At 42.1% G+C, this 57,671-nt stretch carries 30 protein-coding genes (1 of these 30 running past the window's edge); 4 read left to right on the forward strand and 26 right to left on the reverse strand.

The genetic code is table 11. The features are described from left to right. Window positions 1-205 precede the first annotated feature (205 nt). Both J3P43_RS00005 and J3P43_RS00010 read right to left on the reverse strand, forming a co-directional pair. Window positions 206-397: a hypothetical protein gene (locus J3P43_RS00005; protein WP_255897702.1), complete on the reverse strand. Its 192-nt coding sequence runs from the start codon at window positions 395-397 to the stop codon at window positions 206-208. A gap of 18 nt (window positions 398-415) precedes the next feature. After that, window positions 416-583, reverse strand: coding sequence for a hypothetical protein (locus tag J3P43_RS00010; RefSeq protein WP_255897703.1), 168 nt, complete (start codon window positions 581-583; stop codon window positions 416-418). 43 nt (window positions 584-626) lie between these two features. Here J3P43_RS00010 and J3P43_RS00015 point away from each other — a divergent pair, with 43 nt between their 5' ends. The 4 genes from J3P43_RS00015 to J3P43_RS00030 all read left to right on the forward strand — a co-directional run bounded on the left by J3P43_RS00015 (window position 627) and on the right by J3P43_RS00030 (window position 2,234). Beyond that, entirely contained in the window at window positions 627-1,385 is a 759-nt protein-coding gene (locus tag J3P43_RS00015) for a hypothetical protein (RefSeq protein WP_255897704.1), read from the forward strand. Between the two features lie 79 nt (window positions 1,386-1,464). After that, complete coding sequence (locus tag J3P43_RS00020; RefSeq protein WP_255897705.1) at window positions 1,465-1,860, forward strand: DUF5675 family protein; 396 nt, start codon at window positions 1,465-1,467, stop codon at window positions 1,858-1,860. Continuing rightward, window positions 1,857-2,063 (forward strand): hypothetical protein, encoded by a 207-nt coding sequence (locus J3P43_RS00025; RefSeq protein WP_255897706.1) that lies wholly within the window; start codon window positions 1,857-1,859, stop codon window positions 2,061-2,063. The genes J3P43_RS00020 and J3P43_RS00025 overlap by 4 nt, the downstream gene beginning before the upstream one ends. Continuing rightward, window positions 2,064-2,234: a hypothetical protein gene (locus J3P43_RS00030; protein ID WP_255897707.1), complete on the forward strand. Its 171-nt coding sequence runs from the start codon at window positions 2,064-2,066 to the stop codon at window positions 2,232-2,234. 842 nt (window positions 2,235-3,076) lie between these two features. Here J3P43_RS00030 and J3P43_RS00035 read toward each other — a convergent pair. The 24 genes from J3P43_RS00035 to J3P43_RS00150 form a co-directional block, all read right to left on the reverse strand. Further along, window positions 3,077-4,552 (reverse strand): PKD domain-containing protein, encoded by a 1,476-nt coding sequence (locus J3P43_RS00035; protein WP_255897708.1) that lies wholly within the window; start codon window positions 4,550-4,552, stop codon window positions 3,077-3,079. Between the two features lie 366 nt (window positions 4,553-4,918). After that, on the reverse strand, window positions 4,919-6,502 hold the full coding sequence (locus J3P43_RS00040) for a RagB/SusD family nutrient uptake outer membrane protein (protein WP_255897709.1): 1,584 nt from the start codon (window positions 6,500-6,502) through the stop codon (window positions 4,919-4,921). Window positions 6,503-6,527: 25 nt separating this feature from the next. Next, the gene (locus J3P43_RS00045) at window positions 6,528-9,641 is read right to left on the reverse strand and encodes a SusC/RagA family TonB-linked outer membrane protein (protein WP_255897710.1); all 3,114 of its coding nucleotides are present in this window, start codon (window positions 9,639-9,641) and stop codon (window positions 6,528-6,530) included. Window positions 9,642-10,335: 694 nt separating this feature from the next. Then, window positions 10,336-14,574: a two-component regulator propeller domain-containing protein gene (locus tag J3P43_RS00050; RefSeq protein ID WP_369414762.1), complete on the reverse strand. Its 4,239-nt coding sequence runs from the start codon at window positions 14,572-14,574 to the stop codon at window positions 10,336-10,338. Window positions 14,575-14,940: 366 nt separating this feature from the next. Then, window positions 14,941-16,932, reverse strand: a complete 1,992-nt coding sequence (locus tag J3P43_RS00055; RefSeq protein ID WP_255897712.1) for a glycoside hydrolase family 97 protein — start codon at window positions 16,930-16,932, stop codon at window positions 14,941-14,943. A 158-nt stretch (window positions 16,933-17,090) separates the two neighbouring features. Further along, the gene (locus tag J3P43_RS00060) at window positions 17,091-18,539 is read right to left on the reverse strand and encodes a glycoside hydrolase family 30 beta sandwich domain-containing protein (RefSeq protein ID WP_255897713.1); all 1,449 of its coding nucleotides are present in this window, start codon (window positions 18,537-18,539) and stop codon (window positions 17,091-17,093) included. 4 nt (window positions 18,540-18,543) lie between these two features. Continuing rightward, on the reverse strand, window positions 18,544-20,487 hold the full coding sequence (locus J3P43_RS00065; protein ID WP_255897714.1) for a sialate O-acetylesterase: 1,944 nt from the start codon (window positions 20,485-20,487) through the stop codon (window positions 18,544-18,546). 62 nt (window positions 20,488-20,549) lie between these two features. Next, entirely contained in the window at window positions 20,550-22,841 is a 2,292-nt protein-coding gene (locus J3P43_RS00070; protein ID WP_255897715.1) for an FAD-dependent oxidoreductase, read from the reverse strand. 13 nt (window positions 22,842-22,854) lie between these two features. Next, on the reverse strand, window positions 22,855-24,597 hold the full coding sequence (locus J3P43_RS00075) for a sodium:solute symporter family transporter (protein WP_255897716.1): 1,743 nt from the start codon (window positions 24,595-24,597) through the stop codon (window positions 22,855-22,857). 851 nt (window positions 24,598-25,448) lie between these two features. Then, the gene (locus J3P43_RS00080) at window positions 25,449-28,568 is read right to left on the reverse strand and encodes a galactose-binding domain-containing protein (RefSeq protein WP_255897717.1); all 3,120 of its coding nucleotides are present in this window, start codon (window positions 28,566-28,568) and stop codon (window positions 25,449-25,451) included. 426 nt (window positions 28,569-28,994) lie between these two features. Further along, on the reverse strand, window positions 28,995-33,047 hold the full coding sequence (locus J3P43_RS00085) for a T9SS type A sorting domain-containing protein (RefSeq protein ID WP_255897718.1): 4,053 nt from the start codon (window positions 33,045-33,047) through the stop codon (window positions 28,995-28,997). A gap of 698 nt (window positions 33,048-33,745) precedes the next feature. Further along, a complete protein-coding gene (locus tag J3P43_RS00090) occupies window positions 33,746-39,640 on the reverse strand; it encodes a galactose-binding domain-containing protein (protein ID WP_255897719.1) in 5,895 nt (1,964 codons plus the stop codon). 838 nt (window positions 39,641-40,478) lie between these two features. After that, the gene (locus J3P43_RS00095; protein ID WP_255897720.1) at window positions 40,479-40,757 is read right to left on the reverse strand and encodes a hypothetical protein; all 279 of its coding nucleotides are present in this window, start codon (window positions 40,755-40,757) and stop codon (window positions 40,479-40,481) included. A gap of 436 nt (window positions 40,758-41,193) precedes the next feature. Further along, window positions 41,194-42,069 carry an N-acetylglucosamine kinase gene (locus tag J3P43_RS00100; RefSeq protein ID WP_255897721.1) on the reverse strand — a complete coding sequence of 292 codons (876 nt, stop codon included), beginning with the start codon at window positions 42,067-42,069 and terminating at the stop codon, window positions 41,194-41,196. Between the two features lie 342 nt (window positions 42,070-42,411). Further along, a complete protein-coding gene (locus tag J3P43_RS00105; protein ID WP_255897722.1) occupies window positions 42,412-43,293 on the reverse strand; it encodes a sugar phosphate isomerase/epimerase family protein in 882 nt (293 codons plus the stop codon). 90 nt (window positions 43,294-43,383) lie between these two features. Further along, complete coding sequence (locus J3P43_RS00110) at window positions 43,384-44,268, reverse strand: hydroxypyruvate isomerase family protein (protein ID WP_255897723.1); 885 nt, start codon at window positions 44,266-44,268, stop codon at window positions 43,384-43,386. After that, window positions 44,265-45,521, reverse strand: coding sequence for a nucleoside permease (locus J3P43_RS00115; RefSeq protein ID WP_255897724.1), 1,257 nt, complete (start codon window positions 45,519-45,521; stop codon window positions 44,265-44,267). The genes J3P43_RS00110 and J3P43_RS00115 overlap by 4 nt, the downstream gene beginning before the upstream one ends. A gap of 64 nt (window positions 45,522-45,585) precedes the next feature. Then, window positions 45,586-46,032 carry a c-type cytochrome gene (locus J3P43_RS00120; protein ID WP_255897725.1) on the reverse strand — a complete coding sequence of 149 codons (447 nt, stop codon included), beginning with the start codon at window positions 46,030-46,032 and terminating at the stop codon, window positions 45,586-45,588. A gap of 380 nt (window positions 46,033-46,412) precedes the next feature. Next, window positions 46,413-46,982, reverse strand: a complete 570-nt coding sequence (locus tag J3P43_RS00125; protein ID WP_255897726.1) for a gluconate 2-dehydrogenase subunit 3 family protein — start codon at window positions 46,980-46,982, stop codon at window positions 46,413-46,415. A gap of 18 nt (window positions 46,983-47,000) precedes the next feature. Further along, window positions 47,001-48,680 (reverse strand): GMC oxidoreductase, encoded by a 1,680-nt coding sequence (locus tag J3P43_RS00130; protein ID WP_255897727.1) that lies wholly within the window; start codon window positions 48,678-48,680, stop codon window positions 47,001-47,003. 247 nt (window positions 48,681-48,927) lie between these two features. Further along, window positions 48,928-52,788: a galactose-binding domain-containing protein gene (locus J3P43_RS00135; protein ID WP_255897728.1), complete on the reverse strand. Its 3,861-nt coding sequence runs from the start codon at window positions 52,786-52,788 to the stop codon at window positions 48,928-48,930. Between the two features lie 529 nt (window positions 52,789-53,317). Then, the gene (locus tag J3P43_RS00140; RefSeq protein WP_255897729.1) at window positions 53,318-53,443 is read right to left on the reverse strand and encodes a hypothetical protein; all 126 of its coding nucleotides are present in this window, start codon (window positions 53,441-53,443) and stop codon (window positions 53,318-53,320) included. Window positions 53,444-53,912: 469 nt separating this feature from the next. After that, entirely contained in the window at window positions 53,913-56,159 is a 2,247-nt protein-coding gene (locus J3P43_RS00145; protein WP_255897730.1) for a glycoside hydrolase family 3 N-terminal domain-containing protein, read from the reverse strand. A 388-nt stretch (window positions 56,160-56,547) separates the two neighbouring features. Further along, window positions 56,548-57,671 carry the 3' portion of an acetylxylan esterase gene (locus tag J3P43_RS00150; protein WP_255897731.1) on the reverse strand. Its footprint extends 181 nt past the window's final position, so the window shows 1,124 of its 1,305 coding nt (coding positions 182-1,305); its start codon lies off the right edge, out of view; the stop codon is at window positions 56,548-56,550.

The raw sequence follows: 57,671 nt of genomic DNA on the forward strand, positions 1-57,671 counted from the left end.
TTAAAAAGGTTGAAAGAAAGTTTTTAGAAAAAGAACATAATTAGCTGCAAGAAAGCAATCCGGAGAAGTGTTTTAGCTCAAAACATTAGAGCACTGCCTTGACCCACGACTCGGATTGCAGATGACTTTCTTTTAAGCTTTTAGCTCAAGACTCGACAGCCTTGACTTTTTGTTTCTTTTGTGTCAAGACAAAAGAAAGAGAATATCACCTGATTATCCTTCCCAATTCTTCCACCCCCAACCCATAATACCTCGCCAGCTCCTGCACCGTCACATAATGATGCTCCTCCTTCTGGTAATGCTCCTTTATCTTTTTATAGCAAGTACGCGAATAACGTTCACTCTTTCCGGTGATCAGTTGGATATCTTTTGGGTAGACAAATAAACGGGGGTTCATGTAATGTTCAAGTATAGTTCAAGTATGGTTTAAGTATGACGAGAGTATCATTTGCCCTACGGGACTCATATCCCTTCCTTCTCCCACTCCGGCCGTCCATCTAAAATACAAATTTAACACATACAATCCTTGCTTAAAAGGGTTAAATATGGCCTTTCCGGCAAATCCGGTACTACTATTTTTCATCCCTGCCAGCTTAATATTTCCTTTGGTCAAAACATAAATAATTATGGCAAAACAAGATTCAATTTGGAAGTTAAAAGGTACCATCGGAGGTGTTACCTTTTACAAAACGAAAGACGGAAGCCTCGCAAGAGAGAAGACTTCCGTAGATGGTAACCGTATCGCAACCGACCCGGCATTTGCCCGGACCCGCGAGAATGGTGCAGAATTCGGCAGGGCCGGAAAAGCAGGTAAGCTGTTGCGTCGCTCCATGCGCCTGTTGATGCAAAACGCATCCGACAAACGCGTTACCGCCCGCATGACCCAGGAGATGATGCGCGTGCTTAAGGCAGACTCCACCAGCATCAGAGGAATGCGCAACGTCCTGGATGGCGAGCTCGAGTTGCTTACCGGTTTCGAGTTTAACATCAACTCGGTACTAGGCACTACTTTGTTCGCAGAGTATTCCTCAGCAATCGACCGCATTACCGGCGAATTAAAGGTCGACATCCCTCCTTTTGTACCCGCCAGCGCTCTTGCGGCTCCGGCCGGTTCCACCCATTTCAAATTGGGTATCTGCGGGGCCGCAGTTAACTTCGAAACCGAAGAGATTGAGAGTATCCTCGATAGCACCGGCTTCCAGCCGATTAGTACGGATATCCTTCCTGCGCCTCTCGAACTGTCGGTCAACCTCACAGCAAACAGCACCAACCCGCTGTTCCTGGCGCTCTCCATCGAGTTCTACCAGGAAGTGAATGGCCAGTTCTACACCCTGCAAAACGGTGCGTTTAACGGGATGGCCCTGGTAAAAGTGTTGGGTTTGTAAGTTAAATCAAAGGCTGCGGGAGAAATGACCTGGTATCAGGGGGAGCTTCAACTCCCCTCCTGCAGCCTTCATTCAAATCATGGAACTCACATTAACGCGGGTATACCATCCGCAGGGCACTAACGGAATCATTACACTATCGGGCGTTAAAATTTGCGAATCAATAGAGCTCCCCTGGCGGAAAAATGCAACCAGCATTAGCTGCATTCCCGAAGGAAGGTATCCGCTCAAGGCAAGAACTTCACAGAAATACAGCCAGCATATTGAAATAATAGCTGTCCCCGGCCGGAGCTATATCCTGATACATCCGGCAAACTATGCTTTAACAGAGTTGCGTGGCTGCATCGCGCCTGTACTCAAGGCGACTACCCCCGGTAAAGGAGTATTCAGCAGAAAAGCGCTCGACAAACTGATGAATTTGTGCACACCGGTATGGAACGAAAACAAACATGTTCACCTAATAATCAAATCATGAACTTAAAACAAAGAGCAGGAAAAAGAAGTCCTCAGTTTTTCAGAAAGCTGCAACGGATCGCCATTGCATGTACAGCCATTTCGGCAGCCATACTTACGGCACCGGTTTCGCTGCCCGCCGCCCTCGTCACCGCTTCCGGCTATCTGGCAACAGCTGGCGCCGTAGCAGTAGCCCTGAGCAAACTAACCGTGGAGGGCGAATAAATGAAGGGCAGGGAAGATTATCTGTTCGGTATGCTTGGCGGCTCCGTGCTTGGAATAGTACCCAGTATCAATGCCGCACGTATCTTTGAAACTATTGTCCTAGCAACTATCGGAGCAGTGATAAGTTTTTTCGTAACGCGACTGCTCAGATGGTGCTGGAAGAAACGGTGATGCAGCACAAGAACGCAGCCCTTTTCAGGGCTGCGTTCTTGTTTCGTCTAATCACTTTAGCTTGTTGTTATGGATATCCCGTCTGTGCAAACAACTGTAAATTATTTGTAAATAAAGTAACATCCTTGCGGTCAGAAAACGCTGTATAACACAAAAGCCTCTCAGTTCAAACTGAAAGGCTTTATCAAGCTCCCGAAGCTGGGCGCTTCTCGAACCATTTTCTAGAAGATTTGACTAAATTAGCTTGTTTAAATACATCTACATAATGGAATAACCAAAGTGTAAAAGCAAACATTTGTAATACTACACCTTATTCTATTTAATAAGAGTTTAGTTCGTGTATCAATCCCAGCAAATCAGCACTACATAAATCACAATCTTTTCAACTCAAAGACAAAATGACCATACAAAAATAAGAATTTCGAAAAATAAACTTTGGAAAAACCTACTCTCGTCACTGTTGGTTTCTCCATGTGTTTCCCATGTCCAACGGTCCTTTATAATCAGCTACGCCATTAAGCACTTCGTCAGCATTCCAGGCATGGTGCAATGTAATCATTTGTCTTTCAGCATTTTGCGTATAGCTAGAGGTAGTTTGCCTGCTAGTTGACACTAAAGTGCACCTGCAGTATATGTTGCTATAGTTCAACGTGGCAAGGAGAATTAGTAAAGTATAAATGGTAGTTTTTATCCAAAAGTATTCTAGTTGATTTAAATAAGGCTTTTAAGGAGGGACTAACTATATTATAGTTCTTAAAAAGAGTGTCGCCTTTCCTTTATTCCGCCTTGGTCGGGATTTTTTTGTTTTTAAGGTACAGATATCCTACCTTTTTCTAGAGTTGTTATGCACCCTCAACTACAACTTTCATTTTAATTGTTACTTGGTCATTTTGTAATCCCAGAGTCGTCAACGTAACGGTATATATTCCAGGGTACTTATAAATATGGTCGATTTGCTCTTCTATTTTTTCAACACCTGAACGGTCACCAAAATCAATGGTGACAGGTCCTTTGGTATTATATAATTTATTAAATATTAACACTTTTGTTCCTGCTTTTATATCTCTGACAGGAAAATGATACGCCCAGCCGTAGGTGATTTTCATAGGATTTTTCTTATCATATACACGTACCTGCACATAATCCCGATCTTCAGCTCCGTCTTTTGTTTTTACGATAAGTTCTTCTGTATAAAGACCTGGCTTAGTATACTGAGTTCTTATTTTTGGTTTATTAATTATCCTTCCATCATGCAATATCCATGTAAAACTAGAAATAGTGTACCCTTTTCTGACGATACTTCTTGTTGCGTCAAGGGTTACTTCTTGTTTCGGCAATGTATTGGCATATCCACCGGCTATAGCCAAAACGGTATCAGGATAATCACGTAAATAGGCTTCTATCATATATGGAAAAGGACTAACCGCCTGCCCTTTATACATAAAATTAATATGCATATGCGGATCATAGATCTGGTTGCGCGCTCCGTTATAAGTACTCCCTGTTTTCCCCAATATTTGTGCTCTATTTATCCCCGCACCTAAAACAACTTCAGGCTTAACAAATTCTATATTCAGGTGAGAGATGCGATAGGAAAAATCTTCACTTGATTTTACAATTACAGCGTTACTTTGACGATCTCCATTAGGTAAGGGAGTGGCTATTACCTTACCTTTTAGAGGAGCCCTGATATCAAGCTTATCAGGAATCACCCCATAGTCTTCCCCCCTATGATAGTAGAGTTTGTTGTAAGGAACTAAAGAGCTCCAGGAATTATTATATGGAGATGATCTCCAGCGATATTCCGCAATGGGGAAGCGCATATCCTTCGACCCCCAAGATTCATCTTGGTTACAAACCGCAATTCTTACATCTTTTGTAAAATTTTCGATAGCAGCAAAGTCTGCTTTCTTAGCCCATACTCGAGTGTTTTCTATATATATTCTTAGGCCGTTAAAGCCTATAGGCATTTGATAGGCTCTTTGTGGTATAACTACTCTTTTACCATTTACTTTTAATGTAACTTTAGCTTCTTTCAAGCTTTTATTTGCAAATCTTTCCGGCACCCACAAATTTGTCTCCCATATATATTCGATATTTATTAAAGTTATCTTGTAACTTCTTTCACTATTATTAATTTTCCAAGAAAATGATTCGGTCTCGCCAATATTTAAATCTATATACTGCGGCCAACCACTATCGCTATAATTTTGAGTGTGTGTTACATTTCTGCGCGGAATAGTTTTCGAACTGCATTGAACAAATACTAGTGATATTAAAGAAATAAAAAATGGAAAATAAAAAACTGGTTTGCTCATATATAATCAGAAATATATCATGACTGGAACTCGAAATGATTTACGTCTACAGCAAAGCATGAATACTTGCTACCGAAGAAACCGTTGACCTGGAATTTCCATTCCCATCTAGAAATTCGCGTGGTGCTGGTTATATACATAGTTCCATTAGCATGAAGGCGGCTCTCCTCACGATGGAAGGGGCCGCCTGTCACAAATGTCACTCCTCCGTCTGTACGGTATAAGTGTAATCAGCATATTTGCTAACCGTGGCATTCAGGATATTTCCCGTAGGGTCCTGGGGATCAATCGATAGAGTTCCACATGCACTGTTACACTTCCTATTTTTATTGCCCTTGGATCTACGCATTGAATATATGTCTTCTATTAATTCCAATCATTTTGTATATCCTTAGCTACATTTGGGTTAGTTTCCTTCTCTCCCAGCGGAATTGGCAATAAGACATTCTTATCCTGGAATGGCTGGGCCCCTTCTTCAATTTGCCTTTCTGCATTAATGGTTTGCTTCGCAATTCCCCAACGTATTAAGTCAAAATATCGGCTTTGTTCACCACAAAACTCTAATCGGCGTTCGCGCATAAGAATATTTAGAGCCTCAGCTTGTGAGCCCAAAGAGGTGTAGGGAACAGCACCAACCCTGTTTCTTACGTCATTTATCAAACCAAGCGGTATTGAGCTTGTAACACCCTGCTGAATATAAGTTTCAGCAAGCATCAATTTTACATCCGCAAATCTTATAACCTGCGCATTAATACCACTTGTCGGTCCTCCATACACGGCTAGTTTATTATAATACTGGTACTTTAACCAACGATAACCACCAGTAGAAGGATCATTAAAGTTAAATGGCTTAGTACCACCTGCGCATTCCTGACAATACTCGGTTTGTCCGCCGCTAGCAGCGTCTCCATAAAAAGTAAATTTTGCCCGTGGATCTTTATATACAGTGCCATCCATCGGATTAGGATAGGTAAAAGCCTTAACGGCACTGGTTGTAACCAATACATTTTTCCAATCATTAAAGCCATATTCTTGAGCTCTTCCCGAATGGGTAGCTTTAGCGCCCCATGTTTCTTGACCGCCAAACATATAGTACTGATTACCCACACCCCAATCTTTCCATTCCTGGTTCATAATCTGAAAAATTGTTTCAGGATTGTTTTGATTTTGGGTACTGAATAAGTCCATGTAATTAGAAGCCAATGTGTAGGTATAAGGGGCTTTTGTAAGTAAATTAAGCTGGGTCTGCGCTTCACTCCACCTTTTTTGGTACAGATAAGATTTGCCCAACAGGGCTATTGCCGCCCCTTTGGTAACCCTTCCCAGCTCAGTAGCTGGATAATTTAACGGAAGATCTGCAATTGCCTCTTGCAAGTCTTTCTCAATAGCCTCCCAAATCTCTTTTGTAGATGCCCTTGATGGATACGTATTTGCAACGGTGCCTTGATAACTTGTTCGCAAGGGCACCCTGCCATAAGTATTAACGAGATTAAAATTGGCATAAGATTTTAAAAACTTGGCTTCTGCTATGTATTGTTTCTTATGGGCCTCTTCTGCGCTATTTGCAGGTTTCCATTCAGTTGTCCTGTCTATCACAGCATTTGCCCTCAAAATCATCCTATATAAAGAGGCCCAGTATTGTTGTAATTCATTTTGATCAGGACCAAATTTATATTGCGCCAAGGTCAACAACCCGCCCTGTAGGGGTGCATCTGCCTTTGCTTCATAACCTAATAGGTCGAAAATATAATAGTACTCCCTTGTCCATAAACCTGGGTGCAACAAAGTAGCGTAGGTAGCTACTGCCGCCTGGTTTAAAACTACGTCACTTGCAAAGTATGTATCGTAAGTGTATCCACTTTTATTTTCGAGATCGAGAAGGGATTTTTTACAACTCCCCGTTGTAAAAACAAAGCTTATAGCGCACACATAAAAAAATATCTTTCTCATTTGTTGTATTTTAAATAGTTTAAGATTATAACCCAATAGATAAACCTGCCATAAAAATTCTTGGCTGTGGTAACTGAAAATTATCCATGCCCCGGCGGAAGATAAATGCTTCTCCGCCAGCATCAAGCGTGCTTATTTCGGGGTCGTAGCCTTCGTATTTAGTAAAGGTGAGCAGGTTTTCTGCAGAAAAATATATTCTTGCACTACTCAATACATTTCCTGCCAAACGGCTTAAATTTTTGGTTGGGATCGTGTATCCAATCGTTAAATTTCGAACACGCATAAATGAACCATCTTCAATAAAAAAGTCTGATGGACGTAGGTTGCCAGCTGCAGTCGCATTTTGACCAGCTCTCGGCAAAGCTGCCTCATCCCCCGGCTTTTTCCAGCGGTCTAAAATAGCTGTTGTGGCATTATGGCCTGTGGCAGCATTATGTGTAAAGAACCGGGTTGTGTTCGCTAATTTTAAGCCGGAAACACCACTTATTACAAGGTTAAGATCGAAATTCTTGTAACCAACTGTGCCATTAATCCCATAAATAAATTTTGGCATTGGATTGCCGAGTACTTCCTGATCGGCTTCAGTTAAACGGTTATCGCCGGTTAAGTCTTTAAAGATAAAATCACCTGGTTTTAAACCAGTCTGATAAACACCACCCTGCGCTTTTGCATTTAATGCATCGATCTCTCCCTGGTCCTTCGCTACATGGTCTACTCTGTAACCATAAAATGAACCGATGGGAAAACCCTTGGCAGTGTAGGTCATTGCACTTAGGTTGTTTATTCTGCCATCTCTGATGGGTGCCTGAAACTGACTTCCAAGTGAAATGACATTATTTTTATTCCGTGCCCCATTTACGTTTATAGAATAATGGAAATCTTTTTTAGGAATGCTGCGATATCCTACAGAAACTTCTATTCCTTCATTTTCTGCATCGGCGGCATTGGTTACAATGCTGCCGCCACCGCCTAATACATTACCAATGCCATTACTGGTAGGCAATGGAACATTCACCAGTAAACCAGTACTTTCCCTTTTATACAAATCAACGCCTATGTTTAACCTGTCGTTTAAGAAAGCGAGGTCCAGACCTAAATCTGTCTGGTCTGTTTGTTCCCACTGTAAATTGGGATTGGATAACATATTGATCGTTGAACCGGAGTAAAAAGCTTCATTTGAGCCAAATGAATATACAAGATTGCCGGTCGGGGTACCGCTGTAGGTACTTACATCTGTGAGAAAAAGATTGATTTTATTATTACCGGTGCGGCCCCAACCTGCACGCAATTTACCGGAACTGATAAAAGGCAGATTGTCTTTAATAAAACTTTCTTCAGAAAACTTCCATGCTACACCTCCACCAGGAAAATTACCGAATCGGTTGTTCACACCAAAGTTGCTGGATCCATCTCTTCGCATACTGGCATTAATAATATATTTACCATCATACGTATAAGACAGCCTTCCAAAATATGAGATGAGCGTGCCGAATTGGGTACCGTAACCAACGCCAGCATTGCTTACCGTTTGTGTAAGCGCAACAGATATATTCGGTATATTATCATTAGCTATATTGGTACCCAATACGCCTATGCTTGATGAACTGCCTGCATCAATATAGCTGTTCCCCAATGTGGCAGAAATGTCATGTTTGCCGAATGCCTTGTCATAAGAGAAAAAGTTTTCAAATGTATAGGTGCTGGATTTACTGGCGGTAGATGTCGCTTGTCTGCCAAACGTAAGAAAGTTAGATGCAATATAAGGGGTCTGGAAACTTTCGCTGGATCCGCCACCGATGGTGAATGCAATCTGAGACCTGAATTTCAGCCCTTTGATTATATTTACTTCTCCAAAAAGCTGGGGAAATAAAAGATATCCATCGTTTTTCTGGGATCTTACACCTAAGGCCTGAAGCGGATTGTTTACATTGCTGTTATCATCAACATTGGAGACGATTGAATAACCGCCCAAAACACTTGCATCATGTATTGGCTTGTAAGGAGCGTATCGTACGGCATCCTGTAAACTAGCTAATTGGCCTTTATTTGCAGTATATCTAATATTTATGTTCTGCCCAAACCGAAAGCGACCAAGTGTCTCTTCCAAACCAAGACGAGTATTCAAGCGGCTGGTTCGATAATCCTTTACGATAGCCTGTTGGTTGATGTGTCCGATAGATAAATTATATAAAACCTTATCGCTCCCGCCGCTTACATTTAAATAATTTTCAGACACCATTCCGGTTTTAAGAATTTCCTTTTGCCAGTCTGTCACATCACTCAATGACCCGGAAGTAAATTTAGCAGGTACCGGTCGGGCATTTGAAGCTGCTATATCTTTTATCAGGTCTACATAGTCACTCGTATTTAGTGGGTCGAGTTGCCTCCATGCCCTTGCTGTACCCATCTTGGTATTGAAAGTGATTTTTGGCGCACCGGTCTTTGCCCTTTTGGTGGTCACAATCACCACGCCGTTTGCTGCAGCAGAACCATAGATTGCAGTAGAAGATGCATCTTTCAGGATAGTAATGTTCTCGATATCCTGAGGGCTTACACTATTAAAATCTCCCTGTATCCCATCAATAACGTATAAAGGGCTAGCATCTTTAAAAGAACCTGTCCCACGTATAATAATCTGGGCGGATGATCCGGGTACGCCGCTTGAATTAATTACCTGCACACCGGCAGATTTACCAATTAATAATTGTGCGGCATTGGTAGCCGCATTTTGACCTGCACTTTTAGAAGAGATTACATCCAGTGCGCCCACTACATTTGTCTTTTTGGCCGTGCCATATCCTACCACTACTACTTGATCTAATAACTTAACATCCGATTCCAGACTCACGTTAATGATAGACCTGCCGTTTACGGGCACCTCCTTGGTAACGTATCCCATAAAAGAAAAAACCAGGACTCCCTGTGTTCCTGATATATTAATGGAGTATTTCCCATCAACATCAGCGACAACTCCATTTGAAGTTCCTTTCTGAATAACATTCACGCCGGGAATGGCTAGGTTATCCTCGCCTGTTACAGTTCCCTGAATTTGAAAGTTAGTTTGCGCATATGCATTTATGTTAACCCATAAACATACAAGCAACGCCAAAAAAATTTTTTGTAAAAAGTTTAAATTCATACAGTCTAGGTTTTGTGGATTATAATTAATTAACAATAAAAGGTTGTGCCTCTAACATCAATCGCAAATACAATTATTTAACTTATAAGATAATAAGCAATAACAAACTCAGCTGAAATCGCTTCTGCGGATGATCTTCATTTTATTAAAAACCATCTAAACCTATAGCTTTAAGCATAAAAAATCAATGTTCGAAAGCCGGTTAAACCCATTTTTCATATCGCAATCGCTTGTGTTATCGCTTTCGATAGATAGAAAATTTTAAGCTTAAAGAGCAATTCATGGTAAACGGGCAGCTATACGCTGGGGTAGATGTTCAAAAAATAATAAGGTTGAACTATTTAAAGACCGGGATTGAGAAAATAAGGCTGTTTTTGGAGAAGATTGCAACTATGATTCACGCTCAAAACTCGAAAGTTTTTTCCGGAGATAGTAGTGGGAGCTCAAGAAGCTGCCACAAAGAAAGGAAATAATATTATCATAAGTCAGCCAATGAATCGTACGAAACAGAGGTTGCCAATACCCGGGTAATGATTGCTAACGAGGTAGTCGGGTTATGATATCTCTAACAAAACAACACGTAATTTCGAACATATTAAAACCTTTTAGCGTAAAGGTATTCCGATTGTGTTTTCAATCGCGTATGCGATGAATACAAGTACCCAAATTGTGGTTAATGAAGGCTACAATACTTCTATGAGATTTGCTGAGTTACTTCTTGTCCGATTTTTTGTAAGATGGACACAAGCGTACCTGCATTGAATGGTTTAGCGATGTAGTCATCCATTCCCGCTTCCAAACACCTTATTCTATCTTCGGGCATAGCATTGGCAGTCATTGCCACGATTTTTGGCTGTTTGATCAGACTGGCTCTAATAGTCTGAGTTGCTGTCAATCCATCCATCTCTGGCATCAACATATCCATAAGTATTACTTGATACGGCTTTGCATGATGCATATCAACGGCTTCTTTTCCGTTATTAGCAATTTCTGGCTTGTATCCCAATTTAGCAAGTACTATGGTTGCCAATTTCTGGCTAATTAGATTGTCTTCTGCTATAAGGATATTTAATGGATACTCTACCGCGAAAGCTTGATCTAAAAGAGCTGGCACTGCTTTTTCCTCTTGCTCTGCTTCTTCGATCGACATAAATTCCTTCTGTAGAAGACTCCAGAGCTGTTGTTGCTTGATCGGCTTAGTGAGAATGGAACTGAATAGATCAGAGCTTCTTAAAATACTCTCGCTCCCGATTGACGCGAGCAGCATTATAGGGGTTGCTGGTAACCTTTGTCTAATCGCCTCAGCCAATTGAACTCCGTCCATCTCAGGCATTTGCATGTCTGAAATAATCAGGTCGAAACTAGCATTTTTCTCGAGGATCGCAAGAGCTTCTCTTCCCGAACTGGCAACCTCCACCTCTAGTTTCCACACTTCCAGCTGTGACTTTAAAACAGAAGAAACGATTGGATTATCGTCAACTATAAGCACAAGTTTTTTCGTATTTTCTTTGCTAAGACTTTGATGCTGGTGTCGAGGAACACTAGAAGCTTTAACTGCAATATCGAAGAAGAACGTTGTGCCCTCACCTTCTTTGCTTCTCACTCCGATGTTACCATTCATCAATTGCACAAGACGCTCACTGATTGCAAGACCTAGGCCCGTACCTCCATATTTGCGGGTTGTAGATGAATCTACCTGGGAAAATGCTTTGAATAGTCTGGAAATTTTGTCTTCGGGAATTCCAATGCCGGTATCACTGACTTCAAATTTAATTTGCAAAGTGTCGTTATGGATTTTCTGCAAACTGCCTGTTAGTAATACTTGCCCCCGTTTGGTAAACTTCATTGCGTTGCTCACCAGATTGATAAGAATCTGTCGCAGACGCAAGCTGTCTCCAATAAGCACAGGTGGGATGTTGGAATCTAACTCATAAACGAGATCAATTCCGATCTGAGCGGCCTTGTTCGCGAAAACATCCATCACGTTCTCGATGCATTCGCGCAGTTCAAAATCTTCCTCCTCGAGTTCCATATTGCCGGATTCTATTTTCGAGAAGTCAAGGATGTCATTTATTACACCTACCAGAGCATCACCACTTGTGTTAATGATACTCACGTACTCAGATTGCTCAGCATCAAGCGGTGTTTTCTGGAGTAAAGATGCCATACCTATCACCCCATTCATTGGCGTGCGAATTTCATGACTCATTGTAGCCAAAAACAGGCTTTTAGCTTCATTTGCCTTGTCAGCTGCTACTTTTGCCTGTTCAGCCTCCATGGTGCGCAGCTCCAAATGCTCCGCTTGCGATTGTAACTCTTCAGATTGCGCAAAAAGTTCTTCCGTTTGAGCTTGAAGTTGTTCGTTAGCTTCTTGCAGGGATTCACTCTTCTGTTTTAGTTCCTCCGTCCGAACTTTAACTTGCTGTTCTAAAGCGTCTCTTTGTGCTTTAATAGCGTGCAAACGGATTCGATAAAAAGAATAAAAGGACGTAACCACAAGGGCTAATCCCAAAAGTTTAAACCACCAGGTTAGCCAAAAGGGTGGTTTTATGACAACTCTCACTTGCGCTCCGTCATCATTCCACACCCCGTCATTATTTGTAGCTTTTACCTTAAATACATATTCTCCAGGGGGCAGACTGGTATACGTCGCAGATCTCTTATTCCCAATATAAACCCAATCTTTATCAAAGCCCTCTAGCTTATATGCGTACTCATTATCCTCTGGCTTGGTATAATCTAAGGCGGTAAACTGAAAGCTAAAAAAGTTCTGGTCGTAATCTAAATAAATTTCTTTTACGTCAGCAAGGTCATTACTCAAGAGAGCATTCTTAGTGCCGACAATTACCGACTTGTTAAAAACCTCAAAGTTCGTTAGATAGACGGCTGGTTTCAAAGAGTTGATCTGCACATGATCGGGATGAAATGAGGTGATCCCGTTCGTCCCTCCGAAATAGAACTTGCCGTCAATACCCGCGTGGAATGATCCTTTATTGAAAAGATTTAGATCAGGCCCTGCACTGCTCTTAAAAACTTTAAAGCGGTTGGTCTCAGGATTGTACAATGTTAGCCCTTGATTTGTACTGATCCACAAATTACCTCTGTCATCTTCAAGAATTCCTTTCACCAAGTCATCCAAAAGGCCATCCTTAGTACTTATGGTAGTGAATGTTTGACTTATAGCATCAAAACGATTTATTCCAAGATTCGTTCCTATCCATAAGGTGCCTTTCTTATCTTCGTGAATGCAAGTGACATTGTCATTGCTTAAACTTCGAGCACTTGTCTTTTGATGTGTGTATCCGTAAAAGTTCTTTGACTTTTCATCGAACCTGTACAGTCCCAAGCCACTGATACCGACCCACATATTTCCTTTACTATCTTCAGCAATTGCTGATACTGCCCCTGCAGGAAAACCATGGGGATTTTTAGCGTCTGGAATAAAATGCTCGAATACTTTAGTTCTTTTGCTGAATCGGCTAATACCCGAACCTAAAGAGCCTACCCATATATACCCCTTGCTATCTTCGAATAGTCGGGCGATCGACCAGTCGATAGTGCCTTGAGAAGATCTGTCGGACTTAAAAGTCTTGAAAGCTCGGGTTCTTCTGTCAAATACACTTAGGCCACCTTTATATGTCCCTACCCATATATTATTGTCCTTGTCTTCAAGTACAGCCAGAACATGGTTGCTTGGGATACCATTTCTTTTCCTAGGAGAGTATTTGTACTGGTTGAAATCTCCCGGTTTATTTAACACATTCAATCCGCCGCCCTCTGTTCCTATTAACAAGCAACTGTCTCTTGTTTGCCAAATACAGGAAACATAATTATGGCTTAGGCTATTGCCTGTCTTGCTATCCTTCCTAAGACGAGCAAAGTTTTCAGGATGAACGCTTATAAAATTTATTCCGCCGCCGTAAGTCCCTACCCAAATATTCCCATTTCTATCTTTAAAAATAGCATGTACTGAGTTATTTGAAAGACTGAATTCAGACTCTTCCTTTACAAAATGTGTGAACTTTTTTCGATCATGGTGTAATATGCTGATACCTCCGTTTTCTGTGCCAACCCATATGTCGCCTTTTGAATCCTCCGCTATAGAGAGTACGTGGTTGTGAATAAGAGAGTTCTGGTCGCTTTCTTTATTTTTGAAATGATAGAAACTGTCTCGAATGGGATTATATAAATTTACCCCCCCGGCCGGGGTTCCTATCCAAATATTTCCTTTCGAATCTTCGAAAATGGTGGATATCCGATTATCGCTTATGGAGGTCCGCTCTACCCCATTTTGGTAGGTCTTAAACCGGGTAGTATTTTTCGCCAGGAAACTTACTCCGCCCCCATGTGTCCCAACCCATAAGTTTCCTTTTTTATCAGTTAATAATGCTTTAATGTAGTTACCAGGTATCGTTGTCCTGTTATTCGGATCGTTTTTATAATGGATGAATTTTTGAGATTGTATTTCAAAATAGTTAAGACCAAATTCGGTGCCGACCCATAGGTTTCCTTTTTCGTCTTCGACGATGGAAGTAACTTTGTTACTATTAATTGATGTTTCCTTACCATTACTAAGGTAATTTGTAAAAGTTCCATCATGCCGATTAAATAGAGATAGCCCGCCTCTTTCACTTCCCGTCCAAATGCGTTTTTTCGAATCTTCGAATACGACATTTATGGCGTTGTGGCTTAATGATTTGGGATTGCTGACTTCGTGTCTGAAACTAGTAAAGGTGTATCCGTCGTATTTACAAAGTCCATCGGAAGTCCCAAACCACATAAACCCTTTATGATCTTGTATGATCGACACGACGTACCGCTTAGATAGCCCTTCAACAGAATTAAATTGTTTAAAACTGTAGGCTGGACTTTGCGCTGTGCTGAATTGAATGAGTGTAAAACAGGTTAAAAGGGTTAGAAAGAAGGGCTTCATTTCCTAGTTAATATCTGTCTGTTACGTGCTGTCGTCTTCCAAGGTTTCCAACAAACATGAAATAGAACCGAAATACTTTTCCACTTATTAACTATTAAGAAAAAGCTTTATAACAAACTATTAACATCAATGCTATCGGGATCATGATAAGCCTGGATCAATCAAGAAACAACAGCTTCTTCACCTTGCGAAGCCCGAGTCGAATCGCAAAATTTTTCATTGGGGCAGGTCTGCAAATTAACTAAGGAGAAAACAGCTTGTGTAACTAATTAGAAGGGATGCTATACTCCTAATTAGTTCAGAAATCTCCAGCTTCCGGGAGCTTTTCTGAAACCAATTTCACCCCTGATGGAAACTCCCCGTTCGCTACTTCTTAATTATTCTCGCTACCCAGCCCCCTGCAGTTTCCAATTCTGCTTTGATGGTCGACTGAGAAGTTACCTCGATCGTTCCTGTCTTAAAATCCTGAGCATCCAGCGCAGCATTAATTCCATCCTTCCAATACTGTAAAGTATATTGCCCAGGTTCAAGGAAAGAAAGGTTTAAATTGAAGTTGCGGGCTGCTTCATCTGTCATCGCTCCAATATACCATTCTCCATTCCTTCCTTTTCTAGCCATCACTACATACTCGCCTTTCTTTGCTTCTAAGGGCAAGGTAACCTCCCATTCAACAGGAACTGCTTTCAAAAAACCCATAGCTTCTTTCTCTTTCTCGTAATGCACCGGATTGTCTGCAAGCATTTGCAATGGGCTCTCAAAAACAACAAATTTGGCTAGTTCGTGACAGCGGGTACCTATACTCATCGGCTTATCATTAATGGGGGCCCAGCTCTTTTTCTGGGCGTTCAGCATCGCGCCAGGGGTGTAGTCCATCGGGCCGGCTACCATGCGGATGAAAGGCAATGTTACGTTATGATCGGAATCGATCTCCTGGGTTTTGTCCCACTTCGTATTTTCAGCCCCATAAACGCCTTCGGAGGTTATCACGTTAGGAAAAGTTCTCGACCAGCCGGTTGGCTTGTAGGCCCCATGAAAATCTACCAGCATTTTTCTTTTGGCAGCTTCTCGTGCTACTTTTTCGTAAAACAGAACCATTTCCTGATCATCCCGCTGCATGAAATCGACTTTAATACCCTTTACACCCCATGCCTCAAGCTGATCCAGCTTTGTATCCATGTCCTTTTCTATTGCCAGCCAGTTTGCCCATAATACCAGGCCAACGTTCTTCTGCCTGGCGTATGCAGACAATTCGTCCATATTTACATTCGGGGCAATCTTCAACAACTCTTTGGTATCGCCCCAGCCCTCGTCGACTACGAAATAAGGTATATCGTATTTTGAAGCAAAATCAATATAGTACTTATAGGTCTGGGTATTGGGACCAGCTTTGAAGTCAACTCCTGCAAGATTCCAGGCATTCCACCAGTCCCATGCAGATTTTCCTGCTTTTACCCAGCTATAGTCGCCAGTAGCGGGCGTTCCGAGCTGATAAGGCAGTTGATTAGTCAGCAAGTTTTTATCCTCTTTTTCCATAATCAAAATGCGCCATGGAAATCCCTGTGGCCCTTCAATTCGGGCAACAAAGTTCTCGCGCTCTGTTACCGGCCTATCTCTATCAGAAGTTTCTTTGGTTGTTTTTGGGTAATTCGGAAAAATTGCTTCCACCTTATTATTTTGAGCTCCTTTTAGCCACATGCCCGCGTAGTTAAAAAGGTTAGACTCTGTTACAAGGATATTAAGTCCCTTGCTATCAAATAAAGTTGGTAAACTTCCAAGTTTGCCGTCCAGGCTGTCTACAGGAAGTTTACGATAAACTCTTTCATTGTGAGAGAAGAAACTGTTCTCTAATGGATACCAGGCAGTATCACCCTGATGAAATTGAAAAGAGGCCTTTTCACCCAAAACTTTATAATTTCCCCGTTTCGAGCTCAGCCACCTCCAGGCAACCCCACTATCATAAGCTCTCCATTCGAGAGCCAGATCCTTATTCAAATCCAAATGCAGTTCCTGATAGTTATCTGTAATAGATTTGCTTTTTTGCCATACAACGGGCCTAAGAGTTTGCTGCACTTTATTTCTGCTACTTTTCACTACCCTAAACCTGTCTGACGAGGAGTTATCAAGCTCCAAATTGATGACAGAAGGACCAACTACCAGCTGCCTGGAATAAAATACCTGATAGCGAATGCTATCGCCTAAAGACACTTCTACCCGAATATTTTTATTGGGTGAAGTTAGGGCGTATTTTTGCTGCCCAGTTACTTTTCCGGGCAAACATAGAACACAAGCCCCCATACCTAGACCAAGAAAAAAACCAGCGTTTACGCCGCCTCGGATTATATTTTTTAGCAGTTGCATTATATTAGATTATTAGTTTTTCTAATCGGCATTAACAGTTATTTCTGTCTACCGATTAACTGCGGTTAACACGCTACTTGGTTTCCCCGCTCATATCCCAAGTTTTCCCAAGTGCCATCACTACTACATTTACTGAATGTTCGTAACTATTGATACTTCTATTGTTCTACCCAAAACTCTATACTTAAAGGCTGCAGTGTGGTAGTAATATCCTTCCCTTTTTTCATACCTATTGGTTCATTTCTTACTGCTGGTGAATATCTAACCCCTTTGAATTTTTTATTCAGCCCTGTGGATACATCGAAAGAAAAGGGCGTTTGGGAACGGTTTGTAAGCACAAAAGCGAGCTTCCCCTTCGGTGTTTTAAAAGCCATGATTCGATTATCATTACGGATAACTGGTTCGTCAACTTCATAACGTTGAGAGTTCCAGGGCATATACTTCAAAAAGCCAGCTATCGCGTTAAAGTTATCGGGATTATAATCCCAATGCCGCTTCTTAATAGAAGAATGATTAGTGTAGTTGTTGTCATCCTCGGGCCTCCAAAATCCTAAACAATATCCGGAGGCTTCTACGTTATAGGTTGGCTTAAGCGCATGTAACCAAAACCAGGTGGGAGAGTTGGCGAAGGTAAACCAGTTCATTATATTTTGAGCGGTGTTAATACATAGCGAATCATTAGTAGGTTTTTGATACTCGAATTCATTTTGATAGACAGGTCTACCAAATGTATTGCTAGTGTATATAGGAGACTCCTTCCTGATTTGGTCTGAATTGGAACCTATCCGATGATATACCCAAGCCCCAACGTATTTGAGTGCCGATGTATCTTTTTGAATTAGTTTTCCAATATCACCTGAATTCCCATTCCAGGAATCAACCATAATCAAACTTTTGGGAATCAGTTGGTTTATCTTCGGGGCTACAGCCTTAAAAGTTTTGAAATATAGATCTGGCTCATAATAACAATGAGAATACGACTGTGGCGCGGTACCCAGGGTTAGCGTTTCAACAGAGCCTATTGATGGTTCGTTTTGAAGCCCCCACATACTGACCTTTATCCCACTTTTCGTGATATAGCGAATATCGGCACTTAATGCATCTCCAAATGCATCAAGAAATTCCGGCTTATCACTTTTAAGGGTACCGCCCAAATAGCTATTCGTTGATTTCCAATATGGCGCAGGTGACCAATATTCCATAGAGATCCCCTCCATACCTGATTTGGTGATCATTTCTTTTAGATCCGATAGCTGATTGGGATATCTTTCTTCCATGTAACGACCACTGGTGTCCAGGCCACGAAAATAAAGCCCCATTGCAAGCCGGCAATAACGAAAACCTTTGAGAAGGTCTTTATAGAATCGCTTTCTTTCTGAACGAATGAGATCATGAGGTATAGCGACAACCTTATCGGGTAAACCTGAGTTACCGGAACCAATCGCGTCATTTTGAACTTCGACCCCTAATCCCCAGATGACCTGCTTCGGTTTATCAAGCCGGATGACATATTTACCTTCTTGTTGCTCTTGGGCTATAAGCCTAAGGGGCGATTGTAGGATAATCGCCACCAGCAAAAAACTGAATAAAGTTTTAAATTCGCTCATTCTCTTAATTTTTATCGTTTAAATTAGGCACCCACCGATCTGTTCGAAAAGGTGCTAAAGGCAAGCCTTCCCTGTTAAAAATAGTTACCTCCGGGTTATCCTTCCATGCATACCTTACCGCTAAAGGATTCGACACTGCATCTGAACTTAAGGCAATTGTCCCATCGGTGTTCAACTGAGCAATTGCAGGATAAAATATCTGGTCCTTGCCAGCGATGGTAAAACCGGAACCGCTGGAATTCTTTTTGTAAAGTAACCCAGCTTTAGCATCTTGAAAATGAATGGTAATCTGATTGCCACTTATATGCATCTCTTTAAACCGCGGACCGTTGCAGGTTACTTTTTTATGATAAGCTATAGACTCAGCTAGCAATGCAAGGCGTACACCTACTTGTTCTTTATCGCTCGGGTGTATATCATATGGATCTCCTAAATCAATACTGACAGCCATTCCTGTTATAGGTAAAGAGAGCGATCGGGATTGTGCTTCCCGCATCCACGGCCAATTTTTAGCCCCTAATAAATTAGGGAGTTGCACAAAAAGGAAAGGAATATCGCCCATCTGCCAGCGTTTTCGCCAGTCTTTAATTAAAAGTGGCTGGAGAACCTCATATTGCGCAAAGTCATTTGCGTTTGATTCTCCCTGATACCAGATGATTCCCTTAATCGAAAAAGGCAGAATAGGATTAATCATGGCATTAAATAAGCCCGTTGGTTTATTTTGATATGACGTGCCCCAACTTAGTGGTTGTTCGATCTGATCATTATATAACCAAGATCCATTAAGGCTAAGGCGCGTATTACTATTATTGAGTTTCAAATAGGCGCTGTCTCTAGGAGAGCCCAACTGTCCTGATCCCCAGCCATTGACCATTCGCACTGTAATAACATTTTTGCCAGACTTTACCAAGGATGCTGGAACCTTATATTCAGTCATGTCCAAATTTCTGTTTCTTCCGATCTCTACGCCATTAAAATAGGTAATGTTGGATTCCAGAATCTTGCCTAAACGCAAAGTATACCCGGTGGCGTTTGGTTGTTCTGGAATTGTTATACTTTTTCTGAACCAGATGATAGAATAATAGGGTGCTTTCAACTCACTTGCTTTTAGAGGATACTTAGCCATTTTCCAGGCGGTATCTACATAATCGATTCGGGTTACCCCTTGATCCAAGCCATTATGAGCAGTTTGAATAGCAATTTGCCTCAAACTATCTATCCGATCCGCATTCCTCTGCTTTTGCCGCCAATCTGTTGTATCGTTAAATGCATTTAGAGCGAGGTCTTTAAAATCAGGTAAGCTTTCAAGTGCCTCTTTACTCATCCACGACTCTATTCTGGTACCTGGCCAGGAAGCATTGACAATACCGATAGCGATTTTTTTCCTTGTGTAGAGGGTTTTCGCAAAAAAATAACAAACTGCTGAGTAATCCTTTACCGTTTCCGGGGTACACACCCTCCACTGGCCCTTTGGTATATCTGTTTGCGGCCTATTGCTTGTCTGGCGACTCATATTGAATTCCCTTATCATCGGAAAATTGGCCAACGCGGCTATACTATCGAGTTTTTTGATAGGCCGTTTCATTTGAAAGTTCATATTACTTTGCCCGGAAGCTAACCATACTTCTCCGACCATCACGTTCTTAAAAGCTATCAGGGAGTCTTGAGACTTTATTTTCAAGGTGAAGGGCCCACCATAGTTAAGGGCAGGTAAAATAGCTTTCCATTTCCCTTCGCCATTGGTCATTACGTTCTTGCTTATTTTGTTTAGAACTACAGTAACTTTACAACCAGGCACAGCAGTACCCCAAACGACAATCGGTTTTCCTTTCTGCAGTACAACATTATCAGAAAAAATCCCTGCGGCTTTTAGTTCGTTACTCTGAGCATGTACAAAACCGCTCAGAGATATTAAAATCGAAAGAATACTAAAAAACAACCTTTCCAAATTTAGTTTGAGTTAAGAAGTAGAAATAAAAAGCAGAGCCTTTTTCATACCTTAATCTTGTTTTAATAACAACGAACTTCAAATATCTGCGCCGAAGGATCACCGTTTGTGGAGTGCACACAAATCCTGATTTGATTAGTGCTAATGGGCTTTTCTAAATGGTGCTTACGGTGTCTGTGATAGTTTTCTTTCACTTCGAAAATCGTATTCCACGCTCCATCAAAATAACCTTGGATAGAGTAATCTTTAGGGCATTGCGGATCGCGGTAAAACGGGTCATATGCATGATACTCACGTAATAGGTGACCAGGAAATGTTAGTTCTACTTCTTTAATTAACTGGGCTTTTGGCCAGCTTAACTGAAGCCACTGCGTTAACGGCAGATTGGGATCAGACTTCCATAAATTTGTAAATTGATGCGGGCGTGTAACCCCGCTAATTACATTTTGCGGGCCATAACAAGGTTGTGCAGGATGAATTTTAAAACTCAACGTTTGGCCATTTCCAAACCTTCTCATTTTGGTGGGGCTAATTTGATACATGGCCATTTGCCCTGATTCTATCCGTCCTGCATTTTTCCATTCAACCTTGGGATTGGGTAAAAGATCAAAGCGAATATAGCGCCCAACCGGTGCATCTTTCAAATTGACCTCCCAAGCTACCCAATTTCCTCCAGGAGGAACAATTAATTCCCCTTCTGCAAGGGTAGGTAATTCACAAGCTCTGTAATCCCAGATGTGATCTGCTAACCTAATTTGACAGGCAACCCTTTGTTCTGCCTCTGAGGTGTTAACTAAAAACACTTCAATTTTTTCAATGTTTGATGAACCGATTGCTATTAACTGTCCTCTACGGTTTTCCAATTTCTCCTGAAGGTATTGAGGCTGATCTCGCCAAATATGTAAGCCCTCATGAGCACCTTTACTTTCTGGCCCTGCACCGTATAATAATGCTTCGCTGCTGGCTGCCAATGTAGCACCAAGTGCAAGATCCTTTTCATCTACGTTCTTATAGTTCGGAAAGAAACATCCATCTCTAAGTAACTGCTGTTGAATGGTCTTGATTAAAAGCTTTGGAGCGTCTGAAACAGCCACATTTTTTTGTAAGGCTATCGCAGCTGCTGTACCGGCAGCTTGCCCCAATAGTGCAGTGGTGTTCATTACCCGCACTGTTCCCAAAGCGGCATGAGTAACACTAATATTTCGACCGGCCATCATTAAATTATCAACGTCCTTTGAAATTAACGATCTCAAAGGTATACCATATGGGCCTGCATAGCTTTTTATAGCATATTCCGAAAATGTAGAATAGTTTTCATTACTGGCAGGCTCACTATTTTGCGCTAATAAACCACCAGGTGTGTGCAAATCGATAAACCAACCACCAAATGCAATTTCATCTTCAAATACGGTGCAATTTTGAGGATCATGTTCTGTCATCAAATACTGCCCCATTATGCGGCGGCTTTCTCTTTTACCGGGAACCTGGCCGATCCAATCTAAAGCATAATTCTTAGACAGCTCCTTCATCTTAGGATCTTTGTTCTTCATCCAATCCCAAACCCCCAGCGCATGTCTCGTCAGCTCGTGACGAATCTCTTCATTATCAGAAATCGTATCATAAGGAATTCCGATTTCAATCCACCAATACCCCCCCCTTTCTTCTTTAGGCAAACGACCTTGCTTATAGAAAAAAGATGCATCATCATACTTCATTGCCCAATCGGGGGCTTTAAATGCGGTAGGCCTCCCAACATCTTTGGTTTTGAAATGAATGGAGCTCCCCATTACATCTTTACTGGCTACTTCAGGAGCATGGGGCTCATTAAATTCATCCTTGCCTTCACTACCTAACCGGTACTCACAGCCAGCTATATTAGCTACTATTCCGTCGCCTGATGCATCGATAAAGATAGATGCTTCTATTGTTAGCTCTTTTTCGGCATTTAACTGCCGCGCGGTTACTGCTTTAATATGCCGCTTGTCCTTCATAATCACATCGTACACATCTGTGTTCACATGAATCGTAAGGTTTTTTGTTGATTGCGCCATATTATATAGTGTCATATCCCAAACACTATTGGTCCAGCCGTTTTCAAAAATGGCTTCATGATTTTGTGCTCTTTCTTCAATTAGAAGTTCAGATATGATACCCGTTTCTCTTGCGTAAGCATGAAAAGCACATGCGCCATGCGGTGTAACTCTTATTTCGGATGAACTATTTCCGCCAAAAACCGGGCGATTTTGTACAATGCAGGTTTTACGACCTAAACGTGCTGCCGCTATGGCCGCACAGAAGCCGGCCAGCCCCCCTCCTATGATCACCAGATCATATTGTTCTGTTTTTTTATGCATGATTTTACTGCGATTATGCTTTTTCGGTTGCTAATTTTTGTTCTTTAATAATTAATGGTCTTTTTACAGCTCCTAAGATGGAAATGCTTATCAGTAATAGAAGACCTGCAAATAGTGCGATCAGGTTCCTTACAGATGTATCAGAGAAAACAAGTAAGCCGAACATTAAGATGGCTAGGGCGCCTATACTAAAAGCTAAAAGACGAGCCGGGAAATAAGCAATGGATCGGTCTGCATCTATATTTCTAATAGGTGAATATTTAGTAGTTGAATTCTTAAGTTGCAAGAAACCAGCGGTAACATTTTTGCCAAAAATCTCCATTACAAGCAAACAAATCATTGGTACCAATAAACCAATTGCGACTTCCATTTCCTGTCTATGATTGTTATAATAGATGATTAGTGTATTTTCTGACTCTGTCGGCACTAAGAACTTACATGCTATAGCAGCAAAGAAAGTGGCCCCTGTTGACCACCAAATTGCATTCTGTCTAATCCTGCCAAAATAGAGCCCCCACAAAACCGGCAAGACCATAGCTACTACCAATAAGCCTGTTACAGTAAGAATTACCTGCTCTGCACCGCCAAAAAATGGAACGGTTAAAGCAATAGAAATAATGACGCCTCCAATTAGGAAAGAGCATATCCGGCCTACCTGTACAAGCTTTTTTTCGGATGCATTTGGATTGATAAAGCTTTTGTAAATATCATTAGTTACTGCTCCGGCATAAACATTCACCTCGCCATCTATATAACTCGCCGCTGATGAAAACATGGCTGCCAACAACAAGCCGATCATTCCCGCTGGTAATACAGAAGCACAGGCCAATATATAAGCTTGTTCTGGCGAGACTGCAGGGTTAATAATGCGGTACAACATAGGGGGTAACATCCAAATAATAGGACTTACTAAATATAAGCCCCCAAAAAGATAAGATGCTTTACGCGCGTTTGCCGGGCTACTAACCGCCAGAAACCGTTGAATGAATACCCATTCGCCCCCTAGTTTAAAGGTGTGCACAATGACCCAACCAATCAGGAAGACCAGAGTAAATCCTCCGCCTGTAGGAGCAAGAAAACCTTCAGGAGCGGAATTTATGAAATGCTGGATACCTCCCACCTGAGAAAGGCATAAGGGAACGACAAACAATACGGTAGCTGTTAATACTACAAACTGAATAGCATCAATAATGAGTACTGCCCATAAGCCCCCACTAACTGCGTACACCAGCATCAATGCACCAGAAAGCACCACAGCGACGGAAATGGAAAGGTTTCCGGTACTCGCGTCTGCCAAAAAGTGCCCGGGTTCCAATTTAATAACAGAGGTGACCAAAACAGCAAAGGAATATAATGCTACTCCCATAGCCACGATTTTAAAAATCATTCCTACCCAGGTGTAGAACTGGACCGATCCTTTTCCAAACCGAAGCAGAAGATACTCACCCACGGTAGTAATCCCTAAAGAGGCCCATTTGGTAGCAATAAAGCGACCTACAATAAAAGAACTTATACCAGAACACATAAGAATGCTTACTGCCACAAAGCCGAACTTATATGCAATACCTCCCCACACCACAAAAGTACCAGCAGAAAATGCGCTCATGAAGGATGATAACCCTGATAACCACCACGGTGACTGCTTCTTAACTGCGAACATATCGGCCGAAGTCTTATTTTTCTTAGAAAGTATGCTTCCGATATATAAAATACCTACGCCGTAAATTAGTAATACTATATAGTCTATTGTTTGCATTAATATTAAGGTTTTAGCTAGAAATTAAACTTTAGCACAGGTCAATAATGGAGTCGATTTCAAATTTATCATCCCGTGATTGGCATTTTCCACCGATAAATTATTTAGCCGTATTTCGAATCTAAATTTCGTGTCCATCCCAGTTCTCATTCATTGCCGTCGATCAGCTCGTAGTGCCATCCTTTGGTCGGATGTTGAGAATAAATATTCCGGTAAAGCACAAAACTTCGTGAAATCTGGGTTGTGACTTTTTCATATATATTATGAGTTGGTTTTAATTAGTACCTCAGTGTGTTAATATAGATCTGTATTTTCCATTTTTAATAGCACAATCCAAACCTATAGTTTTGAGAATATAAAACCAATATCCTGATGCTGGACGACGGCATTTTTTCTATCGCAATCGCTTGTGTTATCGCTTTCGATAGATAGAAATATTTAGTGCAACTTAACCTCATTATGGTCAAAAAACGGGGAGGCTTAGAAATCCCAATGCTTAGCCGATGTAAGCAAAAAGAGGATAGTAACTACGGCGTAAGTTCCGTTGCTTAGGAAAATACCAGAGTTACTGGTATCTTCTTACAGGCATGAATCCGTTTTAGCAGGGATCGACCTTAAAACTTGGATAATTCTTTAATATAAAAGATCAAGCGGTTAAAGAGAAAAACGGCAAAACTTTCACGGAGTTTTAGGAGCACATCGTTTCAATAAGGCTCTTAAGGCCATTTGAAGGCTTTTGACTCAAGTAGTAATATTCATATCAAACTCATGTTACTACGTGTGTCAACCTGTTTCAGAGGGAGAATCACAAAAAAGGGGCTGAAACTACTGTTTCAGCCCCTTCATTAGAACTATTGCTTTAGGATTTTTTTGACTGTCACTTCATCACCGTTCTTTATAACCAGTAAATACAAGCCAGGGATAAATCCTTGCGTAGATATACGCTCCGTAGATTTACTTAACGGCAAGGAGCGCATCAATATTCCAGCACTATTATAAAGATCTAAGGTAGCCCCTGGTTGCAGTTTACTTACAGAAACCTGAAACTCCAGCCCGACCGGATTTGGATAAACGCTAAGTGAATTGGAATTGGCTGTTTCAATTTCTCGTAAATATGATGTCTCAACATCTTTGGAGGTAGATACTACCGCTGTAATTCCTGTAGAACCACTTCCATAAATTTCTGTCTCATAAATACTGAACCAGTAAGTGCCCTCAGAATTTGCACCTGTCAGGCTTATTCTAACATACCGGCTGGTGTTGTCTGTAACATCAATAGTCTGAAATCCAGCCGTTAAAGCAGTAGTTCCTGACCAGACCTGTGTCCAGGTGCTGCCATCTCCCACCTCCACTTTAATGGGATTAGTTCGGGTATTTCCGTTAAACATCATCAGTTTGAGATAATTAACCATCTTATCTGCACCTAAATCATATATGATCCAAGTGCTGGACAATGTTCCGTTTCCTGCCCAACGCGTCCCGGTATTGCCATCATAAGAGTATTCTTTAGGGTTACTGGTGTCTGAATATCCCGCTGTAGATCCGGTGATAATCAGTTTGGCAGGCGCTGTGCCAGAAGTAGTAGCACTGGCTACATTTGACCAGGCAGAACCTCCGTTATTGCTTTCTGATCTTAAACGATAGGAATAAGATGTACCCGGCAACACGCCGGTGTCGGAAAAAGACGTTGTGTTAGCCGGTGCATTGCTTAAAAGCAAATAGTTCCCTGTCCCCTCTTTTCGTTCAATCCTGAAATGGGTCTCATCACTGCTATTATCTGTCCATGAGAGATTAATCTGGTTAGAACCCGAGGCGCCCGCTGTAAGGTTAGCCGGTGCAGCAGGCACAGGGCCTGAGCCTACAAAAATGCCATTTCCGTTAGTGCCTATAAATACCCTCCCATAAACTTCACGATCAGCAGCCATCGAATTGGGTTCATTTCCCATCTTATAGTAAACATTGTCGATTTGGGTCCAGGTCGCACCATTATCATCCGAACGGAAAACGCCATCTGGAATATTGTTTACTGTTCCCATTACATATACTGCAGGATCGGTTGATAAGGCTTTCCCGACAGACATTAACCTGGTATTTTGAACGTTTGCTATTTTTGTGAAGGATGCCCCTGAATTAGCGGAATACCATAATCCCGATCCTTGTAACGAAACCCAGATATGGCCTTCTTTACCCGGAGCGGTTTCCACCTTTAAAAAAGACACACTGGTTAATACCGGCAAGGTTGAGGCTACAGAAAAGGAAATCCCTCCATCTGTGCTCCGGTAAAAATTTCCGTTATGGTACGCATAGAATTTATTCCCGTTTACCTTATCAGCAGCTACCGGGTTCGGACTACCTCCATCAAATATATTTGTACCGGGAACCAAGCCTACAGGCAGCGTGGTAATTTTAGTCCATGATCCTCCGCGGTTTGTCGAGCGATAGGCAGAGCCGCCCTGTCCTACCCAGATCATGGTCTCGCTTGTTGCAGAAATGACTATCCTTCCGCCTGATTCACCGGTGGGGTACCTACTAAAAATAGTGTAACTGTCACCGCCATTGGTGGAGTATCCTCCATAAGCTGTACCATCCCACCCTTTTCTCCCTACTCGTGCAATAAAATTCGGATTGGTTTCCTGCACAGCCACTCCTACCATATTTCCCGATAGCCCCTGTCGTGTCCATGGGAAATATACCGCCATGCTTTTTGTTGGGGGTTCGGTAATTGATTTGTGGTCAAATCCTCCAAGATCTGCTCCCCCTGTTAACAATTTATTCGGGCTCCCCGCAGGAGGGCACAAAATGGTTCCCATCGTTACAAATTCTTCTTCATCAATTACCCGGGCTTTCCAGGGCACCGTAGCAGCCCATACATCGGTAGTCTGATAAATGGCAAAAATATCGGTGAACCATACATGCCCTGTGTTAAAGGGATCCCAGGCGAAATCCGTAATTGATTTTGCATAATGATCGTCTGTGGCAAAAGGCATTTCAGAAACATCAAAAGATCTGGCAAACTTTAACCAGCTTGCCCCCCCGTTATTGCTCCGGTAAGTGGGGCTGTCCCACGACTTCACGCTGACGATAACCTCATTACTATTATTGGGATTAACATCCACTCCGTGATAAATATTATTTAATTCCGGAGAAACCGTTGACCATGAAGTCCCATTCCATTTAGAAACTCCGGTACCGCTGGTTACATACATGGTTCCATTAGCGTGAATAGCAGCCCGTCGCACATCAGAAGGACTGCCTGACATAAGCGTAAATACCCCTCCTCCGTCTGTACTCCGGTAAACGCCATCACTGCATCCGATGTAAATATTTTTCGTTACCCCTGAGATCATGCCTCCGCTAACATCGAAAGCAACAAATCTTCCATTGAGGGTATTAATTTTGCTCCATGATGTACCTGAATTAACTCCTTTGTAAGTGCCATCCGCATTCGAGGTTACATACACTACCGTACTATTTTGAGGATCCACGGCGATCCGGTCTCCCCCGTTTTTATCAGCACCATTTGCAGAAACACGGATAGAAAGCCCTGCGTCAGTCCAGGTTGTTCCCCGGTTGGTTGATTTAATCACTTTACCGGGAGGCGCCCAGCTGTAAGTGTAATCAGCATACTTTCCAACGGTAGCATACAGAATATTTCCGGTAGCATCCTGGGGATCAACAGCAATATTTCCGCATGCGCTGTTATTGCTCTGGCTCATCGGCACTCCGTTTAACAGGCCTTCCCACTTTTGCTCAATGTGGTTCCACCGGTAAGGGTTCCCAACATCCGTGGTCGCAAAAAACAAATTCGGAACTGCCGGATGCGCTTTAATGCTGGTCACATTTCCACCGCCCCCAATGCGTACGGTTGCCCAGTTGGTCTGAGCGTCTGCTTGCAGACTATATCCTAATAATAGGATAGTAAGCAAGAACAAACTCTGCTGAAATCTTTTCTGAGATAATAATCTTTTCATTTTCATTAAATTAAACAGGTTTATAATTAGGAACTATTAGTAGACGTTAATAAAACAGCATCTCCTTTGCTGTTCGCCGTCAGGGTTTAACTTGCATAACCCATTCTGAAAAACGGCGATCTCCGCTTCCGGAGGAAGCAATACTGAACTCGGGTTTGCATGGGTAGCCGCTCCGGCAGAAGACTCTGAAATCTTACGGTAATCCCCTCCGGGTATGGGCTGGCCCAACTCAGCTCACTCTGGGTCTAGTACTGTTTTGCCAGCGTACCTTGAACTACAGAACAATCCGACAGCACAAAACATATGAAAACTGAGTAGTAATTTTTCATATGTTATTAATTGGTTTATTTGGTTTGTAGGTGTATACATCAGGCCACAGATTCATAAGAAAGAGGCTGAAATTAGTATTCAACCTCTTCATTAGAACTATTGCTTTAGGATTTTTTTGGTTGTCACTTCATCACCGTTTTTGATAACTAATACATACAAGCCAGGAATAAATCCTTGCGTAGATATACTCTCCGTAGACTTACTCAATGGCAAGGAGCGCATTAATATTCCGGCACTATTATAAAGATTCAATGTAGCTCCTGGTTGCAGTTTACTTACAGAAACCTGAAGTTCTAATTCGACCGGATTGGGATAAACGCTAACCGAGCTTGAATTGGTTGATTCAACCTCTCTTAAATTTGCTATTTCAACCACTTTTAAATTGGAAATTACCGATGCATTACAAGCACCTAAGCGATCACCATGGTTTAGATGATCATCTACACGCCCCTTGGGAACACAGATCTCGCTACCATCGTGGCAAATTTTTACTTTGTCGTTGTTACTGCCGCAGCGTACGTCTTCTACCGTAATTGATATAGATGCTGTAGCAGAGCAACCCAGGGCATCGATTACTTTGACGGTATATACTCCTGCTGAACTCACGGAAAGAGACGAAGAACCTTCTATATCATTCCATAAGTAGGTATAAGGACCTGTACCACCTGATGGCAAAGCATTAATGGTTAATGAAGAAGGTCCATAACCCAAATACAAAGTATTCTTCGCTACCCCGCTAAAATCCATTGCATAAATATCAGGAACGCTTACTGTAACAGGACTGTTGATTACAACACGTGTCTCACCTGTAGCCTGGTTGCCATGACCATCATCAACAAGCCAGTGAATGGTGCTTGTACCAACATTAAAGCTACCGCTAGCATCGGCGCCACTTCCGCTTCTGCTTGTAGCACCGCCAATAGAATAGCTAATTTGTGCCATTCCGCAATTATCTGTTGCCACTAATGCAGGAATTGCATAGCTTCCCTCAGCACTATAGCACTGCGTAGCCACTTCCGGACGATAGGTGATTACTGGGGCGCTTACATCTTTTACTACCACACGTTGAGTTTGGGTAGCAGTATGGCCATTACCATTATCATAGGTCCAGTTAATGGTATAAGTTCCCTGCTGGTTATAGGTTAGCGGATCATTTGTTGAACCATTTAATTTGCCTGCACAAGCATCTGTTGCTGTTGGTGCTGTCACCGTCACAGAGCATTCGCCATTTACCGGGGGCAGTTCAGCCAAGTCAGGCACTGGTTTACAATCACTTCCATAGATTTCCGTTTCAGTAATACCGAACCAGTAGGTACCTTCAGAATTTGCACCTGTCAAAGTTATCCTTACATACCGGTTGGTGTGGTCTGCTATATCAATAGGCTGAAATCCAGCCGTTAAAGCAGTAATTCCTGACCAGACCTGTGTCCAGGTGCTGCCATTCCCCATCTCCACTTTAATTGGATTAGTTCGCGTATTTCCGTTAAACATCATCAGTTTAAGATAATTAACTGTCTTATTTGCGCCTAAATCATAGGTAATCCAGCTAGTGGATAATGTTCCATTTCCAGCCCAACGCGTCCCGGTATTGCCATCATATGAGTTTGCCTTGGTGTTAGTGCCATCGTCGTATCCCGCTGTAGATCCGGTAATAACCAGTTTGGCAGGAGCTGTACCAGAAGTAGTAGCACTGGCTACATTTGACCAGGCAGAACTTCCGTTGATATTTTCTGTACCTACACGATAAGAATAAGAGGTACCCGCCAATACGCCGGTGTCGGAAAAAGACGTTGTGTTCGCCGGTGCATTGCTTAAAAACCCATAGTTCCCGGTCGCTTCTTTTCGTTCAATCCTGAAGTGGGTTTCATTATCGCTATTATCTGTCCATGAAAGATTGATCTGGTTAGCGCCCGAAGCAGTCGCCGTTAAGTTTGCAGGTCTTGCAGGTACTGGGCCTGAGCCTACAAAAATTCCATTTCCGTTAGTGCCTATAAATACCCTTCCATAAACTACACGATCAGCGGCCATTGAATTCGGTTCATTTCCCATCTTATAGTAAACATTGTCCATTTGGGTCCAGGAGGCACCATTATCATCCGAACGGAAAACCCCGTCCGCTATATTGTTTACTGTTCCCATTACATATACTGCCGGATCAGTAGATAAAGCTTTTCCAACAGACATTAATCTGACATCTTGAACGTTAGAGATTTTTGTAAAGGATGCCCCTGAATTAGTAGAATACCATAATCCTGACCCTTGTAACGAAACCCAGATATGGCCTTCTTTATCTGGCGCGGTTTCAACCTTCAAAAAAGAGGTATTAGATAACACCGGCAAAGTAGAAGATGCTATGGAAAAGTTAACTCCCCCGTCTGTGCTTACGTAAAACTTTCCGCCTTGATAGGCATAAAATTTTCTCCCATTTACTTTATCAGCAGCTATCGGGTTCGGGCTGCCTCCATTGAATATATTTGAACCGGGAACCAATCCTGCAGGCAGAGAATTAATTTTGGTCCATGTTACTCCGCGATCAGTGGAACGATAGGCATAGCCGTTAGCAGAAGGGACCCCCGCTTGAACAGGGCCACCCTGCCCTACCCAAATCATGGTCTCGCTTGTTGCAGATACAACTATCCTTCCGCCTGATTCACCGGCGGGGTATGTAGTAAAAATAGTGTAAGTGTCACCGCCATTGGTGGAGTACCCCCCATAAGCCGTTCCATCCCATCCTTTTCTCCCTACTCGCGCAATAAAATTTGGATTGCTTTCCTGAACAGCCACTCCTACCATATTTCCCGACAGGCCCAGTGGTGTCCATGGAAAATATGCAGCCATGCTTTTTGTTGGTGGTTCTGTGATTGATTTATGATCAAATCCTCCAAGATCTGCTCCTCCGGTTAACAATTTATTTGGGCTACCTGCCGGAGGGCATAGAATAGTTCCCATCGTTACAAATTCTTCTAGATCAACTACTCGCCCTTTCCATTGCACCGTAGACGCCCATACATCGGTAGTCTGATAAACGGCGAAAATATCGGTAAACCAAACATGCCCTGCGTTGAAAGGATCAAAGACGAAATCCGTAATGTTTTTTGCAAAATGGTCCGATGTTTTAAAGGGCATTTCAGAAACATCGAATGATCGGGCAAATTTTTCCCAGATTATTCCTCCGTCTTTACTTCGAAAGGTGGGACTATCCCAGGAATGTACGTTCACAATAACTTCCTCACTATTGTGAGGGTTTACATCTACTCCAATGTAGTCCGCAGTCGCTTGGGGTGTAAACTTCGACCAGGAACTTCCGTTCCATTTAAAAACTCCGCTGTTGGTATAGTCAGCATCTGTGCTACTTTCTCTCACTCCAGCAGTTACATACATGGTCCCATTAGGATGAATAGCGGCTCGTCTCACCTCAGAAGGACTGCCTGGCATAAGCGTAAATGTCTCTCCTCCGTCTGTACTCCGGTAAACGCCATCATGGCATCCGATAAAAATATTCTTTGTTACCCCTGATATCATGCCTCCGCTCACATCGAAAGCAATAAATCTTCCATTAAGCGAATTAATCTTGCTCCATGATGTTCCTGAATTAATTCCTTTGTAAGTGCCATCTGCAACCGAGGTTACATACACCACCGAGCTGTTCTGTGGATCCACCACAATCCGATCCCCGCCGCGTTTATCCTGAGCCGAATTGGCAGCAACACGGATAGTAAGTCCTGCATCAGTCCAGGATGTTCCCCGGTCGGTTGATTTAATCACTTTTCCTGGAGGCGACCAACCGTTAGCGTAATCAGCATACTTTCCAACGGTAGCATACAGAATATTTCCCGTATCATCCTGGGGATCAAAGGCAATATTTCCACATGCACTGTTATTGCTCTGGCTAAGCGGCACCGCGTTTAACAGGCCCTCCCACTTTTGAGCATTGTGGTTCCAGCGGTAAGGGTTCCCCACATCCGTAGTGGCAAAAAACAAGTTCGGGACTTTTGGATGCGCTTTAATGCTGGTCACGCTTCCACCGCCGCCAATGCGCACGGTTGCCCAGCTGGTTTGAGCGTTTGACTGCAAACTATATCCTAATAATAGGATAGTAAGCAAGAACAAACTCAGCTGAAATCGTTTCTGAGGTAATAATCTTTCCATTTTTATTAATTAATAGGTTTATATTTAAGAATTCATTCCGTGGATTACGTTAACAAAAAGCATCGTCTCCGCTTTTCGGTGGAAGCAGGATACTGAACTAGGGTTTGCAGGGGTAGCCGCTCAGGCGAAAGGCTCTGTAAATTTCAGGTAACTGCCTCCGGGTATGGGCTGATTCAACTTACCTCACCCTAATTCTAAAACTGTTTTGACAGCAGACCTTCGACTACTATAAAAATCCGACAGCACAAAACATGTGAAAACTGAGTAGTGATTTTTCATATGTTATGAATTGGTTTATTTGGCTTGCAAGTGTATAAACAGGGAATTACTGATTCTCTTTTATCCAAACACTATCTAAACTTAAGGCTTTGAGCATCAAAGATCAATATTCGAGAGCTAGCAAAAGCCACTTTTCCTATCGCAATCGCTTGTGTAATCGTTTTCGAGAGATAGAAATTTTTTAGCTTAACTAGACCTTCAAGTTCTAAACATGAAAACAGAAGACCTAAGATGTCAACAAATTCCTTAACACCCTTGAGATCAGGTTAGTAGTTGTAGACTAGTCCTATAAAATAAATATCCGAGTAACTGCGTCAAAAACAAATGGCTGAATAACCATTTGCTTTTCAAATGAGTTATTCAGCCAAATATCTGACGTTATACAAAGGCCACTCAGTTATGCGGCTTTTCCCAAAAAGCTATTGCTTCAGGATTTTTTTAGTAGTTACTCCATCACCATTTTTTACAGTTAATAAGTATAAGCCCGGAGTAAAACCCTGCATAGATATACTCTCGGTAGATTTCTCCAATGGCAAAGAGAGGAGCAATGTTCCTGTGAGATTATACAACTGCATGGTAGCACCGGGTTTCAACGAGCTTACAGAGACTTGCAGTACGGATTCAACCGGATTTGGATAAACGCTAACCACATTGGAATTGGCTGTTTCAATCTCTCTTAAGTTGGAAACAGTGGCAACTGATTCATCAGCGTCTTTTGAATTCGAAGCTAGCCCCACACCACAAGTACCTAGGCGATCACCGTGATTTAAATGCTCCTGTACAGCATTTCTGGAAATACAAATCTCTTTCCCGTTGTGACAAACTTTTACTTTATCATTGTTATTCCCGCAACGCACATCTTCTACTTTAATTGTAATAGAAGCTGTAGTAGAACAGCCCAGGGCATCCACAACTTTAACCGTATACACTCCTGCTGAATTTACTGAGAGAGATGAGGCTCCTGCGACATCATTCCATAAATAAGTATAAGGTCCGGTTCCGCCTGATGGTAAAGCATTAATAGTTAGCGACGAGGGACCATACCCTAAATACAAGGTATTCTTCTCATCCACATTGGGATCCATGGCGTAAACATCAGGAATACTTACTGTAACAGCGCTGTTGATTACCACATTGGTTTCAGTCCTTGTTTCATTACCATGACCATCTTCAACAAGCCATTCAATTGTGCTAACACCAGTATTAAATTGACCGCTCGCGTCGGCGCCGCTTCCACTTCTGGTTGTAGCGCCGCTAATAGAATAGCTAATAGTTGTTGTTCCGCAATTGTCTGTTGCCGTTAGTGATGGAATGGTATACGTTCCATCTGCACTATAACACTGAACCGGCACTTCAGGTCGGTGGGTAATCTCTGGTGCACTTACATCTTTAACTACTACACTTTGATTTTGAGTTGTAGTATTGCCATTACCATCATCAAAGGTCCAGGTAATGGTATAAGTTCCCTGCTGGTTATAGGTCAGCGGGTGGTTTGTTGAAGCGGTTAATTTACCTGCACAAGCATCTGTTGCTGTTGGTGCTGTTACCGTTACAGAACATTCGCCATTTACCTGTGGAAGTTCAGCTATATCAGGTACTGGTTTAGTAGCATCGCTTATAGTTAATGTGCCATTTACATAACTTATCTGGTAATTTGAAAGTCCAGAACCTTGTGCATTGGCAGCAACAATCGCGTAAGTTCCTTTACTTCCGCTTTCAGCAGCGCTTTCACTTGTCAGCAGAACAGTATTCACCTTATCTGCCGCAACTAAGCCTGCTACGGTAAAATCTGTGGTGCCTAAATTTATAGCTACCCCACATTCCTTTGTCTGGTTACTGGCAGTAACAGCTAATGCTTTCGGGCTTATACGGAATGTTGCCTTGGCTGAGACTGGCTTGTAAGAAGTATTTCCCGCATAAGATGCCTCGACTATATAAGTGCCTACATTTACAGGAGCACCGTTAATAACGTTACCGATTGTATCCTTATAAGTAAAGCTTAAAGCCGGACTTAGCTTATCTTCAATTCCACCAATACCATATGCATAACCAGATACTGCACGTGGTTTACCATCATAAATATAGTTGGCCTCTTCCAGTTTAATCGTTGCCGGTCCATCAGGTTCAGTTCCATAGATTTCTGTTTCATTAAGATGGAACCAGTAAGTACCTTCAGAATTTGCGCCGGTCAAGCTTATTTTAACATACCGGTTGGTGTTGTCGGCTATATCTAGAGTTTGAAATCCAGCGGTTAAGGCAGTGTTTCCTGACCAAACCTGTGTCCAGGTACTGCCATCTCCCATCTCCACCTTAATTGGATTAGTTCGGGTATTACCGCTAAACAACATCAGTTTGAGATAATTAACTGTCTTATATGAACCTAAATCATATATAATCCAGGTGCTGGACACTGCTCCGCTTCCTGACCAACGGGTTGTGGTATTGCCGTCATAAGAGTGTTCTTTAGGGTTGGTGGCGTCTGAGAATCCCGCGGTAGACCCGGTAATAATCAGTTTAACAGGACCTAAAGTAGTGGCGCTGGCTTCATTTGACCAGGCAGAACTTCCATTACTCCTTTCTGATCGTACACGATAGGTATAAGTGGTACTCTGTTGTAAGCCGGTGTCGGAAAATGACGTTGCGTTAGCCGGTGCATTGCTTAAAAAAACATAGTTTCCGGTACCTTCTTTTCGTTCAATCCTGAAGCTGGTTTCATCATTGCTATTATCCGTCCATGACAGATTGATCCCATTAAAGCCTGAAGCGCTCGCTTTTAAATAAGCTGGTGCTGTAGGATCAGTTCCATAAATTTCGGTCTCAGTAATTCCGAACCAGTAAGCGCCCTCAGAATTCGCACCTGTCAGGCTTATTCTAACATACCGGTTGGTGTTATCTGCGATATCGATAGTCTGAAACCCAGCCGTTAAGGCAGTATTTCCCGACCAAACCTGTGTCCAGCTGCTGCCATTTCCCATCTCCACTTTAATGGGATTAGTTCGGGTACTGCCACTGAACATCATCAGTTTGAGATAATTGACTGCCTTATCTGCCCCTAAATCATAGGTAACCCAGGTGCTGGACAATGTCCCGTTTCCTGACCAACGTGTGCCGGTATTACCATCATAAGAGTTTTCTTTAGGGTTAGTGGCATCGTTGTATCCCGCTGTAGATCCGGTAATAACCAGTTTCACAGGAGGTGTACCAAGAGTAGTAACGCTGGCTTCATCTGACCAGGCAGAACTTCCATTACTGCCATCTGATCTTATACGATAGGAATAAGTGGTACCTGGTAATAAACCGTTTTCAGAAAATGATGTTGCGTTAGCCGGTGCATTACTTAAAAACACATAATTACCGGTTCCTTCTTTTCGTTCAATCCTGAAACTGGTTTCATCATCGCTAACGTCCGTCCACGAAAGATTGACACCGTTAGAACCCGAAGCACTCGCTTTTAAATTCGTTGGTGCTGCACTTTCTGTTCCATAGATTTCCGTTTCAGTAATATGGAACCAGTAAGTGCCCTCAGAATTTGCACCGGTTAAAGATATTCTAACATACCGGTTGGTATTGTCTGCTACATTTATTGTCTGATAACCCGCCGTTAAGGCAGTGTTCCCAGACCATACCTGTGTCCAGGTGCTGCCATTTCCCATCTCCACCTTAATTGGATTAGTTCGGCTATTTCCGCTAAATATCATCAGTTTGAGATAATTAACCGTCTTATCTGCACCTAAATCATAGGTAATCCAGGTGTTGGACAATACTCCGCTTCCAGACCAACGCGTCGCAGTATTGTTATCGTAAGAGAATTCTTTACCGGAGGTCTGAAATCCTGCTGTAGATCCGGTGATAACCAGTTTGGCAGGAGCTATACCAGTAGTGGTAGCGCTGGCTACATTGGACCAGTCAGAACTTCCACTAATACCGTCTGAACTTACCCGATAGGAATAGGAAGTACCCGGTATTAGGTCGGTGTCTGAAAAAGACGTTGAGTTAGCTGGCGCATTGCTTAAAAACATAAAGTTCCCAGGCCCTTCTTTTCGTTCAATCTTAAAGTGGGTTTCATTACTGGTATTATCTGTCCATGACAGATTGATCTGGTTAGGGCCCGAAGCACTCGCCGTTAAGTTTGCCGGCGCCACGGGTGCCGGGCCCGAGCCCACAAAAATGCCATTGCCATTAGTGCCTATAAATACCCGCCCATAGACTACACGATCAGCGGCCATTGAATTGGGTTCATTTCCCATTTTATACGAAGCGTTGTCGATTTGGGTCCAGGAGGCACCGTTATCATTTGAGCGGAAAACGCCGTCTTTTATATTGTTTACTGTTCCCATTACATATACTGCCGGTTCTGTAGATAAAGCTTTTCCAACAGACATTAATCTGGCATCTTGAACATTAGCGATTTTTGTAAAGGATGCCCCTGAATTATCAGAATACCATAATCCTGCTGCTTGTAACGAAACCCAGATATGTCCTTCTTTATCTGGCACGGTTTCCACCTTCAAAAAGGATATACTAGTTAATACTGGCAGGGTAGAAGATGCTATGGAAAAGCTAGCTCCACCATCTGTGCTTACATAAAATTTTCCGTTTTGGTAAGCATAGAATTTATCGCCATTTACTTTATCCGCAGCTATTGGATTCGGGCTGCCTCCATCAAATATATTTGAACCAGGAACTAACCCTGTAGGCAAGCCTGAAACTGCCGTCCACGAGCCTCCACGGTTTGTGGAGCGATAGGCGGAGCCGCCCTGCCCTACCCAAATCATGGTCTCGCTTTTTGCAGAAACAACTATCCTTCCTCCGGATGTACCAGGAGGGTACGTACTAAAAATGGTGTAATTGTCACCTCCATTGGTGGAGTATCCACCATAAGCTGAACCGCCCCATCCTTTTCTTCCTACTCGAGCAATAAAATTCGGATTAGTTTCCTGAACAGCCACTCCTACCATATTTCCCGACAGCCCCTCTGGTGTCCATGGAAAAAATGCAGCCATGCTTTTTGTTGGTGGTTCGGTGATTGATTTATGATCAAATCCTCCAAGATCTGCTCCTCCGGTTAACAATTTATTTGGGCTACCTGCCGGAGGGCATAAAATAGTTCCCATCGTTACAAATTCTTCTAGATCAACTACTCGCCCTTTCCACTGCACCGTAGACGCCCATACATCGGTAGTCTGATAAACGGCAAAAATATCGGTAAACCAAACATGCCCGGCGTTGAAAGGATCAAAGACGAAATCCGTAATGTTTTTTGCAAAATGGTCCGATGTTTTAAAAGGCATTTCAGAAACATCAAATGATCTGGCGAACCTGTCCCAGATTAGTCCTCCGTCCTTACTCCGGAAGGTGGGACTGTCCCAGGAATGTACGTTCACTATTACCTCCTCGCTGTTGTGAGGATTTACATCTACTCCAATGTAGTCTGCAGACGCTTGCGGGGTAAACTTTGACCAGGAACTTCCGTTCCATTTAAAAACTCCGCTGTTGGTATAGTCAGTATCTGTACCACTTTCCCTTATTCCAGCCGTTACATACATGGTGCCATTAGGGTGAATAGCCGCTCGTCTCACTTCAGACGGACTGCCCGGCATGAGCGTAAATGTCTCTCCGCCGTCTGTACTCAGGTAAACGCCATCATGGCATCCGATGAAAATATTCTTCGTTACCCCTGATATCATGCCTCCGCTAACATCGAAAGCAATAAATCTTCCATTAAGCGCATTGACCTTGCTCCATGATGTTCCAGAATTAACTCCCTTGTAAGTACCATCTGCATGCGAGGTTACATACACCACCGAACTGTTTTGAGGATCTACGACAATCCGGTCTCCACCGCGTTTATCCTGAGCTGAGTTGGCAGCAACACGGATAGTAAGGCCTGCATCAGTCCAGGTTGTTCCCCGGTCTGTTGATTTAATCACTTTTCCCGGAGGCGACCAGCCGTTGGCGTAATCAGCCATTTTGCCGACCGTGGCATACAAGATATTTCCCGTAGCATCCTGTGGATCAAAGGCAATATTTCCACATGCACTGTTATTTTGCTGGCTAAGCGGCACCCAGTTTAAAAGGCCCTCCCACTTTTGAGCATTGTGATTCCAACGGTAAGGGTTCCCCACATCCGTAGTGGCAAAAAACAAGTTCGGGACTTTCGGATGCGCTTTAATGCTGGTTACGCTTCCACCGCCGCCAATGCGCACGGTTGACCAGCTGGTCTGAGCGTCTGCTTGCAAACTATATCCTAATAACAGGATAGTAAGCAAGAACAAACTCAGCTGAAATCGTTTCTGAGGTAATCGTTTTCTCATCTTTATTAATTAACAGGTTTATATTTAAGAATTCATACAGTGGATTAGGTTCATAAAAGCGTCCTCTTTTCCTTCGCTATCAGGGTTTAACTTACATATCCCACCCCGAAACGGTAATCTCAATTCGGATGATGAAGCGACATTAGACTCGGGTTGCGTGGGAGCAGCACAGGAAGAAGAATCTGTAATTTTATAGTAACTTCCTCGGTAAATGGGCTTGTATATCTCACCTTGCCCTGGGTTTAGTGCTTTTGTCAACGGTCGTTTAAAACAGAATCCATCTGACAGCACAAAACATGTGAAAACTGAGTAGTAATTTTTCATATGTTATTAATTGGTTAATTGATTTGCGGGTATTTATCAATAAGGAATTTCTCAATCCTTTTATTTAAATACTGTCTAAACTTATTGTAATAAGAATAAGAAATCAATATTAGAGAGCTGCCCAAGGGCGTTTTTCCTATCGCAATCGCTTGTGTTATCGCTTTCGAGAGATAGAAATTTTTTAGCCAGCAAAGCAGTTCATGGTAAAACCGACAGTTATATCAGGAGTTAAATGTTCAAAAAACAATAAGCTTGAACTTTTAAAAGACTGGTATTGAGAAAAAAACAATGCTGTTTCTGTGATGACTGCGACTATAATTCACTCTCCATTATTAAAACTTTAAGGCTTTAAGAATGCGAGAATTATCTGTGACGAAGTACCAGTCCTTTCCAGCACTGACAGTACATTTATTAATAATTGTTCTGGTGTAGCTTGCTATCGGCGAAATAAATAAAATTCTTCTCCTATACTTGTCGAATCGATGTTGCCTTTTTCTTTACAGCTTTCTTCCTTTTACCCGAATACTTTTTTCAATAAGATCCACGCCTTCAGCTGCGATGCGGTTGCCGAAATGAACAAATTCAATTGCTTCAGATGGTTCTTTGGAAGCATTGATATCAGTCCGCTGAATACTGATAGCAGGTATTTCCCCCCATTTCCTGCCACAGTTTCATTGCTCAGATTTCGAGGATGTTTCAGCAGAGAAACCATCGGCCGTATCGGCTTAGCAGGACGGCCAAAGCCTCCTCGGTAGGATTTTGCAAAACTTTTTACAAATACGGAGCAATTCATTTTACCTGCCAGAATAATGAAGAGCAGAGATGGTTTAGCTATTCTACAAACGTGCTGCAAAAGGATAATTGGGCGGCGTTTTATTCTTTTGTAGCATTTTATCTGCAAACCTATAAGCTATTTCTACAAATCTTGCCGATGTTTATTCCCCATTTTATCCTTTTTTGCACATAAAAAATGCAAGAACGGCAGTTCCACTTTTATCGGAGCAAATAAGGAGAGAAATTTCAGCATAGAAAGCAGTCACTAAAATGTTAAAACTGAATTAATTATAAGGGTTCGAATAAGGCTAGTAGTTAGGGTATATTACGTTTAATGTTATCAGTTCAAGGAAAAGGCGGGAAGATCTCATAAAGTCAGGTACTTCAGTCCCATTTACTATATACATGATATATTCATCCTTTTCTAACCCTGCATTCAACACTTATAGAACGCATTATATAGACCCAAGAACTTTATCCATATTTTCCATTTGAAGCTTATGACAATTTACCAATTCTTTGATCGGGGATTGTATTATCTTCCCGATTTTCATATTATGTTTTTCGGCAGAACTGTTTAAAACACTTTTAAAGTGGTATGCAACGGATCCTACAGCGTTTAATTCATATTTTTCATAATTAGGATATAAACAAACCAGATTTGTAAAAAATTTATCAAAAGATTTAGAGACGAGTTTATACATATGCTCGTCTTCAAGATTTTTATACACAAATTCGCTAAAACTCGCACAGAAACGATTCGCTAACGGTTGTGAATAAATTTTATCTAAAATGTCTTCTTTTGACAACCTGTAAGTATCCTCAAAGCTTTTAATTATTGCAGGTGGAAGTGTTCCTCTTATATAATCGACCAAAAATTTCTTTCCAATGTAGCAACCGCTTCCTTCGTCGCCCAGAACATACGCAGCAGAATCAATGTGATAAGAGATTTTTGCACCATCATATAAACACGTATTTGTCCCCGTGCCTAAGATGGAAACAAAGCCTTGGTTGAAACCTAACAGAGCTCTGCATGCGGCTAAAAGGTCATGATCGACAAAAATCTTAGCAGATACAAATATTTTTCTAAAAGCATTTTCTAAGATCGATGATTTTGCTTTATCGTGGATACCAGCGCCATAAAAGTAGACCTGCTCGATCAATTCGCATTCAATGTGGGACGGTAAAGCTTTTGAAAGCGAAGCTTGAACATATTCACCATCCACGAAATAGGGGTTGTATCCTTCCGAATAAAAATATTCCGAATTTAGCTGGTTATCAACTAAACACCAATGGGTTTTTGTAGAACCTCCGTCTGCTATAAGTATCATTATATATTGTTTTTTAAAATAATCTTAATGTATTTACACTCTATCGCACATATTGCTGAATTATCTTCCATTCCACTGCCCGGTTAATGAATACGGTCTATGTACTATTCGCTAATAGTAAAAACTTTTACCATACATGCTAGTCATGTTTAATAGTTTCTTCAGATCGTTCTGAAGGGGCTAGTGATTATTAAATTTTCTGCGTTCAATCTGGCTACCGATTTGCCCATTCCCTCAATCGGCAGCGAATCAACCTGCCCGACCCTTTACTAAATAGCCAGTGCGAAATATCTAGCACCAGGTAGTTGGACTTTTAAACCTGAATCGAAGAATTTGTAATCCCTATTTAAGCAAAGTATTTTTGATATATTTTGAACTTTGAGTAATGCTTTGATAGGCATCCATTGAAAAACTTTCCTGCTCCATAAAAATGTGCTTTACGCCTGACAGTTTTTGATGTTGAAATATCCTTTTAAAATTGATACTGCCAGATCCAATCTCTGTATTTCGCTCAGGTTTAGCCTTATCCATATCTTTAACGTGCCACAATGCAAAACGGCCAGGATGTGCTTCAAACAATTTTACCGGATCATGTCCCGCACGCACAACCCAATACAGGTCCATTTCAAACTGAACAAGTGCAGGATCGGTTTCCTTCAATAACACGTCATATAATACGGTTCCATTAATTGGCACAAATTCAAAATCATGATTATGATATGCCAGCTTCAGCCCGGAGGCTTTACACATTTCTGCTATCTTATTGATCTTTCCGGCAAGGGATTTAAAATCATCAGATGTTTTTCTGAATTTTTCATTTGTAGATGGAACAACAATATAGTTTTGTCCTAATCCATGCGCTGCTTCAATATACGCTTTAATACTGTCATCTTTCCCATCATTAAAATATTGATTCATATCATAGTGGCCGCTTGGAGATTTTAAACCATTATCACATAATATCGCTTTTAAAGCTTTTGAACTTAATCTCCAAAAATCATGTTGTTTGGTATCGTAACCAAAGGTTTCAATTTCCTGATATCCAGCTTTAGCAATTTTGCCTATAACTTCTTTTACATCTTTTCCAATATACTCGCGCAGGTTGAATAATTGAAATCCTATTTTTAAGGATGATGGCCGGGCAAAAAGCATGTCGGGTTTAAGAAGCAGTGCGCTTGCCGACAATACCCCGGCTTGCTTCAAAAATGCTCTTCTCTTTGTCATTGTTGATAGTTTATGTTTTATATAATGTTTTTTAACTCATTCAATAAATGAACTTCTGGTTGAATAAAGATTGTTTTAAACTAAGTTTCTTTATACGTCACAGATCTGCACAGCTTTTCTCAAGGAAGCAATTTTATCCTCCTGTACTGGAATAAATTCCTGGGCGACATACCCTTTAAATCCAGTCTCCTTAATTGCTCTCATAATTGCAGGGTAATTCAGTTCTTGAGTTTCATCAATTTCATGCCTTCCTGGAACGCCTGCTGTATGGTAGTGCGCAATGTATTGATGATTTTCTTTGATGGTATGAATCACATCTCCCTCATCAATTTGCATGTGGTAGATATCATAGAGTAATTTGAAGTTCTCAGAATCCAAACGTTTTACCAATTCAACGCCCCATGGAGTTTTGTCGCACTGGTAATCTTTATGATTAACTTTGCTGTTCAAAAGCTCCATAACAATCGTCACATGGTACTTCTCTGCTATTGCTAAAATTTGCTTTAAGCCCTCTGAACTATTTTTCAATCCGGTTTCATCATCCATTCCCCTACGGTTACCACTAAAGCAGATTAAATTTTTGTAGCCTGCTTTTGCTACCATAGGAATCATCTCTGAATACCTTTTTATAAGAGTCTGATGATTTTCTGTGTGATTCCAACCATCCACAAGGTTTATCTCGGCGCCATTACACATAGATGAGTAAAGGCTAAACTTTTTAAGCGTTGGCCAGTCTTTAGGTCCTACTAAATCAATGGCTTTTATACCTATTTCTTTAGCTACAGAGCACAATTCATCAAGTGAAAGAGAACTATAGCACCATCGGCAAACCGAATGATTGATATTTCCTTTGAGTTCTGACGACTTTTCGCCTCCCTGTGCTTGTTCTGATAGTAACATTCCTGAAGTGGTTAATGCAGCCGCTCCGGCTAAAATAGTTTTCACAGCCGTGCGACGGTTTTGATTTAAATTCATACTGCGGGATTTATGGGATCAACACTGATTAATTCTTCTTCGGCTGCAACAGTTTTATTAACAGCATTTTTATCGCTGAATAATATGGTAAACAACAGTAATACCACAGCCGCTATCAGCGCAGGGATCAACCAGATTATTTGCCAGTTATGCCCTTCTGTTGTTTGATAGGCATCTATTATTGGACCCGATACAAGAGAGCCTATAAGCATTCCAACTCCGTAAGTAGCCAGTGTAATCATGCCTTGGGCAGCACTTTTAAACCTTTCGCCCGCAAGGTTATCTGTATATATCTGCCCGGTAACAAAGAAGAAATCATAGCAAATTCCATGTAAAACAATTCCACCGATCAACATCCAATAATTCGGTCCGACATCGCCAAAGGCAAACAGAATATAGCGCAACACCCATGCGAGCATTCCTATTGCCAGCATCTTTTTCACTCCCAAACGAACGAAAAAGAACGGAATCAGAAGCATAAATAATGTTTCAGAAACTTGTCCGAGCGATTGCACCCCGGCAGCTGATTTCATTCCTGCTTCATTTAAGAAGAGATTCGTAAAGTTATAGTAAAACGCAAGTGGAATGCAAATAGCCACCGATGCAAGAAAAAACAACAGATAAGATCGGCTGCGAAGTAAGCGGATCGCATCCAGTCCTAATACATCTGTAAGTGTAGTTTTTGAATCTCCTTTTAAGGGAGGCGTGTCTGGTAATGTAAAACTTAGTAAACCCATTAATCCCGAAGCAATGGCTGCTATGCGGAAAGTTAAGGCCAACTGGCCGGTCTGCTCCCAGTTTAGCCATCCGATAGTCAATCCTGCAACGATCCAGCCGATAGTTCCGAGCACCCGAACAGGTGGAAACTCCGTACCTGGATCTTTCATTTGTCTGAACGAAACCGAATTCACTAATGCCAGGGTAGGCATAAACAAAATCATATAGATTAATATGCCTGGAAAGAATCCATCAAAGTTTGCTGAGCGGGATGCAAACCATAATAATACAGCTCCAGCCAGATGCAAAATGCCCAGTATTTTTTGCGCGGCAAAAAAGCGGTCGGCAATCAAGCCTATAATGAAAGGTGCAATAATAGCCCCAATGGATTGAGTGAGGTATGCTAAACTTATTTGGGTTCCGCTGGCGCCCAGATTTTTGCTAAGAAACGTTCCCAGGGTTACAAACCAGGCTCCCCAGATAAAAAACTCCAGGAACATCATGGTTGATAATTTAACACGGGTTGTAAGGGTCATGGTTAGTTAATTTTGGTGTATTACGGCGCGTTTGGTATTTAGCTAATCAGATATCCAATGCAGTTTAATCTAAAGACAAAATGTAGTTAGCCATTTCCTTTGCATCATTTTCGCTTACTGCAGGATGAGGACTCATTGGAACTTCACCCCAGACGCCGCTTCCGCCCTTAATTATTTTCCCAGCCAAATAATTCACATCGTTTTCATTTGCTTCATATTTTTTGGCAATTTCCTGATAGGATGGGCCTACAAGTCTCTGATCCTCTTTATGACAACCTAAACAGTCGGAAGCGGAAATGAGTTGAGCACCTTTGACATAAGCCCCGGTGGGAGGAGATTCTGCGGTACGATTAGCGCCAGTATGATTCATTGACGTATCTCCTTCTGATGGGGAGGAGAGTGTAGCCCGATCGCTTGCGGCCAATTTATCCTCATTATTTTCTGTTGTCGAATCATTTGTGCAGGCAGCTATTGCCGCACAAACACAAAACATTATTAAGGCTTTTTTCATGTTATTTGTGAATTCTATTTTAGTCCAAGAACTTTTTTATTAAATGAGGAGCTGTGGCCAGCTGAAGCAAAGTCATCAAATGATTTTTCAGTCACCCGTATATTCTACTAAAATTGCCCAGGCTCTGTCTCCTTTTTATAGGGTTATCTATTTGAGAGGCGATACGGTGAACGGCACCAACAAATGCACCGTCACCGCCGCCAATCATTCCTAACCAAGTTTTTTTGTCATTGCTATATTCTACTTAAATTGCCCAGGCTCTGTCTCCTTTTTATAGGGTTATCTATTTGAGAGGCGATACGGTGAACGGCACCAACAAATGCACCGTCACCGCCGCCAATCATTCCTAACCAAGTTTTTTTGTCATTGCTATATTCTACTTAAATTGCCCAGGCTCTGTCTCCTTTTTTGTATGGAACATTGCCAGAATATCTTCCTGGTATAGGTAGATATCTTAGGGCTTTTGTAGCTCCAATTTCCGAAGTAAAAAAACCTAACAGTATTAATTCCTTCATCATGCGGAAATAGTGAGAAGCATCTTCCTCTTTTTTGCTTTCCATGTATTCTTTTTGTTCAATATCCAACGCAGTTAAGAAGGCTGTACGATGCTTGGGGTCGCTTTCGATAAAATCCTCACCATATTGGCTTTTAAAGCTTTTGCTAAGCTTATCTAAACCATCCAAAAACACTTTCTGATCTTCAGGCTTATAACAATCCTTTACCATTACCGTCATAAAATCTCCAACTTTGGCTGCTTTTGCTCCAGGTGAACTTGTTTCTGGTAAGACGGTATCAGCAATTTCATTAAGTAAATTAACCTCATCCTGGCTAAACAACTCGCTTACCTGTTTGGGGGAGGGTTTACATCCTGTTTTCAGAAAAATATTGGCACCTATTATCGATCCTCCTAATAACCAGCCAACCCTCGTTATAGCTTCTCTTCTATCCATAGCGTTTAAATGATACGCTTATATATTTCTTCTTTTCATTTCACCAACGGCATGATCAACCGCACGGGCAGTTAATGCCATATACGTGAGTGATGGGTTTTGGCATGCCGAGGAGGTCATACAAGAACCATCAGTGATGTATACGTTGGTTGCATCCCATACCTGGTTATGCTGGTTAAGTACCGATGTTTTAGGGTCTCTGCCCATACGCGCTGTTCCCATCTCGTGTATCCCCTGACCCATTGAATAACCGGAATCATACGTCTTTACCTGTTTTATACCAGCTGCCTCCAGCATATCTTTGGCATCCTGCATCATATCAATGCGCATCTTTTTCTCATTTTCTTTGATCTCGCAATCAATAGCCAATACCGGCAAACCCCATTTGTCCTTTTTGCTTGTATCAAGTGTTACCCGATTTTCATGGTAAGGCAGGATTTCGCCGAAAGCACCTATACCCATACTCCACTGACCGGGTTCACATAGCGCATCTTTAAATGCTCCTCCAATAGTTAATTCAGCTATTTCACGACTCCACCCTTCGCGACTCGCCCTTCCCTGATAACCGAAACCACGGATATAATCGCGCTTATCTCCATCCAAATTGCGAAAGCGGGGTATATAAATTCCATTAGGCCGGCGCCCGAAATAGTATTTATCTTCATATCCTTCGGCAATGCCTGATGCTCCGCAACGAAAATGGTGATCCATCAGGTTATGACCAAGCTCACCGCTGCTGCTTCCTAATCCCCCGGGCCAGATGTCTGTTGCAGAATTCATCAACGCCCAGGTAGAATTAAGGGTGGAAGCACATACAAAAACAACTTTGGCAAAATATTCATAGGTTTGATGGGTTTCAGCATCAAGTACTTCTACTCCTTTCGCCTTTCTGCTATCCTTATCGTATAAAATTCGTGTAACTATAGAAAAGGGCCGCAGGGTTAAATTACCCGTAGCTACTGCAGCCGGCAATGTAGAAGATTGCGTACTAAAATAGGCCCCGAAATTACAGCCGAGAGAGCATTTACTTTGATACTGACAGTTAGATCTGTTATGGTGTGGAGCTGTGAGATTAGCACTACGGCCCATGATCATATGCCTGGTACCTTTATAATGTGCTTTAATGCGTGCAGCCACATCTTTTTCCACAACATTCATTTCCATAGGCGGCAGATATTCACCATCGGGTAATTGTGGTAAGCCATCTCTGGAGCCGTTGATACCTGCAAATTTTTCAACATAGCTATACCAGGGAGCAAGGTCACTATAACGGATTGGCCAATCAACAGCAATACCGTCTTTGGCATTGGCCTCAAAATCCATCTCGCTGAGACGATAACTTTGTCTTCCCCACATTAAAGAACGTCCACCCACGTGATAGCCCCGATACCAATCAAAACGCTTAATCTCAGTATAAGGACTCTCCCTCTCATTTACCCAGAAATCAAGATTTTTTTCGCTGAGCGCATAGTCTCTTTTTAATACAGGATAATCCTCAATCATTTTCTGTGTAGGTCCGCCACGGTGCGGGAAATCCCAGGGGTGTTTATTTGGAGAATGATAATCTTGAATGTGTTCAATATTGCGCCCTCTTTCGAGCATAATCGTTTTTAAACCTTTTTCAGTAAGCTCCTTAGCCGCCCATCCACCACTTATACCTGAGCCTACAACAATTGCATCATATGTGTTATCAGCCATGATCATTCAGTAGCAGTTACTTGGGTATTCTGCCATTCATTATCTTGTTCCCTTGTCAAATAACGGAATCTTTCAAACTTAGTAAGGCCTCCATAATTTTCAGTTCCGGTAAGAGGAATTCCCTTCTTTAGCAATTGCGGATATTCACACATTTTTGTAAAACACTAATTAGATAATGTATTTCATAAACTGTTTATTATGACAATAAAGAGGCTGACCCCTTTATGAGAACAGCCTCTTTACTAAACTATTGCTTCAGAACTTTTTTGGTAGTCACTTCATTTCCATTTTTTACAACTACAAAATATACCCCTGGGGTAAACCCATGCATGGATACATTCTCTGTAGAGTTCCTCAATGGCAAAGAGAGCAACAGTGATCCGGAAAGATTATAAAATTGTAACGTGGCTCCGGGCTGTAGCTTGGTTACTGAAACATGCATTTCCTGCCCTACCGGGTTAGGATAAACGTTAACCGAATTCGAATTGGTTGATTCAAACTCACTTAAAATTGCAGTTTCAGCCATTTTCGAACTGGAAATTGGCGCTGCAGATGCTACAGGGACATTTCCATAAATTTCCACTTCATTGATATGGAACCAGAAAGTGCCGTCAGAATTTGCACCTGTCAGGCTTATTTTAACATACCTATTGGTATTGTCTGTTATATCTATAGTCTGAAATCCAGCTATTAAGGCAGTACTTCCTGACCAAACCTGTGTCCAGTTGACGCCATCTCCCATCTCCACCTTAATCGGATTAGTTCGGGTATTTCCGTTATACATCATCAGTTTAAGATAATTAACTGTCTTATCTGCACCTAAATCATATATAATCCAGGTGCTGGACACTGCGCCGCTTCCTGACCAACGGGTCGTGGTATTACCATCGTAAGAGTTTTCTTTGGTGTTGGTTCCATCGTTGTATCCTGCTGTAGATCCGGTAATAACTAGTTTAACAGGAACAGAAGAAGTAGTAGCGCTGGCTTCATTTGACCATGCAGAATTTCCATTACTGCTTTCTGATCTGATACGATAAGAATAAGAAGTAACCGGAAGTAAGCCTGTGTCTGAAAAAGACGTTGCGTTAGCCGGTACATTACTTAAAAACACATAGTTCCCCGTCCCTTGTTTTCGTTCAATTGTGAAGCGGATTTCATTAATACTAATATCCGTCCATGAAATATTAATGCTATTGGAACCCGAAGTGATCGCTTTTAAATTTGCCGGCCCTGCGGGATCAGTTCCATAAATTTCCGTTTCATTAACATGAAACCAGTTAGTGCCTTCAGAATTTGGACCTGTCAGGCTTATTCTAACATACCGGTTAGTATTATCGGCTATATCGATAGTCTGAAATCCAGTTGTTAAGGCAGTATTTCCTGACCAGACCTGTGTCCAGGTGCTGCCATCGCCCATCTCCACCTTAATGGGATTAGTTCGAAGATGGCTATTATATAACATCAGTCTGAGATAATTTACCGTCTTATCTGCACCTAAATCATATGTAATCCAAGTGTTGGACAATACTCCGCTTCCTGACCAACGCGTAGTGGTATTGCCATCATAAGACTTTGCTTTGGTGTTAGTGCCATCGTCGTATCCTGCTGTAGAACCGGTGATGGCTAGTTTAACGGAAACAGAAGTAGTAGCGCTGGCTTCATTTGACCAGACAGAACTTCCATTACTACTTTCTGATCTTATACGATAGGAATAAGAAGTACCCGGTAATACGCTGTTGTCGGAAAAAGACGTTGCGTTAGCCGGTGCATTGCTTAAAAGCACATAGCTCCCCGTCCCTTCTTTTCGTTCAATCCTGAAGCTGGTTTCATTATTGGTGTTATCTGTCCATGAAAGATCGATCCGGTTAGCGCCCGAAGCACTCGCCATTAAAGTTGCCGGCGCAACGGGTGTTGACACGGAGCCTACATAAATTCCATTTCCGTTAGTACCTATAAATACCCTTCCATAAACTTCACGGTCAGCGCCCATTGTATTGGGTTCATTTCCCATCCTATAGTTCGCATTGTCTATTTGGGTCCAGTTGGCACCATTATCATCCGAACGGAAAATCCCAAAAGTATTGTTTACTTCTCCCATTACGTATACTGCCGGAATGGTGGATAAAGCTTTTCCAACAGACATTAACCTGACTGATTGAACGTTGGGGATTTTTGTGAAGATTACCCCTCCATCGTTAGAATACCTTAATCCAGCTCCATCTAACGCAAGCCAGATATGCCCTTCCTTACCTGGCACTGTTTCTATTTTTGCATAATTGTTATTTGTTATATACGGCAAGTTTGGATTTATTACGGAAAAGTTCTCTCCTCCATCTTCGCTTACATAAAACTTCGTGTAGTGATAAGCATAAAATTTATTGCCATTTACTTTATCAGCAGCTATCGGGTTCGGGTGGTTTGCAGTGAATATTCCACTACCGGGAACCATTCCTTGAGGCAGAGTGGTAATTTTCGTCCATGATACTCCGAGATCAGTGGAGCGATAGGCATAGCCGTTAGTAGAAAAGTAGGTCGCCGGCTGGGTAGTGGTATGGGTATAAGGTCCCTGCGCTACCCAAATCATTGTCCGGTTTGTTGCAGAAACAACTATCCGTCCGCCTGATTCACCGGGTGGGTAAGTAGGAAAAATTTTGTAATTCTCACCGCCATCCTCGGAGTACCCCCCATAAGGCGGACCGTACCATCCTCTTCTCCCTACTCGTGCAATAAACTTTGGATTGGTTTCCTGAACAGCCATTCCTACCATATTTCCTGACAGCGTGTCTGTTGTCCATGGAAAATGTGCAGCCATGCTTGTGGTTGGTGGTTCGGTAATCGATTTGTGATCAAATCCTCCAAGATCTGCCCCTCCGGTTAACAATTTATTTGGGCTCCCCGCCGGAGGGCATAAAATAGTTCCCCCCGTTACAAATTCTTCTAAATCAACTACCCGAGCCTTCCAGAGCACCGAAGAAGCCCATACGTTGGTAGTCTGATAAACGGCAAAAATATCGGTAAACCAAACATGCCCGGCGTTGAAGGGATCGAAGGCGAAATCCGTAATATTTTTTGCAAAATGATCCTCCCTTTTAAAGGGCATTTCAGAAACATCAAAAGATCTGGCAAAATTTTCCCAGCTTGACCCTCCGGTATTACTTCGGTAAGTGGGACTTGCCCACGAATGTACGTTCACAATAACCTCCTCACTATTGTGAGGATTTACATCCACTCCAATGTATTGCTCATTAATTGGCGGAGTAACATTCGACCAGGAACTTCCGTTCCATTTAAAAACTCCTTTGTTGGTATTTGGTTCCGGGGCTCCAGCAGTTACATACATTGTTCCATTAGCGTGAATAGCAGCTCGTCTCACCTCAGAAGGACTGCCTGGCATAAGCGTAAAATCCACTCCTCCATTTGTACTCCGGTAAACGCCATCGCTGCATCCGATGAAAATATTTTTCGTTACCCCTGCTTCCATGCCCCCGCTAACATCGAAAGCAATAAATCTTCCATTAAGCGTATTAATCTTGCTCCATGATGTTCCTGAATTAACTCCTTTGTAAGTGCCATCGGCAACCGAGGTTACATACACCACCGTGCTGTTCTGTGGATCTACGGCAATCCGCTCCCCACCGCGTTTATCCAGACCTGAATTGGCAGCAACACGGATAGTAAGCCCTGCGTCAACCCAGGTCGTTCCGCGATCGGTTGATTTAATCACTTTTCCCGGAGGCGACCAGCCGTTAGAGTAATCAGCCTCTTTGCCAACCGTCGCATACAGAATATTTCCGGTAGCGTCCTGAGGATCGATCGCCAGACGTCCACAGGCGGCATTATTGCGCTCGCTAAACGGCACTCCGTTTAAAAGGGGCTCCCACTTCTGAGCATTGTGGTTCCAGCGGTAAGGATTTCCTACATCCGTGGTTGCAAAAAACAAGTTCGGGACTTTCGGATGCGCTTTAATGCTGGTTACGCTTCCACCGCCGCCAATGCGTACGGTTGCCCAGTTGGTCTGAGCGTTTGCTTGCAAATTAGACCCTAATAATAAGATAGTAAGCATTAGCAAACTCAGGTAGGATCTTTTCTGAGGTAATAGTTTTTTCATTTGATTAAATTAAAAACAGGTTTATAATTAAGAATTCATTTCAGTTATTTGAAGCAGCTCCGGCAGAGACAAGTGATTCTCACGGTAACTCCGATATAGGCATGCCTCATTCTCCTTTACCCAAGTCGAATACTATTTTGTGAGCAGAGGTTTAAGCACAGAGTCAATCTGCCAAAGCACAAAACATAGTGAAACCTGAGCAGCGGCTTTTTTCATATGTCAATTAATTGGTTTAACTGGTTTTCAGGCGTTTACAGGAAAATTCTAATTCCCATTTTATATTAAACACTATCTAAACTTATGCCTTTAAGCCTAAAAAATCAATATTCGAAAGCCGGCTAAAGCCATTTTTTATATCGCAATCGCTTGTGTTATCGCTTTCGAGAGATAGATTTTATTTTAGCTTGCAAAGCAATTCATGGTAAAACGGGCTGCTATACCAGGGGTTAAATGTTAAAAAACAATAAGGCCGACACACTTAAAGGCTGGGGTTGAGGAAAAATCAAGACGGGTTTGGTGAAAATGGTAACTACGATTTACGCTCAACCATTAAAACTTGAAAGCTTTGAGATGCGATGTTTTGCCTGGATGAAGTACCTGCGTCTGTTAGCGATAGCTCGTTTCTTGATAGCAATGAGGGTGGCTCTTGTTCCATTTAAAGATCTTTTTGTTTATAGATCACTCCTCTGTAGACCTTTTATTAAGGAAGCAGCTTTTCTCTGCACCGAAATATTTTTAATCGATATACCAGAAGCTCCCTAATAATAATATAATGCTTCACTAGAACATTTCGGGTAACACGGGTTTTAAATCATTCGAATACTCCCGGTACTCCCATTAGAGGGAATCTGCCTCGACAGCTATTAACAACAAAAGCATCAATTCATTTAATGCTTTTGTTGTTTTAAATAACGTTGTTAGCCACCAGCCCAACTACCCAAAATTACTTATCAGGAGCTCAGCGCAACATTCGAACATCTTGAGCGGGAATGAAGCGTCTAACACTTCTTAGCCCGACGCTGTTAAAGCCACTGATAATAACAGAAATTAAAAATTCTTTTATCATGTAAATGAGTATAATTTACTGAGTACTAACAACGGTTTTGATAAGACACTACTTAAGGTTATCTATATTGAAAAGTACCGGTTTGGTCGCCTATTTGTACTTTAAATTCGCCGGGCTCGGTAACACGTTTTAAGTTTATGTTTATGAACGATAATTTATCGGGAGTGATCTTGAAATGAACCGTCCTTGTCTCGCCTGGTGCAAGGAAAATCTTTTCAAACCCTCTCAATCGTTTTGCCTCTGGCGTGATGGACGCAACCAGATCGCTTACAAACAGGAGCACAGATTCTTTACCTGCTATTTTGCCCGAGTTAGTTACATCTACTGATGCCGTTATGCTGCCTGAAGCATTAAGTGCATTTGAACTCAGTTTTAAATTCGAATATTTGAACGTGGTATAACTTAATCCATAGCCGAATTCCCATTGCGGATTATAACCGGCAGGATCCTGTCCTTCAAGCGTCTCTGTAAATTTGTGATAGTAGTTTATCAGGCTGTTAGATGCGCGTGGATAGGTATAGGGTAGCTTTCCGCTTGGATTGATTTTACCTGCAATTGCATCAGCAACAACATTGCCGCCTTCGTTCCCCAGCAGGTAAGTGTGTAATACGGCAGAAGCAACCGGTTCGATCTGTGAGATAATTCTTGGCCTTCCTTCGGTAAGAACCAGAACAATTGGTTTGCCCTTGGCCGCAAGAGCTTTGGCAAGTTCAATTTGCTGGCTGCTGATATTCAGATCATTTATGTTGCCCGGAGTTTCTGTATAGCTGTTTTCCCCAATACACAGAACAATCACATCGGCATTGGCAGCTTTTGAAACTGCTTCGTTTACATTTATTGCATTTTCAAAATTTACACCTTCCGTATAATCTACGTTATCGACCCCAAATACACTTCTGATGCCTTCTAAAATGGTGTTTTTAGTTATCTCGCTGGTATCAGAGTTAGTACCCTGCCAGTTTCTGCTCCAACCGCCGTTTAAAGCACGCATACTATTAGCCGATGGACCAGTAACCAGTATTTTCTTCCCGACCGATAAAGGAAGAACTGCGTTGTTGTTTTTTAATAACGTGATACATTCTGCGGCAATATCATAGTTAGCCTTATTGTGTTCAGCACTGTTGAATAATGGATAGTCTTCAGTGTTTCCGGTTGGGTTCTCGAAAAGCCCTAACTCATATTTAACTTTTAAGATTCGGGATACTGCATCGTTTACACGGCTCATCGGCACTTTACCCTCCTTCACAAGTTCAACAAGTGCTTCACAAAAGGTAAAATCCATAGGAACCATGCTCATGTCGATACCTGCGTTTACACCCATCATCACTGCCTCTTTATTGTCTTTGGCAACTTTATGGCGCTGATATAAGTATTCAATATCCTGCCAGTCGCTAACTACAAAGCCTTTAAACTGCAACTCACCTTTCAAAATATCTGTAAGAATGTGTTTATTAGCATGCACGGGTACCCCGTTGATCTCGCCGCTGTTTACCATTACCGATTTTGCTCCTGATTTTACAGCAGTAGCAAACTGAGGTAAAAAATATTCCCTCATTTCACGTTCAGGGATCCATGAAGGGGTTCTGTCATGTCCGCTAAGCGGCATGCTGTATCCCATAAAGTGTTTTAAACATGCAGCAACGTGATATTTGTCTGTAATAGCTCCATTTCCCTGGTATCCTGCGACTACCGCTTTTCCCATCTCGGCAACCAGGTAAGGATCTTCACCATATGTCTCGTATATACGTGGCCACATAGGCTGACGGCCTAAATCAAGAACCGGGCTAAAGTTCCAGGGAAGGAAAGAAGCCCTTGTTTCATAGGCCGTAATTTCAGCACCTTTCTTTGCCAATGAGGGGTTAAAAGAAGCAGCTTGCGCTATTTGGTGCGGGAACAGCACCGCGTCTGTAGTATAATTGTTCCCGCGGATGGCGTCAACTCCGTATATGATTGGAATTTTAAGCCTTTCCTGCAGTGCATGTCTTTGAATCGTAGCAATCCTGTTCCGCCAGTTTTCTTTCGTCTGAGCGTTTCCGCCCACATTCAAAATCGAACCAATCTTGTATTTTTTGATTGCTACAGAAAGCTTTTCTTCATCGATCTGATGTGGATATATGGGTTGTGTTCCATTAGCCATTTTAAGGAATGGCTCGATGGTAAGTTGAGTCATTTGACCCACTTTTTCTTCCAATGTCATTCTGGAAATCAGATCGCTTACCTTTTTATCGATAGATGACGAGGGAGTCTGCGCCTGTGAATTCAAGCTGATAGAAGCTCCGATAACCAGTACTGTTAATAGTCTCATGTATATTTATTTATTATTGAATTTGGCATACTATTGTTTAATCTTCCAGGTGCTTTATCGTGGTTGAAAGCGTTATGTAGTCCCTATTCTTCCTGGGAAGGATCGACCGAAATATTGAACGCGATGTACCGCCAACACCCAGAAGTTTAAACCAGCGATATAGTTACTGTTTTACATACTTAATCTCTACAGGTGAATATCCCGGCATAGTGAACAACTCTCAATGTTCTTGGTGTACCGAGAGTAAATGAGTGCCCTTGGCGAGGTAAACCAGACTCCTCTAGAACCAGAGGTTTGTTTAGCTGTGCTGCCAATGTCTCATACCTTTAAGATAATCTGCAGATATTTTATTAAATCAGGCAGACTCATCGAAATACCGGCCTGTCGATTAGCGCTTTGTTAGTTGATTATACAGCCAGGTCTCCATACTGCTTCTTTGTTCAGGATAAACCCAGTGCCCCGTATCAACAGCTAACAACAAATTTTTTGGTGCCTTAATCATATTATATGCAGCATACATTGATGTCGGTGGACAAATATCATCATTGAAGCCCCAGCTATACATTCCCGGAACTTTAATGTAGCGTGCAAAATTAACCACATCATAATACCCTGTTGTCGTAATTTTATCCTTTGTAGCAATTGCTGTGGTGGCATTTCCTTGTTTGAAAAAATGAGGCCATCCTCCTGCCCTTCCAAATAAAAAGCCGGTCATGTCGCTAAGCGCAGGATAAAACGCACCTAGAAACTTCACCCTTGAATCCAATGCAGCAGTTACAATTGACAATGCACCTCCCTGACTGCCGCCAGTAACGCCTAAATTTTTTCCATCGAACTGGGGTAAGCTTGTCAGGAAATCGTTCGCCCGAACACAGCCCATATACACTCTTTTGTAGTAGTACCTGTCGCGGTCTTCAAGATTAAAGGCGGGATATCCATTCAGCGCCCCGCCTGCAAGGTTAGCGTACTGACTAAGATCCATATTTACAGGAATACCATGAATACCAATCTCCAATGTAATCACACCCTTTTCTGCCATCACTACATCTCCACCATAGGGCCGTGTACCAGCCCCCGGCACTCGTAACAATGCGGGATATTTTCCTTCTTTTTTCGGCACACACAAAATACCGTACAGACGGGAGTCGGTCCGGAAGTTTTGCAGGTTCAGATGATAAACATTAACCTTTTCCGTGCACTTTTCAGGTAGCAGGGTCATTTTGGCGTCCATCGGGATCTTTGAGAGGTCACTCTTCGCTTTATCCCAAAATTGCACAAAATCTGACGGCAGGATGGCTGTAGGCTCAATCAGTTCTGGGTTAAAGGCAGCGGTAGATATACCCTTATAGGTTTTTCCGTTAACTTCTGCTATAACAACACAGCGCAGAAAGCCCGGGGTATTCATCGTCCCAGCGTTTATTTCAAATTCATCTTTATTTAAAATTAAAGAATCTGTTTTAACTGGCGGCATTAGTTCAGGCCCAAATTCATATTTGATCTTTACATCTTTTT

The sequence above is a fragment of the Paradesertivirga mongoliensis genome (assembly GCF_024436395.1).
GTDB classification, from domain to species: Bacteria; Bacteroidota; Bacteroidia; order Sphingobacteriales; family Sphingobacteriaceae; genus Paradesertivirga; species Paradesertivirga mongoliensis.

Bases quoted from the DNA above. Each gene is read 5' to 3' on its own strand.
- J3P43_RS00005 (WP_255897702.1), bottom strand. From the start codon at position 397: ATGAACCCCCGTTTATTTGTCTACCCAAAAGATATCCAACTGATCACC.
- J3P43_RS00010 (WP_255897703.1), bottom strand. From the start codon at position 583: ATGAAAAATAGTAGTACCGGATTTGCCGGAAAGGCCATATTTAACCCT.
- J3P43_RS00015 (WP_255897704.1), top strand. From the start codon at position 627: ATGGCAAAACAAGATTCAATTTGGAAGTTAAAAGGTACCATCGGAGGT.
- J3P43_RS00020 (WP_255897705.1), top strand. From the start codon at position 1,465: ATGGAACTCACATTAACGCGGGTATACCATCCGCAGGGCACTAACGGA.
- J3P43_RS00025 (WP_255897706.1), top strand. From the start codon at position 1,857: ATGAACTTAAAACAAAGAGCAGGAAAAAGAAGTCCTCAGTTTTTCAGA.
- J3P43_RS00030 (WP_255897707.1), top strand. From the start codon at position 2,064: ATGAAGGGCAGGGAAGATTATCTGTTCGGTATGCTTGGCGGCTCCGTG.
- J3P43_RS00035 (WP_255897708.1), bottom strand. From the start codon at position 4,552: ATGAGCAAACCAGTTTTTTATTTTCCATTTTTTATTTCTTTAATATCA.
- J3P43_RS00040 (WP_255897709.1), bottom strand. From the start codon at position 6,502: ATGAGAAAGATATTTTTTTATGTGTGCGCTATAAGCTTTGTTTTTACA.
- J3P43_RS00045 (WP_255897710.1), bottom strand. From the start codon at position 9,641: ATGAATTTAAACTTTTTACAAAAAATTTTTTTGGCGTTGCTTGTATGT.
- J3P43_RS00050 (WP_369414762.1), bottom strand. From the start codon at position 14,574: ATGAAGCCCTTCTTTCTAACCCTTTTAACCTGTTTTACACTCATTCAA.
- J3P43_RS00055 (WP_255897712.1), bottom strand. From the start codon at position 16,932: ATGCAACTGCTAAAAAATATAATCCGAGGCGGCGTAAACGCTGGTTTT.
- J3P43_RS00060 (WP_255897713.1), bottom strand. From the start codon at position 18,539: ATGAGCGAATTTAAAACTTTATTCAGTTTTTTGCTGGTGGCGATTATC.
- J3P43_RS00070 (WP_255897715.1), bottom strand. From the start codon at position 22,841: ATGCATAAAAAAACAGAACAATATGATCTGGTGATCATAGGAGGGGGG.
- J3P43_RS00075 (WP_255897716.1), bottom strand. From the start codon at position 24,597: ATGCAAACAATAGACTATATAGTATTACTAATTTACGGCGTAGGTATT.
- J3P43_RS00080 (WP_255897717.1), bottom strand. From the start codon at position 28,568: ATGAAAAGATTATTATCTCAGAAAAGATTTCAGCAGAGTTTGTTCTTG.
- J3P43_RS00085 (WP_255897718.1), bottom strand. From the start codon at position 33,047: ATGGAAAGATTATTACCTCAGAAACGATTTCAGCTGAGTTTGTTCTTG.
- J3P43_RS00090 (WP_255897719.1), bottom strand. From the start codon at position 39,640: ATGAGAAAACGATTACCTCAGAAACGATTTCAGCTGAGTTTGTTCTTG.
- J3P43_RS00095 (WP_255897720.1), bottom strand. From the start codon at position 40,757: ATGAATTGCTCCGTATTTGTAAAAAGTTTTGCAAAATCCTACCGAGGA.
- J3P43_RS00100 (WP_255897721.1), bottom strand. From the start codon at position 42,069: ATGATACTTATAGCAGACGGAGGTTCTACAAAAACCCATTGGTGTTTA.
- J3P43_RS00105 (WP_255897722.1), bottom strand. From the start codon at position 43,293: ATGACAAAGAGAAGAGCATTTTTGAAGCAAGCCGGGGTATTGTCGGCA.
- J3P43_RS00110 (WP_255897723.1), bottom strand. From the start codon at position 44,268: ATGAATTTAAATCAAAACCGTCGCACGGCTGTGAAAACTATTTTAGCC.
- J3P43_RS00115 (WP_255897724.1), bottom strand. From the start codon at position 45,521: ATGACCCTTACAACCCGTGTTAAATTATCAACCATGATGTTCCTGGAG.
- J3P43_RS00120 (WP_255897725.1), bottom strand. From the start codon at position 46,032: ATGAAAAAAGCCTTAATAATGTTTTGTGTTTGTGCGGCAATAGCTGCC.
- J3P43_RS00125 (WP_255897726.1), bottom strand. From the start codon at position 46,982: ATGGATAGAAGAGAAGCTATAACGAGGGTTGGCTGGTTATTAGGAGGA.
- J3P43_RS00130 (WP_255897727.1), bottom strand. From the start codon at position 48,680: ATGGCTGATAACACATATGATGCAATTGTTGTAGGCTCAGGTATAAGT.
- J3P43_RS00135 (WP_255897728.1), bottom strand. From the start codon at position 52,788: ATGAAAAAACTATTACCTCAGAAAAGATCCTACCTGAGTTTGCTAATG.
- J3P43_RS00140 (WP_255897729.1), bottom strand. From the start codon at position 53,443: ATGGAACAAGAGCCACCCTCATTGCTATCAAGAAACGAGCTATCGCTA.
- J3P43_RS00145 (WP_255897730.1), bottom strand. From the start codon at position 56,159: ATGAGACTATTAACAGTACTGGTTATCGGAGCTTCTATCAGCTTGAAT.